Annotated in this window: 56 protein-coding genes (1 of these 56 running past the window's edge); 18 read left to right on the top strand and 38 right to left on the bottom strand. The window is 43.8% G+C overall.

The genetic code is table 11. The features are described 5' to 3' along the window. Positions 1-58: 58 nt before the first annotated feature. The 12 genes from Q1J64_RS10310 to Q1J64_RS10365 form a co-directional block, all read right to left on the bottom strand. On the bottom strand, positions 59-787 hold the full coding sequence (locus Q1J64_RS10310; RefSeq protein ID WP_301108977.1) for a flagellin N-terminal helical domain-containing protein: 729 nt from the start codon (positions 785-787) through the stop codon (positions 59-61). Between the two features lie 248 nt (positions 788-1,035). Further along, positions 1,036-1,263: a carbon storage regulator CsrA gene (csrA, locus tag Q1J64_RS10315; RefSeq protein WP_301108978.1), complete on the bottom strand. Its 228-nt coding sequence runs from the start codon at positions 1,261-1,263 to the stop codon at positions 1,036-1,038. 1 nt (position 1,264) lies between these two features. Beyond that, positions 1,265-1,696, bottom strand: a complete 432-nt coding sequence (gene fliW / locus Q1J64_RS10320) for a flagellar assembly protein FliW (protein ID WP_301108979.1) — start codon at positions 1,694-1,696, stop codon at positions 1,265-1,267. Between the two features lie 106 nt (positions 1,697-1,802). Continuing rightward, positions 1,803-2,354, bottom strand: coding sequence for a DUF6470 family protein (locus Q1J64_RS10325; RefSeq protein ID WP_301108980.1), 552 nt, complete (start codon positions 2,352-2,354; stop codon positions 1,803-1,805). Positions 2,355-2,445: 91 nt separating this feature from the next. Continuing rightward, positions 2,446-3,312: a flagellar hook-associated protein FlgL gene (gene flgL / locus Q1J64_RS10330; RefSeq protein ID WP_301108981.1), complete on the bottom strand. Its 867-nt coding sequence runs from the start codon at positions 3,310-3,312 to the stop codon at positions 2,446-2,448. Between the two features lie 18 nt (positions 3,313-3,330). Next, positions 3,331-4,854 carry a flagellar hook-associated protein FlgK gene (gene flgK, locus Q1J64_RS10335; protein WP_301108982.1) on the bottom strand — a complete coding sequence of 508 codons (1,524 nt, stop codon included), beginning with the start codon at positions 4,852-4,854 and terminating at the stop codon, positions 3,331-3,333. Positions 4,855-4,866: 12 nt separating this feature from the next. Beyond that, the gene (locus Q1J64_RS10340; RefSeq protein WP_301108983.1) at positions 4,867-5,370 is read right to left on the bottom strand and encodes a flagellar protein FlgN; all 504 of its coding nucleotides are present in this window, start codon (positions 5,368-5,370) and stop codon (positions 4,867-4,869) included. Between the two features lie 18 nt (positions 5,371-5,388). Continuing rightward, complete coding sequence (flgM, locus tag Q1J64_RS10345; protein WP_301108984.1) at positions 5,389-5,658, bottom strand: flagellar biosynthesis anti-sigma factor FlgM; 270 nt, start codon at positions 5,656-5,658, stop codon at positions 5,389-5,391. A gap of 121 nt (positions 5,659-5,779) precedes the next feature. Then, a complete protein-coding gene (locus Q1J64_RS10350; RefSeq protein WP_301108985.1) occupies positions 5,780-6,199 on the bottom strand; it encodes a TIGR03826 family flagellar region protein in 420 nt (139 codons plus the stop codon). Positions 6,200-6,205: 6 nt separating this feature from the next. Continuing rightward, positions 6,206-6,823: a ComF family protein gene (locus Q1J64_RS10355; RefSeq protein ID WP_301108986.1), complete on the bottom strand. Its 618-nt coding sequence runs from the start codon at positions 6,821-6,823 to the stop codon at positions 6,206-6,208. Further along, positions 6,820-8,190, bottom strand: coding sequence for an ATP-dependent helicase ComFA (locus tag Q1J64_RS10360; protein ID WP_301108987.1), 1,371 nt, complete (start codon positions 8,188-8,190; stop codon positions 6,820-6,822). Before Q1J64_RS10360 ends, Q1J64_RS10355 begins: the two co-directional genes overlap by 4 nt. A gap of 11 nt (positions 8,191-8,201) precedes the next feature. Beyond that, positions 8,202-9,050, bottom strand: coding sequence for a DegV family protein (locus Q1J64_RS10365; RefSeq protein WP_301109057.1), 849 nt, complete (start codon positions 9,048-9,050; stop codon positions 8,202-8,204). A gap of 129 nt (positions 9,051-9,179) precedes the next feature. Here Q1J64_RS10365 and Q1J64_RS10370 point away from each other — a divergent pair, with 129 nt between their 5' ends. After that, on the top strand, positions 9,180-9,956 hold the full coding sequence (locus tag Q1J64_RS10370) for an enoyl-CoA hydratase-related protein (RefSeq protein WP_301108988.1): 777 nt from the start codon (positions 9,180-9,182) through the stop codon (positions 9,954-9,956). A 214-nt stretch (positions 9,957-10,170) separates the two neighbouring features. Here Q1J64_RS10370 and Q1J64_RS10375 read toward each other — a convergent pair whose 3' ends face one another. Next, positions 10,171-10,566 (bottom strand): flagellar protein FliS, encoded by a 396-nt coding sequence (locus Q1J64_RS10375; RefSeq protein ID WP_301108989.1) that lies wholly within the window; start codon positions 10,564-10,566, stop codon positions 10,171-10,173. A gap of 114 nt (positions 10,567-10,680) precedes the next feature. On the opposite strand from Q1J64_RS10375, the gene Q1J64_RS10380 reads away from it, so the two are divergent. Continuing rightward, positions 10,681-11,490: a flagellin gene (locus Q1J64_RS10380; protein ID WP_301108990.1), complete on the top strand. Its 810-nt coding sequence runs from the start codon at positions 10,681-10,683 to the stop codon at positions 11,488-11,490. Between the two features lie 22 nt (positions 11,491-11,512). Here the strand turns inward: Q1J64_RS10380 and Q1J64_RS10385 are convergent, their stop codons facing one another. After that, on the bottom strand, positions 11,513-11,806 hold the full coding sequence (locus Q1J64_RS10385; protein ID WP_301108991.1) for a late competence development ComFB family protein: 294 nt from the start codon (positions 11,804-11,806) through the stop codon (positions 11,513-11,515). 51 nt (positions 11,807-11,857) lie between these two features. Between Q1J64_RS10385 and Q1J64_RS10390 the strand changes: the two genes are divergently transcribed. Next, on the top strand, positions 11,858-12,301 hold the full coding sequence (locus Q1J64_RS10390) for a hypothetical protein (protein WP_301108992.1): 444 nt from the start codon (positions 11,858-11,860) through the stop codon (positions 12,299-12,301). Positions 12,302-12,484: 183 nt separating this feature from the next. Here the strand turns inward: Q1J64_RS10390 and aspA are convergent, their stop codons facing one another. The 8 genes from aspA to lplA form a co-directional block, all read right to left on the bottom strand. Further along, positions 12,485-13,930 (bottom strand): aspartate ammonia-lyase, encoded by a 1,446-nt coding sequence (aspA, locus tag Q1J64_RS10395; RefSeq protein WP_301108993.1) that lies wholly within the window; start codon positions 13,928-13,930, stop codon positions 12,485-12,487. Between the two features lie 115 nt (positions 13,931-14,045). Continuing rightward, positions 14,046-16,013, bottom strand: a complete 1,968-nt coding sequence (locus tag Q1J64_RS10400) for a S9 family peptidase (protein WP_301108994.1) — start codon at positions 16,011-16,013, stop codon at positions 14,046-14,048. A gap of 189 nt (positions 16,014-16,202) precedes the next feature. Continuing rightward, the gene (locus Q1J64_RS10405; protein ID WP_301108995.1) at positions 16,203-17,756 is read right to left on the bottom strand and encodes a fatty acid--CoA ligase family protein; all 1,554 of its coding nucleotides are present in this window, start codon (positions 17,754-17,756) and stop codon (positions 16,203-16,205) included. A gap of 285 nt (positions 17,757-18,041) precedes the next feature. After that, on the bottom strand, positions 18,042-19,976 hold the full coding sequence (locus tag Q1J64_RS10410; protein ID WP_301108996.1) for an FtsX-like permease family protein: 1,935 nt from the start codon (positions 19,974-19,976) through the stop codon (positions 18,042-18,044). Continuing rightward, positions 19,948-20,751, bottom strand: a complete 804-nt coding sequence (locus Q1J64_RS10415; protein ID WP_301108997.1) for an ABC transporter ATP-binding protein — start codon at positions 20,749-20,751, stop codon at positions 19,948-19,950. Before Q1J64_RS10415 ends, Q1J64_RS10410 begins: the two co-directional genes overlap by 29 nt. Continuing rightward, positions 20,708-21,754 (bottom strand): sensor histidine kinase, encoded by a 1,047-nt coding sequence (locus Q1J64_RS10420; RefSeq protein WP_301108998.1) that lies wholly within the window; start codon positions 21,752-21,754, stop codon positions 20,708-20,710. The genes Q1J64_RS10415 and Q1J64_RS10420 overlap by 44 nt, the downstream gene beginning before the upstream one ends. Then, positions 21,754-22,452 carry a response regulator transcription factor gene (locus Q1J64_RS10425; protein ID WP_301108999.1) on the bottom strand — a complete coding sequence of 233 codons (699 nt, stop codon included), beginning with the start codon at positions 22,450-22,452 and terminating at the stop codon, positions 21,754-21,756. The genes Q1J64_RS10420 and Q1J64_RS10425 overlap by 1 nt, the downstream gene beginning before the upstream one ends. 113 nt (positions 22,453-22,565) lie before the next feature. Next, on the bottom strand, positions 22,566-23,558 hold the full coding sequence (gene lplA / locus Q1J64_RS10430) for a lipoate--protein ligase (RefSeq protein ID WP_301109000.1): 993 nt from the start codon (positions 23,556-23,558) through the stop codon (positions 22,566-22,568). 209 nt (positions 23,559-23,767) lie between these two features. Between lplA and yhfH the strand changes: the two genes are divergently transcribed. Then, positions 23,768-23,893 carry a protein YhfH gene (gene yhfH, locus Q1J64_RS10435; RefSeq protein WP_301109001.1) on the top strand — a complete coding sequence of 42 codons (126 nt, stop codon included), beginning with the start codon at positions 23,768-23,770 and terminating at the stop codon, positions 23,891-23,893. A gap of 241 nt (positions 23,894-24,134) precedes the next feature. Here the strand turns inward: yhfH and hemY are convergent, their stop codons facing one another. From hemY to hemE, 3 genes are read right to left on the bottom strand one after another with little or no spacing between them, the layout of a single operon-like run. Further along, positions 24,135-25,553 (bottom strand): protoporphyrinogen oxidase, encoded by a 1,419-nt coding sequence (hemY, locus tag Q1J64_RS10440; RefSeq protein WP_301109002.1) that lies wholly within the window; start codon positions 25,551-25,553, stop codon positions 24,135-24,137. A 28-nt stretch (positions 25,554-25,581) separates the two neighbouring features. Next, positions 25,582-26,517 (bottom strand): ferrochelatase, encoded by a 936-nt coding sequence (gene hemH / locus Q1J64_RS10445; RefSeq protein ID WP_301109003.1) that lies wholly within the window; start codon positions 26,515-26,517, stop codon positions 25,582-25,584. A 24-nt stretch (positions 26,518-26,541) separates the two neighbouring features. Next, complete coding sequence (gene hemE, locus Q1J64_RS10450; protein WP_301109004.1) at positions 26,542-27,585, bottom strand: uroporphyrinogen decarboxylase; 1,044 nt, start codon at positions 27,583-27,585, stop codon at positions 26,542-26,544. A gap of 295 nt (positions 27,586-27,880) precedes the next feature. Between hemE and Q1J64_RS10455 the strand changes: the two genes are divergently transcribed. From Q1J64_RS10455 to Q1J64_RS10465, 3 genes are all read left to right on the top strand, one after another. Next, on the top strand, positions 27,881-28,390 hold the full coding sequence (locus Q1J64_RS10455) for an antibiotic biosynthesis monooxygenase family protein (RefSeq protein WP_301109005.1): 510 nt from the start codon (positions 27,881-27,883) through the stop codon (positions 28,388-28,390). A gap of 152 nt (positions 28,391-28,542) precedes the next feature. Then, positions 28,543-29,706 (top strand): M20 family metallopeptidase, encoded by a 1,164-nt coding sequence (locus tag Q1J64_RS10460; protein ID WP_301109006.1) that lies wholly within the window; start codon positions 28,543-28,545, stop codon positions 29,704-29,706. Positions 29,707-29,860: 154 nt separating this feature from the next. Further along, positions 29,861-30,397 carry a competence protein ComK gene (locus Q1J64_RS10465; RefSeq protein ID WP_301109007.1) on the top strand — a complete coding sequence of 179 codons (537 nt, stop codon included), beginning with the start codon at positions 29,861-29,863 and terminating at the stop codon, positions 30,395-30,397. On the opposite strand, the gene Q1J64_RS10470 is transcribed toward Q1J64_RS10465, so the two are convergent. From Q1J64_RS10470 to Q1J64_RS10485, 4 genes are all read right to left on the bottom strand, one after another. After that, on the bottom strand, positions 30,360-30,737 hold the full coding sequence (locus tag Q1J64_RS10470; RefSeq protein ID WP_301109008.1) for a YhjD family protein: 378 nt from the start codon (positions 30,735-30,737) through the stop codon (positions 30,360-30,362). The two genes, Q1J64_RS10465 and Q1J64_RS10470, sit on opposite strands and share 38 nt — an antisense overlap. Before the next feature lie 160 nt (positions 30,738-30,897). Further along, positions 30,898-31,461, bottom strand: coding sequence for a nuclear transport factor 2 family protein (locus tag Q1J64_RS10475; RefSeq protein WP_301109009.1), 564 nt, complete (start codon positions 31,459-31,461; stop codon positions 30,898-30,900). Between the two features lie 623 nt (positions 31,462-32,084). Then, positions 32,085-32,759, bottom strand: coding sequence for a response regulator (locus tag Q1J64_RS10480; protein ID WP_301109058.1), 675 nt, complete (start codon positions 32,757-32,759; stop codon positions 32,085-32,087). Between the two features lie 37 nt (positions 32,760-32,796). Continuing rightward, positions 32,797-33,945: a sensor histidine kinase gene (locus Q1J64_RS10485; protein WP_483315972.1), complete on the bottom strand. Its 1,149-nt coding sequence runs from the start codon at positions 33,943-33,945 to the stop codon at positions 32,797-32,799. 147 nt (positions 33,946-34,092) lie between these two features. Between Q1J64_RS10485 and Q1J64_RS10490 the strand changes: the two genes are divergently transcribed. Continuing rightward, the gene (locus tag Q1J64_RS10490) at positions 34,093-34,725 is read left to right on the top strand and encodes a YigZ family protein (protein ID WP_301109011.1); all 633 of its coding nucleotides are present in this window, start codon (positions 34,093-34,095) and stop codon (positions 34,723-34,725) included. A gap of 116 nt (positions 34,726-34,841) precedes the next feature. Next, the gene (locus Q1J64_RS10495) at positions 34,842-35,882 is read left to right on the top strand and encodes an LCP family protein (RefSeq protein WP_301109012.1); all 1,041 of its coding nucleotides are present in this window, start codon (positions 34,842-34,844) and stop codon (positions 35,880-35,882) included. Between the two features lie 221 nt (positions 35,883-36,103). Here Q1J64_RS10495 and Q1J64_RS10500 read toward each other — a convergent pair whose 3' ends face one another. Next, positions 36,104-37,153, bottom strand: coding sequence for a glycosyltransferase family 4 protein (locus Q1J64_RS10500; RefSeq protein WP_301109013.1), 1,050 nt, complete (start codon positions 37,151-37,153; stop codon positions 36,104-36,106). A 338-nt stretch (positions 37,154-37,491) separates the two neighbouring features. Here Q1J64_RS10500 and secA2 point away from each other — a divergent pair, with 338 nt between their 5' ends. Both secA2 and Q1J64_RS10510 read left to right on the top strand, forming a co-directional pair. Continuing rightward, positions 37,492-39,858, top strand: coding sequence for an accessory Sec system translocase SecA2 (secA2, locus tag Q1J64_RS10505; RefSeq protein WP_301109014.1), 2,367 nt, complete (start codon positions 37,492-37,494; stop codon positions 39,856-39,858). Beyond that, the gene (locus Q1J64_RS10510) at positions 39,855-40,763 is read left to right on the top strand and encodes an accessory Sec system S-layer assembly protein (RefSeq protein WP_301109015.1); all 909 of its coding nucleotides are present in this window, start codon (positions 39,855-39,857) and stop codon (positions 40,761-40,763) included. Before secA2 ends, Q1J64_RS10510 begins: the two co-directional genes overlap by 4 nt. A gap of 26 nt (positions 40,764-40,789) precedes the next feature. Here Q1J64_RS10510 and Q1J64_RS10515 read toward each other — a convergent pair whose 3' ends face one another. From Q1J64_RS10515 to Q1J64_RS10525, 3 genes are all read right to left on the bottom strand, one after another. Further along, entirely contained in the window at positions 40,790-40,930 is a 141-nt protein-coding gene (locus tag Q1J64_RS10515) for a hypothetical protein (RefSeq protein ID WP_301109016.1), read from the bottom strand. Between the two features lie 40 nt (positions 40,931-40,970). Beyond that, on the bottom strand, positions 40,971-41,450 hold the full coding sequence (locus Q1J64_RS10520) for a C40 family peptidase (RefSeq protein WP_301109017.1): 480 nt from the start codon (positions 41,448-41,450) through the stop codon (positions 40,971-40,973). Positions 41,451-42,179: 729 nt separating this feature from the next. Then, positions 42,180-42,884: a glucosamine-6-phosphate deaminase gene (locus Q1J64_RS10525; protein WP_301109018.1), complete on the bottom strand. Its 705-nt coding sequence runs from the start codon at positions 42,882-42,884 to the stop codon at positions 42,180-42,182. Between the two features lie 352 nt (positions 42,885-43,236). Between Q1J64_RS10525 and Q1J64_RS10530 the strand changes: the two genes are divergently transcribed. The 3 genes from Q1J64_RS10530 to Q1J64_RS10540 are packed head-to-tail and all read left to right on the top strand — an operon-like array spanning position 43,237 to position 45,560. Further along, on the top strand, positions 43,237-43,377 hold the full coding sequence (locus Q1J64_RS10530; protein ID WP_301109019.1) for a cytochrome c oxidase subunit 2A: 141 nt from the start codon (positions 43,237-43,239) through the stop codon (positions 43,375-43,377). Between the two features lie 26 nt (positions 43,378-43,403). Then, the gene (locus Q1J64_RS10535) at positions 43,404-43,904 is read left to right on the top strand and encodes a cytochrome c oxidase subunit II (protein WP_301109020.1); all 501 of its coding nucleotides are present in this window, start codon (positions 43,404-43,406) and stop codon (positions 43,902-43,904) included. Positions 43,905-43,907: 3 nt separating this feature from the next. Continuing rightward, positions 43,908-45,560: a b(o/a)3-type cytochrome-c oxidase subunit 1 gene (locus Q1J64_RS10540; RefSeq protein WP_301109021.1), complete on the top strand. Its 1,653-nt coding sequence runs from the start codon at positions 43,908-43,910 to the stop codon at positions 45,558-45,560. Positions 45,561-45,609: 49 nt separating this feature from the next. Here Q1J64_RS10540 and Q1J64_RS10545 read toward each other — a convergent pair whose 3' ends face one another. Further along, a complete protein-coding gene (locus Q1J64_RS10545; protein WP_301109022.1) occupies positions 45,610-47,511 on the bottom strand; it encodes a sensor domain-containing phosphodiesterase in 1,902 nt (633 codons plus the stop codon). Positions 47,512-47,778: 267 nt separating this feature from the next. On the opposite strand from Q1J64_RS10545, the gene Q1J64_RS10550 reads away from it, so the two are divergent. Further along, positions 47,779-48,495: a C40 family peptidase gene (locus Q1J64_RS10550; protein WP_301109023.1), complete on the top strand. Its 717-nt coding sequence runs from the start codon at positions 47,779-47,781 to the stop codon at positions 48,493-48,495. A 56-nt stretch (positions 48,496-48,551) separates the two neighbouring features. Here Q1J64_RS10550 and Q1J64_RS10555 read toward each other — a convergent pair whose 3' ends face one another. Further along, entirely contained in the window at positions 48,552-49,289 is a 738-nt protein-coding gene (locus Q1J64_RS10555; RefSeq protein ID WP_301109024.1) for an SDR family NAD(P)-dependent oxidoreductase, read from the bottom strand. 204 nt (positions 49,290-49,493) lie between these two features. Here Q1J64_RS10555 and Q1J64_RS10560 point away from each other — a divergent pair, with 204 nt between their 5' ends. Further along, entirely contained in the window at positions 49,494-51,086 is a 1,593-nt protein-coding gene (locus Q1J64_RS10560) for a SulP family inorganic anion transporter (RefSeq protein ID WP_301109025.1), read from the top strand. 58 nt (positions 51,087-51,144) lie between these two features. Here the strand turns inward: Q1J64_RS10560 and Q1J64_RS10565 are convergent, their stop codons facing one another. Continuing rightward, positions 51,145-52,254 (bottom strand): glycosyltransferase, encoded by a 1,110-nt coding sequence (locus Q1J64_RS10565; RefSeq protein WP_301109026.1) that lies wholly within the window; start codon positions 52,252-52,254, stop codon positions 51,145-51,147. Positions 52,255-52,552: 298 nt separating this feature from the next. On the opposite strand from Q1J64_RS10565, the gene Q1J64_RS10570 reads away from it, so the two are divergent. Both Q1J64_RS10570 and Q1J64_RS10575 read left to right on the top strand, forming a co-directional pair. Then, complete coding sequence (locus tag Q1J64_RS10570; RefSeq protein ID WP_301109027.1) at positions 52,553-53,443, top strand: C40 family peptidase; 891 nt, start codon at positions 52,553-52,555, stop codon at positions 53,441-53,443. Between the two features lie 165 nt (positions 53,444-53,608). Beyond that, on the top strand, positions 53,609-55,273 hold the full coding sequence (locus Q1J64_RS10575; RefSeq protein WP_301109028.1) for an N-acetylmuramoyl-L-alanine amidase: 1,665 nt from the start codon (positions 53,609-53,611) through the stop codon (positions 55,271-55,273). 189 nt (positions 55,274-55,462) lie between these two features. On the opposite strand, the gene Q1J64_RS10580 is transcribed toward Q1J64_RS10575, so the two are convergent. Together Q1J64_RS10580 and aceA are read right to left on the bottom strand one after the other, a co-directional pair. After that, a complete protein-coding gene (locus tag Q1J64_RS10580) occupies positions 55,463-56,632 on the bottom strand; it encodes a pyridoxal-phosphate-dependent aminotransferase family protein (protein WP_301109059.1) in 1,170 nt (389 codons plus the stop codon). An 861-nt stretch (positions 56,633-57,493) separates the two neighbouring features. Further along, on the bottom strand, positions 57,494-57,671 hold the end of the coding sequence (aceA, locus tag Q1J64_RS10585; protein ID WP_301109029.1) for an isocitrate lyase. 1,103 nt of this gene lie beyond the right edge of the window; only the last 178 of its 1,281 coding nucleotides appear in the window; its start codon lies beyond the right edge, outside the window; it ends in the stop codon at positions 57,494-57,496.

The following is a 57,671-nucleotide window of genomic DNA, read 5'->3' on the forward strand; positions in this document are numbered from 1 at the left end:
CACCCGATCGTACTCTCTGACCGTTACCAGTCAGGACGACTGTGTTTGTCTCAGTTGCTTACGCAGCTGATAAAACATAATCTACGTCACGGATACGTGATTCCGCAGCTGTTAGGTTTTCGGAAGAAGTTCCGAGGTTGTTGATTGTGTGCTCTAGACGGTTTTGCTTAGCTCCCATTTGAGCTCTTTCAGATGAAACATTATCAATAGCACCTTGGATTTGATCGATAGCTGCTGTTGAAGTGGCAGCAGTTGAAATATCTACTGTAGCAACCCCTATTGCTGCAGCTTGCATATCAGCAAAAGTGACATCAAGAGTTTGGTCAGTGTTTGCACCAATTTGGAATGTAAATACTCCAGCAGTACCACCAGTAGTATCTAATAACTTTTGAGTGTTGAATTCAGTCTGAGTCGCAATACGGTCAATTTCTAAGATTAAATCATCCATCTCTAATTGCAACTGCCCACGGTCTTCAGCAGTATTTGTATCGTTACCTGCTTGTACTGCGAGTTCACGCATACGTTGAAGAATATCATGTGTTTCGTTCAAAGCGCCTTCAGCAGTCTGAATCATTGAAATAGCATCTTGCGAGTTTTTTGAAGCCATATCCAAACCACGAATCTGGCCACGCATTTTTTCAGAGATTGCAAGACCTGCTGCGTCATCTCCTGCACGGTTAATTTTAAGACCAGAAGATAATTTCTCCAAGTTTTTAGAAGCTGCTGTGTTGTTTGAACCTAATTGACGGTGCGTGTTAAGTGCTGCGATATTGTGATTGATAATCATTATAATTTCCTCCTTGAGTGTTTGTTGGGTTCACTTCCATGTGCCCCGATTTTTTGGGCGGTTGATGGATCCGGCCGGTCTCTATCTCCCGCTTACACTACTAATATCGGATGGGGGGATGGAGTGTTTAGTGTTTAATAGAATTTATTTTAAATTGTATTAAAATGTGTACGCAGTGTGGCGCTTGGCTGGTGGGTTGAAATACCGCGATGTCTGATCCCGCTAGGCACCCTGGCGATAGGAGGTGCTTAGGATTGGTCTTTTTTAAGGAGCTGAGTGAAGATGTTTGCGTCCAGGGTGATGGATTCGGTATTGGTATCTGTTATGGACTGAACAAGCTCGCCTCTTAAGATATCTACTGATTTTGGCGCTTCAATACCGATCCGCACGGTGTCGCCTTTAATTTCAAGTATGCGGATTTCGATGTTGTCTGCGATATGGATTGTGTCGTTTGATTTACGGGATAGGACAAGCATGTTAATTACCTCCTTTGCCAATCGGGTGTCTAACTTCGAAACGATTATCGTTGATGATCATTTGCTTTACTTTTTTATTGTGCAACTGAAAAATTAACGGCGCCTGCAAATTTATTGTTGACTGTTCGAATGGTTGTTTCATGGACAGGATGCCGAGTACCATGACGTCTTTGGGCTTGGTGATTTCAAGTAAGCCGATTGTTGATTCGTCTATTTCGAATGAATAGTTTTCGGTTAGTGTGTATGGATTCGCGACAATAAAGGCTGTGTTGGCTTGTTTTGTTGATTGGAGTACTTGAAATGCATTATTGCCTTCGATTGGCAGTAAGGCGAATTCGGTTTCTTCTTCGAATCCCGGGAGGCCTTTTGGGAAGGACCATGTTTCTGCTGGTTCAATTTCTATCGTTCCGTGGAATTTTGTTTCAATTTGCATGGTTGATCGCTCCTTTGATATAAAAATGCTATTCTACGTCTTACTAGTAGAATAGCATTGAATGAAGGTGGAAGTCTAAATTTGAGAAAGAGCAAGCAGGCTGGTTTTAGATTTTCCAATCTATATCGATTGAATTATACTGCTCCATGACACCCGTCACTTTTCCTTGTGTGTAATTGTGAATGGGTTTGTTGATTTGGACATCTATATTGGCTTTTTGCGGTGTTACGTTAATGTTAAGTGATCCCTCACTGAAACTCATTTGTAGTTTTGTACGATCGCCTACAAATCGAACATTCATATCAACTTGCGGCCGATCAGTGTTTTGTTTAACCACATCTGCAATACTGGCACCGTTTTCAATTTTCATGAGTTGCTGGCCTTCCGAGGCACGACGGCCAACACCTTCTTGGACTTTTTGCAGGCCGTATTGCGCATTTTCAGCTCCGCGTCTTAAAGGGCTTTTCAAATCGATATCGGCACGGTTTTCTGTTGTGTCAAGTGATAGTTGTGAACGTGTCGTTGACATTTCCAAGATGGCCGCCGGTTGCTCTATGTTCAGTGATGCTTTTGGTTGTTCGAGTTCTTGAATTGTTTTATCGATTTGCAGGCCTAATTTTGCTGGTGTTGTTTGTATTTGTAGTTGCGGTATATTCATTCTTCTCACCTTCTAAAACGGGTCCCAGGTACGTGCGCAATTCGTTTAATTTACGAATTGCATTTCATATCAGGCACCCTGAGTGTATTGTTTATCGTAAGAAGTCAACGAGTGACGGTTGGATAATACGTGCTCCGACTGAAAGAGCGGCACGGTGAATTGATTCGGATGTGATTAGTTCCGTAATGACAACTTCATAATCAATATCTTCATTTTCAGAGCGTTGCTTCTTTGCAGCCCCTTCCTGCATTTCTAGACGATTATGCATGAGTTCAGATCGATTTGAACGAGCACCAATGTCTGCACGATTTGTTAGGACAATATCCATATTCCGATCAATTATAGAAATTGCACCGCTAAAATCAAAACCTTCACCTTCTGTTTTGATTCTTTCAAACAAAACATCTATTTCTTCAAACATTTTTCTGGCATCTGTATTGACTCTTAAATTAACTCCGTCAAATACTTCTATCTCGACATTTTTTCCAAATGCAGCATCAGTTTCATAACTAGTGCCATTAAATAATGGTTTATCTGTCATCGTACCACTGAAAATGTATTTGTCTCCAACTTTCGTATTGGCCAAGTCTTGAAGCTGTTTTTGCATCTGCTCTAATTCAATTTTGATTTTATCTCGGTCTCCCGGCGTCATTGCACCACTGTTTGCAGCATTAGTCGCAAGCTCTTTCGCACGATGTAGCACTTGTCCGACGCCATCTAACGCATCATCAGAACTATCCAACCAGTTATTGACCTCTCCTAAGTTCTTTTGATATTGCCCTACCTTGTCAACTGTCATACCGTAGCCAAGGCTTTTCATGACCACAACTGGGTCATCAGAGGGACGGTTGACTTTTTTCCCTGTGTTCAACTGTTCTTGCAGTACACCCATTTTGTTATAACTGCTCGATAAATTCCGTAGCATATTATTAGATAACATTGATTGTGTTACACGCATATTAGTGAGTCCTCCTTATTATCTGCCGACGATGCCCATGCCGTTGATGATTTTATCGAGTGTTTCGTCCATAACCGTTACCATTCGTGCTGATGCGTTGTATGCCTGCTGGAAACGAATCATATCTGTCATTTCTTCATCCAGTGAAACTGAACTGATGGAGTCACGTCGGTTGGACACAGCACCGAGTAGCGTCAAAGAATTTTTAGTCATTTTTACTGCTTGCTGTCCTTCTACACCAAGCTCTCCAATTACGCCCGAATAATATGATTGGATAGTTGTATCATCTATATCACCAATTTTGATCTTATTAAATTGAAACTTCGAAAGTTCTAATGCAATTATTCCGTTCCCTGCTTCTCCAGCTGCATCAGATGCATTAAATTTATTTGGATCTTTTTGAATCTCACCTGCCACCTCGATAGTTGAGGCACTGTTACCTTGGAAAAAATCATTAACTTTGGTACCAGAAAGTGGTTCGCCTTTTGCATGAATTTTGTTGAACTCCGTTACAAACGCCTTGGCCATATCATCCAGTTTCTTCAACATATCAGGATAGAGCCCCTTCACGCCACCATTGCCGTCTGGATAACCAAATGATTCTACGAGGGATCTTAATTTCCCGGATTCTTGCATATTTTCAACCTTCAAAGGTCCGCCAGCAGCGTTTCCATTTCCTGCAAAAGTAAAGGATTCCATTTTATCAGGACTTGCGGGTTTTCCTTCACCATCTCCACCTACTACCGACATTTTGGCATAATCCTTACCTTCAATGACAGTGATTTCACCATTCTTTGTTTTAATCTTCACTGTTAGGGTACCTTCTGCTATAGCAAGTGCTTTACCACCAGTGGGAACATGCTTAACTTCAATTGGCAGGTAAGTTGACAATTCATCTACTAACGCGTCTCTGGCATCGTATAGATCGTTCGGCAAATAGCCATTGGGTTCAACTTCGGCAATTTGTTTATTCAGCCCTGCAATCTGGTCCATTATGGAGTTGATGTCTTTTACAGAGACACCGATTTCCTGCCCAATATTATCTTGAATTTCTTTTAATGACTTATCGATATACTTGAATGAGTCGGCAACCGCCACTCCGCGCTCTACAACCACTGCACGTGCACCGCCGTTATCCGGGTTTCCCGCAAGTACCTGCAATGCCTGCCAAAATTCACTAAGAGAACCCTGCAGTCCATACTTAGAAGGCTCCGCCAGCACATCTTCCATCTGTGAAATATTTTTCGTCCGGTTTTCCCAATAACCAAGCTGATTGGATTCGTTGCGATACTGCTTATCCACAAACCCATCCCGTATCCGCTGAATAGACCCAGCCTCCACACCAGTCCCTAAAAACCCCGGCATCGTCCCAGCATTAATCCCTACCCCTGGAAACCCAGAAGTAGCCTGCATATTAACCCGCTGCCTAGAATACCCCAGCGTATTGGCATTACTAATATTATGTCCTGTCGTATAAAGAGCGGATTGTTGTGTGTACAATCCGCGTTTGCTTGTTTCTAGTCCCATAAATGTTGAGCGCATGTTGTGTCCTCCTTAAGCTTGGGAGTCGAATGAGGAAAGCTTTTGTTTGGCTTCCTGTGACTGCCCTTGTACTTCGTTTTTCGAATAGTTGACGGATTCCGGACGCGGACGGATCATGTCCAGCGATAGATTCACGAATTGAAGCGATTGGTAGGTCATTTGTTGGTTGAGTTCGTTCTGTTGTTTCAACGCATGAATCGCATGCAGGAGACGGTCCTTCGCCTCTGCCAACGGTTGTTTGTCCGGTTCGTCCGCTAGTTCGATCAGTTGCGTCATCGTCGGTTCAGCAGGGACTGGACTTCCTTGTTCAGTCAGGTACTGCTTGACGGCGTTTACGCGGTTCTGGTCCATTTGCACAATGGCAGCAAGATGCGCCTGCTCATCTTTCAACAGCTGATCAATTCCGTCGATGTCCCCGCTTTTCAGCAGCGCGGTCTTGTCGTTGGACAGACGAAGCAGGCTTATATGCAGTTGTTCGAGATTATTGAGCATTGTCAAGATTGGTTCAATGGACATGTTTATTCCTACTTTCTGTTACAACTTATTGAAATAAGACAGCATGCTGGAAGCGAGTTTATTCGCATCGACTTGGTAGTCGCCTGACTGTACTTGTGATTTCAGTTCCTGAACACGCTGCTGGCGTGCTGTTTCAATCGGTGAAGCAGCGGACAGTTTTTTCGCTTCAGATGAAATCTCCAGCTTATCCGTTTTTATTTCGTTCGTTTGTTTCGCTTGATTGACTTTCATTTGCTGATTGCGGTATGGATTAACCGACTGTGTGTTTTGAATCCCATCTAGTTTCATAGGTCTCGCTCCTTTCGTTTTGATACTCTTTTTAGGTACTATACTTTATTTCGGCAGATTTCCGATTATATTTAGAGGCTTTTGGACGAAAAAACGAGCAGTACGAACTGCTCGCCTATTTTTATTGTTTTCGATCTCTTTGTGCGTGGTAAGTTCTTTGGTCTTGTTCATTCATCGCATCGCGTAATTCCTGCGCTGCTTCAATCGTGTTCAAATCCTTTTTAATTTCATCCGTACATTTCACACAAAGCTTGCCGCTGGCTGTCAGCGCACCACATTTATCACATGGATAACCGAGATTTGGGAATAAAGCCGGCTGCAGTCTGCCTTTTCGTACCCAGCGGTGTAGCAAGTCTTCCGTTACACCCGTAGCTTCCACAATACGTTCTATGTTCGCTGCACGGTTTTCCCGTTTACGCAGAAAACGATAAACCTCTTCATACATCTTCTCTTCATTCATCGAACATTTTCCGCACACTTCTCTAATCCCTGTATAATTAAAAAACTCTCCGCAAGTCGGACAATGTCTTAGTTCCGCCATTTCTGATCACTTCTTTCCTGTAGGTCTGAATAACGTCACAGCTTCCACATGTTTCGCTCCTGCGAGTTTCAGAGTTCTTGCCGCGTGCTGTAACGTCGTGCCGGTCGTGAAGATATCATCGACGAGCACATAAATTGCTTCATTACTAGGTATATCGGCTGTCACTGTGAATAATTCAGTCATTGCCAGACGTTCTGCACGGGATTTTTCACCCATGACCGATTCGGTTGTTTTCTGCAGCAGATTTTCATATGTAATACCTGCTGCATCCAATAATGCATCCACTTGCGCGAAGGTACGCTTTCGTTTGTTTGACGCATGCATTGGAATTGGCACGATCCTCTTTTTCGAATCATTCAGTACCTTGCGCAAGTCATCCGTAAACACTTCAGCAAGCGCCACATCCTGTAGAAATTTAAACTTGTGCAGATACTCTCTCGCCTGTTCATTATATGCATACAGCGAATAAACAGAATCCAGCCATTGCGTTTCTATTTTGTTGTCGATTCTTTCAAATTTATTAAAACAGGGTAAGCAGACCACCGTAGTTTTGGCAATACCGAGCAACTGTTGCCAGGTTGGCTGATCTTCGAGCGGTTTGTCGCACAGCAGACAGCTGTTCATAACGGCACCTTCGTATGATTTAGCTTGCGTATTTCACGCTTCGCTTCGTCCATTGCCGACGTAATCCCTTGATGGAACAAAACAAAATCACCTGACGTATGCGGTACAGATCGCCCGACTCTGCCGCCTATCTGAATGAGCGCACCTTTATTGTAGATTGTCTGCTCAGCTCCTACAACCGCTACCTGTACATTCGGAATCGTAATCCCGCGCTCCAAGATAGTTGTTGTCAACAGCCCAGGAATTTCTTTCTTCCTTAATAACTGCACCCGCTCTTTACGGTCATCATGCTCAGCATGAACCGCGCAAATCCGCTCGTCCAACTGTTGAAACAGCGGCTCCGCCAATTCCATCAATTCAATCTGATGAAAGAAGATGAGAAACGGCTGCTGTTTATCCAGACAGGCTTTCGTCCAGTCCAACAGTTTCTTTGGAATACGCTTCTTTTTCAGCTGTTTCTCGTAATTCCATAACGCTTCATTTCTCGGTTCAGGCAGAGGCTGTCCATGATAGCGCCTGGCTAGAAGTGAGATATTGCCTAGCTTTTTATTCGCCGCCAGCAGTTGTGCAGACGGGGTTGCCGTAACAAAATGAATTGGCGCTCCTGGCTTCACTGCTTTCTTCACTGCCTGCTGCAATGTCGCTTCTGCTGTAAAAGGAAATGCATCTGCTTCATCGACGAATACCGCATCAAACGCTTCGTGAAATCGGTACAGCTGATGAGTCGTTGCGAGAATGAGCTGTGCATCAAAACGCTCGACTTCTGCCCCGCCATATAATGCTTCCGTAACCGTATCTGGAAAAGCAACCTGTAGCCGCGGTAACAGTTCCAAAATCACATCGACTCTAGGCGCAGCTAAACAAACACGCTTGCCTTCCTTCAATAAATAATGAATCGGCTGAAAGAGCATTTCTGTTTTTCCTGAACCGCACACTGCATACAATAAATGCGAAACACCCTGCTTTGTACTTTCCAACAATTCATCGGTCGCTTTCTGCTGAGCAGGCGTCAGATTCCCTTGCCAGTTCATTCGATGCTCCCTTGGAAACACTTGCTCTTCGCCAGTCCAGATCACTAATTCCGAGCAGCAAGAGACCCGTCCCATATTTAAACAATGTCGGCAGTACGCGCACGCCGCTCCACATTGCGCACATTGAAACACTGTGAATTTCGCTTGATTTTCATTATGACAACGATTGCATGTATAGTGTTTGCCGTGCCAAGTCGTTTTCGTTGTAACACCTGTAATTAGCTGTATTGAACCTTGCTCTATCGCTTCATCAATTGCCTCTTGCGGAAACGGCAATAGTTGGTGCAGCCATATACGGCCCGCTAGAAATTGCCGGATTTCCTCATTGTCGGCCATGCGGTTCCTCCTTAGGTTCCGCGCCGTTTCACCCAGCCGAGTCCCATCGCGCCTTCACCGAGATGTGTGCCGATGACCGGACCAAAGTGGCTGACCGTGAAATCGACGTTCGGATGTTTTTTCTCTAACAGTTCTTTCCATTCGACTGCTTCTTCATAACGATTTGCGTGGATGACTGCCGCGTCTAACAGCTGATCTTTCGCGTCTTCCGCGAGCAAATCTGCAATACGTTTCATTGCTTTCTTGGTCGTGCGGATTTTTTCAAACGGCACGATGACTTTGTCTTCAAAATGCAGAATCGGTTTTACTTGTAATAGTCCGCCCACAATCGCCTGTACTCCGGAAAGCCTTCCGCCACGCTGCAGATGAGACAGGTCGTCCACCATGAAGTAAGCTCTGAGCGTCTTTTTCATTTCATGAAGCTCTTCGATAATCGCATGAGGATCTGCGCCTTCATTCGCCAGTTGTGCTGCACGAACCGCGTAGAAACCTTGCGGGTATGCGGAAACTTCTGAATCAAACGGTAATACTTCTATATTATTTATCATCTCACCGGCCTGTAACGCACCCATATAAGTTCCACTGATGCCGCTTGATAGATGAATTGAGATAACCGCATCATAGTCTTTTGAAAGCTTCTCATATAACGCTTCAAAATCGCCGATTGCCGGCTGCGAAGTCTTCGGCAGCGGACCTTTCCCGCGAACCATTTCATAGAATGCATCGGTCGTTAAATCGATGTCTTCTTTAAACTCTTTTCCTTCAATTGTCACCAATAAGGGGATGGTGTGAATATTCAATTCTGCCTTTATATCATCCGGCACATAGGCCGTGCTGTCTGTCACAATCGCTGTTTTCAACATGATCAACTCCTGTCACCTATTCTACCTGAATTCGGCACTTTTGGCATCTGTGAATAATAATTATACAACCCCTCCCTCTCATGCTATCTTGTAAATAGACGAATTATTTTGAAAGGAGTTTTAATTATGCAGGAGATTCAGTACAAGCAAAGAAATTCAGTCGCTTATGTAACGCTTAACCGGCCGGAAGCAATGAACGCATTTAACTATAATTTGCTGATGGAACTCGGGCTAGTGGTGGAAGGAATCCGCATCGATCCCGAAATTCGCGCGGTAGTTTTTACAGGAAGCGGCAACCGGGCATTCAGCGTGGGAGCTGATTTGAAAGAACGCAAGCTATTGACGGAAGCGCAAGTACGCCGGAATCTGAATAAAATTGGCGATGTCTTTACGATGATCGATCAGCTACCTCAGCCAACGATTGCGGTCATTAACGGATTTGCGTTTGGTGGAGGCATGGAACTGGCATTGGCGTGTGATTTTAGAATTGCTGCCAATGAAGCCGTGATGGGCCTTACAGAGACGGGGCTTGCGATTATACCGGGAGCCGGCGGGACGCAGCGGCTGCCTCGGTTGATTGGCGAAGCAAAAGCGTTGGAGTTAATTCTGACTGCAAGACGATTAACTGCAGAAGAAGCATTGGATTATGGATTGCTGACACAGCGTGCGCCTGCTGATTTATTGGATGAAGTAGCAGATGCTTTTGTCGATTCATTGCTTGTCAACGGTCCCATCGCGCTGCAGCAGGCGAAATTCGCGATTAAACAGGGAATGAACGCTGACTTGCAGACAGGGCTGGCGATTGAGCGGAAGGCGTATGAAATGACGTTGCCTACTGAGGATCGGATTGAAGCGCTGAATGCGTTTGCGGAGAAGCGCAAGCCGAAGTTTAAGGGGCGGTAGGAGGTTGCAGATTTGCTGTATGAGCGCGGGCAGCGTCGGTATGATCGAGTTCGGAAGCGTTATGAGCGCGTGCGAAGATGGTATGAGCGGTGGGGATGATCGTATGATCACGCGGCCAGAGTCTATGAGCGCGAATCGGCATTCTATGATCATTCAGCATGAAATTCAACGCAAAAAAGCCGCCCGGCACTACTGCCGGACGGCTTCTCCTTCATCAAAACGAATCCGAATATCGACGATTCCGCTGGTTATGCCTGGCTTCGCTCCAGGCATTCGCGAGCTGATCCACCTGCCTACGAATTTCCGGCAGCAGTTCGTATTGTTTATGTAATTGCACGGTTACTAGACTTTGATTGATGACTACATAATTAAGCAGCAATCGTTTCCCCTCTTCACTCCGATGATCAACGACACCCATCAGTTCGAACAGCACATACTGCAGCTTTTTCAACGGCTCCGACACAGCGGGATTCGCCACACGCTCGGTTTCTGCCTGCGTATCTGCAAGCAAATTGCCCATTTCATTCAGCAGCTGGACGATGGCGTCGATGGTTGGCATCGTGGTGCTTGCGGTATTCTGATACACTTCTATCGCACGTTTTACGTACATGCGGCTCACTCCAAATGTTTTTCTTTTATTATCGGACGTTTCAGTTGATTTTGAAGAAATCAGACCGATATAAAGCGTGATGTAATAATAGAAAAAGCTAAAGTGGGTGAAGGGATGCGAATACACAGCTCAGAAAATATCGCGTTTTCAACGAATCGTGCGCAAAGGAATGCGACGGACATTGAAAAGACATTGTTGAAGCTCGGCAGTGGTTCGAAAGTGGCGAAAGGAAGTCAAAATGCTTCCGGTCTCGCGATTTCCGAAACGATGCGCGCGCAAATCCGGGGACTTTCTCAGGCTCAGCGCAATATGCAGGACGGACTTTCCGTACTTGAGTCTTCCAATGAAGGATTGAATAACGTCAATCATTTATTGCAGCGCGCGCGTGAAATGGCAGTTGCTGCGGCGAACGGCACATTGACTGATGATGACCGGAAAGCCAGCAGTCTGGAACTTGAGCAGATCAAGGAAGCCATTAACGACACAGCGGGCAAACTCGAGTTTAATACGAAGAAAATCCTCGGCGAAGACAAGGCCTTAATTTTACAGGTTGGTGCGAATCCAGGACAGCAGATGACAATCGGCAATATCAACGTCAGCACAACAAAGCTCGGTCTTGACGGCGCTTCAATTGCGACACAACAGGATGCAGAAAATCTGATTTCGACAATCGACAAAGCGATCGGCACGATTACCGGTCATTTGACGAAAGTCGGTTCGGAGATGGAAGGTATTGAACATCATCTGACGAATGCGTTAGTGTTTGAAGGTAACTTGACGAAGTCTCTTTCATTGCTCGCAGATACTGATATGGCGGAGGAAATGATGAATTTCGTCCAGCAAGATATCCGACAAAAAGGTGATCAGCTGTTGATTAAGACAGTGAACAGTAACTTGCAGGAAGTTATCTCTTTATTAAAGTAAGCATGAAAAAACCTTCAGAAGATTAGTCTTCTGAAGGTTTTTTCATGTTATCGCAACGCGGGTTCGCTCCCACGATCCCGGCAGCCCAGGCGACTTTTGTCATAATAGCCGTAGCGCCTTGCCGGTCGGCTTGGTGCACGGCTCGTATGTAGGCGCTGTTTGCTTCGTCGACGATGTATTGGGCAGGCAATTTGTTGAGTGTCATCGCCAGCACGTCGCTCATACAGTGATCGCATGTGCACGGCATATTGAGATGCTCTTTGTACTCTTTCAGCACTTCCTGAACCACAATCTCCATCACGTTTTGAACTTTCATGTTCTCAAACCCCTTAGCAGACTTCCCCCGTCACCTGCTAGGGAAGTTAATGTGACGCTGGAATTTCACTTATGCGGACATAGAATTTTAGACAAGGTATTGCAAGCTATGCCGTTGATTTCCGTTCCAGGCGGACGCTTTCCGCGGGCATGGCTTGAGCCTCCTCGTCCGCTTCGCTACCTGCGGGGTCTCAAGGCTCATGCTCATAACGCTTCGCTTTTACTCGCAAAAGTAATTGCTTTTCCCGCAGGAAGAGCCGTAACAAAGAACGGCTTTTGCGAGCATAAGCGCAGCGTTGGGAGCACTTATTTACTTTCCGCCGCCTTGCACTACAATCAACTAGTATGGTTTTTAAAACTAGTAAAGGTTAAGAGAATCCAATTACATAGTAATAAACCATCTCAAATCCTCAAAGCTAAAAACTTTCCTGAACACAACTTTAAAAGTTGGCAGTGCAAAAAAAGCACTGTCAATATGTACTGCAGTTCTAATTAAAGTGTAAAAATTAAAACAAAGTACACGCGCTGAATTTAACTAAGAATGAATGATAACTTCAGCTTACTTGTAGGGATTGGAGCGTCGGGGGTCGACTCCTGCGGGATTAGCTCGACAGGTGAGACCCCGCAGGAGCGCAAATCCCCAAACTGCATACTCTCTAACTTATCTTTGCCCTACTAATTATTTCGACAAAATAATCTTTTTCTTAAGTAAATCTTTCCCTGAAATTCCAGGCTTGGTCATTTCGAACGGGTGCAGGATCAGATCCAGCTCCTCTTCCGTCAGCACCTTCTTCTCAATGCACAGCTCGCGGATCGACTTGTTCGACAGCAATGCTTCTTTCGCAATCTGTGACGCAACCTCATAGCCAACGTGTGGATTGATCGCTGTAATAACGCCGATACTCTTCTCCACATACTCTTCCAAGTGCTCCACATTTGCCGTAATTCCATCTAAGCAATAGTCGCGGAACACTCCAAATACGTTCGTCATAATCTTCAATGACTGAAGCAAGTTGAACACTAACACCGGCTCCATAACGTTTAATTCGAATTGGCCTGCTTCAGACGCAAGTGCGATCGTTGTATCGTTTCCTACCACTTGGAACGCGACTTGGTTCATGACTTCTGCCATAACCGGATTGACTTTACCCGGCATAATGGATGATCCAGGCTGTCTTGCCGGCAATGAAATCTCTGATAAACCGGTGCGTGGGCCTGATGCCATTAAGCGCAGGTCATTACAAATTTTCGACTGATTCAGCATCGTACCGCGCAGTGCAGCTGATACTTGTACATAGGAATCGGTATTTTGTGTCGCATCAACTAAATGAGTGGAGGATTTTAATTGGAATCCGCTGTTTTCGGATAAATATTTCGCCACTTTTTCGATATATAATGGATCCGCGTTCAAGCCTGTACCGACTGCTGTTGCACCCATATTGATTTCATATAAGTACACGCGTGATACCCGGATACGTTCGATATCGCGGCGCAACACCATCGCATACGCTTCGAATTCCTGACCTAGACGAATCGGAACCGCGTCCTGCAAGTGTGTACGGCCCATTTTCAATACGGATTGGAATTCGATTGATTTTTTCAAGAATGTCTTATGCAATGATTCCATGACTTCAAGCAGTTTATCCACTTTGACGAGTGTCGCGATGTGAATAGCTGTCGGGAACGCATCGTTTGTTGACTGCGCCATATTGACGTGCGAGTTTGGACTGATGATATCATAAGAACCTTTTTCGTGACCGAGGATTTCAAGCGCCCGGTTCGCGATGACTTCATTTGCATTCATATTGACGGATGTACCTGCACCGCCTTGAATCGGATCGACTAAGAATTGATCACGCAACGCACCGTTCATCACTTCTTCGGATGCCTGGATAATCGCTTCAGCAAGATTTTCATCCAACTGACCAATATCACGGTTTGCTTGTGCAGCTGATTTTTTTACGATAGAAATCGCGCGAATTAAATCGCTGTTGATTCGGTAGCCGGTAATCGGAAAGTTTTCTGCGGCACGCAATGTCTGAATTCCGTAATAAGCGTTTTGCGGCACTTTCTTTTCTCCAATAAAATCCTTTTCAACACGGTACAACAATTCCTCTTCCATCATGCAGAACCTCTTCTCAAATATTTTTTCCTGTAATTACACAATTATCCCAATTATACACATGGTAACTTCGCAATACATATTGAATTGCGACAGGGTTTTACTCTTTTATATTACATCAAAGATATCGTTCGAACCAGCCAATAATTTCTTCCAGACGTGCAATGCGTAAATTCGGTTTTCCTGTTCTTGATAAATTGTGATCAGAATCAGGAAAACGGACGAATTCTGTCTCTTTCCCTAACGATTTCAGCGTAATATACAGCTGCTCCGCCTGTTCGATTGGACAGCGAAAATCCTTTTCCGAATGAAGAATCAATAAAGGCGTCTCGACATTTTCAGCATATTTCAACGGTGAATGTTTCCATAACTTATCAGGATCCTTCATATCTGCATCTAACTGCCAGTCTGTGAAAAAATAGCCGATATCTGATACGCCGAAAAAACTTACCCAGTTGCTGATAGAACGTTGCGTAACCGCTGCTTTGAAGCGATTCGTATGACCGACAATCCAGTTCGTCATGAAGCCACCGTAACTGCCTCCGGTAACACCTAGCCTATTTTTGTCAATCCACTCTTCATTCGCAAGCACTTCGTCGACGCTAGCCATTATATCTTCATAATCACCACCGCCATAGTCACCGCGCACGCCGTCGACAAACGCCTGACTGTAGCCGTGACTGCCGCGGGGATTCATATACAGCACGCCGTAATCGTTGCCAGCCAGCATCTGCAGTTCATGGTAATACGTATTGCCGAACATTACATGCGGTCCGCCATGAATTTGGACGAGTAGCGGATACTGCTTGCCTTCTTCATAGTGTGCCGGTTTAAGCAGCCATCCATGCACATCTTCGCCGTTATTTGTAAAAATAGCTTGCGGCTCGACTGGCAGTACTTTTTTCAGCCAGTTTTCATTGAATGATGTAAGTACTTCCCTCTCGCCTGTTGCGATTGTATGCTTGTAAAGTTCACCTGGATTCGTCGGTGTGCTCACTGTCAGCAATGCGAATTCCCCATTCGCCGCGACGTCATAGCCATACACATGCTCCTCTTCACCAGTTGCGGGATATATAGCACCGTCAAGTGTAGCCGCGTATAATCGCACGTCCCCCATGACCGATAACTGGAAATAGATCTGTTCATCCTCAGTCCAGACAACACCCGGCGCAGATGCTTGCTGCAGGTGGTCGGATATACTGTGATCCCCGATTGGCGCATCGATTCCCGCCGTCAAGTTCATCGTCAGACCGTTTGATTGGTCATAAATAAAAACGTCCGGCTGGGTAAAGTTTTTAAACGTCAGATCGCTGCCGACGTATGCGATATAGCGGTCATCTTTAGAAAAATGAACGTCTGCGAAAAATCCTTGCTCATCGATCAGCAACGTTTCATCTTTACTTTCTATATCCACAATCCACAGCGGCAAGCTGAAATCATAATCAGCATCTTCATTCCTATTAACACCTATGATCAGCTGCCCACCGTCATGTGATACCGCCTCTAATGAATGGTCAAACGGTTCCACAGTAAAATTCGACACACTGCAAGTTGCAATATCGATGTAGCCGATTTGTGTAAACTCATCTTGCGGCAATAGCCCCGTGCCATCCGTTTTATAGTTCATTTTCGTTACACGGACAGGCTGCGGCAGTTCTTCATTTGCTTCCTCCGTTGATGCAAATGTCCCGCCCTTCTTCAAACGGCCGCTGAACCAGATTTTCCGCCCGCACGGCGACCATTCAAATGAATCAATTCCATTTGTGCAGTGAGTCAGCTGTCTCGCTTCACCGCCAGCCGTCTGCATAATATACAGCTGATTTTTCTCCGTTCGATTGGATAGAAACGCAAGCATCTTACCGTCCGCTGACCACTTCGGTGCACTCACCTTCTGCTTGCCAAATGTCCATTGCGTCACATTATTCGTCTGCAAATCGACATGATGTAACGCGGAACGATAGTCATTATCCTCTTTCTTCACTTCCGTCACGATGAACACAGCTTCTTTATTATTTGGTGCGAGAACAGGATTCGTCACCGGTTTCGTTTCGAATAAATCTTCTATTTTTACGGACCGTTTTTCCATCCAATCACTCCTAATTTACATGTCTTTTATATACACAATCCTTTAACTAAACCATAACAAGAATACGCGGAGTTTGGCAATACATCACACGTGTTGCGCTTACTTTTAATTCGACGTTGAAGGCAACAAAAAGAGTGAGTGCCCGCTCATCCATAAACGGGTACTCACTCTTTTTAAACTAGGTAATCCTTAACTTTTCACTTGGTCTTTCAACGAACGGCGAAGGATTTTGCCTGTCGTATTCTTCGGCAGTTCGTCAAGAAATTCGATCGTTTTCGGAACCTTGTATTTCACAAGGCGCTTTGCACAGAATGCTTGAAGCGATTCTTCCGTCACTTCAGAACCTTCCTTCAGCACCACAAAAGCCTGCACTTCTTCTCCGAAATTGATATCCGGCACGCCGATCACTGCTGCTTCAATCACATCACGGTGGCTAAACAATACTTCTTCCACTTCACGTGGATAGACATTGAAGCCCCCTACGATGACCATATCTTTCTTGCGATCCACGATGTAGAAGTAACCGTTTTCATCACGTCGTGCAAGGTCCCCTGTATACAACCAGCCATCACGGATTGCCACTGCAGTTTCTTCCGGCAGCTTATAATAGCCCTTCATGACATTCGGTCCGCGGACAATCAATTCGCCCACTTCATTATCAGCAACTTGTTCTCCGTTTTCATCCACCACTCTGTTTTCCACATTCATAATATCCGTTCCGATTGACCCCGGCACGCGTTCGCGATCTAGCGGGTTGAAGCAGGTAACCGGAGACGCTTCCGATAAACCGTACCCTTCGGAAACGCGGACTTGGAATTTCTCTTCAAAATCATGAAGCAATGAAACAGGCAGTGAAGATCCGCCGGAAATTGACAAACGAATCGTTTCAAAGTCTTCTGTCTTGCCTTCTGGGAACTGGTACAAGAAATTGTACATGGTCGGCACACCGGCAAATACGGTCGCTTTCTGCTCACGGATTAATTGGAAGATTTCTCCCGGACTGAAACGCGGCTCGAGTAATATCGTCGCACCTTTTAATAACGGTGCATTCGCTACGACTGTCAATGCGAATACGTGGAATAACGGAAGCGTTGCAACAATTTTGTCGCTTTCGTCGAATCCAAGATAATCCCCGACGTCACGCGCGTTCGAATAAATATTCTTGTGTGTCAGCATTGCGCCTTTTGGATGTCCCGTCGTTCCAGAAGTATAAAGAATGATAGCGGTTTCATCCTCATGAGCTTCAAACAGTTCCGTCATAGGAGTTGCGTTTTTCATCAATAATGTAAACGGTTTCACTTTAGCTTTAGCAGAATCCGGCAGTGCTTGAATCTTTTCACCTGCATCCGGACTCATTTCACAAACTACATAGTTTTCAATTGTCGGGAACGCCTGGCTCGCCACTTCTACCAACGGCAAGAGCTGATCGATCGCAATGACTGCTTTTGCATCACTGTTTTCCAGAATGAAGGAGATTTCATCCGGTGTATACAGCGGATTAATCGGCACAGCAGTCGCCCCGATACGCATCGTTGCGTAAAGCGAGATCAGGTAGTGAGGCGTGTTTCCTAATAAAAAGGCGACTTTGTCTCCTTGGTTGACTCCTAGGTTTTTCAGTGCGGAGGCAAACATCGAAACTTGCATGTCAAATTCTGCATAGGTCGTGTCTTTTCCCATGAAGTGATAGGCAACTTTGGCGGGTTTTGTCTGAGCTGTTTGGTGTACGCTAGTAACTAAATTCATCGTTTCATCTCCTATTTTAATGAATGAGTAACCATTCAGTATTCCACTCATTATACTGATAAAGTTTTAATTCTGCAACCGAATACTGAAGGTTTAGTAGTTTCTGTGTCAGATTTTACGGAATACGGTGAATTAAGTACGCAGTCAATAGATTGCTTTGTCGAAGGATACCGTTTCCCTTCGCTGCAGGCGGACGCTTTCCGCGGGCATGGCTTGAGCCTCCTCGTCGCTAGCGCTCTTGCGGGGTCTCAAGGCTCATGCTATTCCCGCAGAAAAAGCACCCACTTAAGAAGTAGGTGCCTTGATATGTGAAATATAGCGCCAGCGGATGAGGTAGAAGTAGAGCATCTGCATCAGCGCAAAGCCGGCAAGTACCAGCGTTAATTCTTTAACGATCGAAATCTCCGCCAGCGCATCCCAGATCACCTGCAGTGACAGGAACGCGAAAACGCTGTGGATAAATGACACACCCCATGGAAAGAAAAACTGCGGAATCAACTGGCGATTGACGATCTTCTTAAACTCGCGGTCCGTCATCCCAATTCGCTGCAGCACCGCATACTGCCTGCGGTCGTAGCTGAGTGACGTGTACAGCCGGAAATAAATAAAGCTGCCGGAAGCCAGGAAGAATACACCCGCCAGCAACAACCCAATAAACAGCAACAGCGAAAACGTCATCCGAATATGTGAATAATTTAATCCCGGGTTCTCAAACTCAAACCGCACCGGATCTCTGTTATCAAGCATCAGTCCCGACAGCAACTGTGCATTAACCGACAGCCCGATATCTCTCGTCTCCTGCCACTCATTTACATTGAACGCATAATACGTAAACGCCAAAGCGGAGCCCGCTGTCTGCTCTTCCACCCGATCAAAATCCAGATGATTGAGCACAATTGTGTTGAGTCCCATCGCATTAGGCGGGAACAATTTATACGGATAAACCCCTTCAACTTCCAGCAACAAATCACTTTCTGCAAGCTCTGTACTTACTTTCGTGCCCGCCAGCTGTTCTGCAGCAGAAGCACTCGCAGGCAAAAACATCGCATGTCCTTGCTCAAGCTGAAGTGGTTTCTTGCCGAATGAAGCAGCAAGTTCATTGAGATCCGCCAGTCTGACAATATTGACGCGGTTTTGCGTATAGGAAGACTGTTGCTCAAGCACACGCAGCCTAACCGCAAAGTAATCCAGATCTTCCTGCTCCAGTTCACTCGTCAGCTGCGCGATATGACGATATTCAAATTCGTTATGCGGCAGACTTTTGTAAACGAGTCCGAGTGGGTTCACTTCTCGATATTGAGACGCGAATGAAGTGAGAGACGCAAGAATTCCAACCGACATAAAAGCAATCGTAGAGACAATCGTTACGATAAAAAACATCCGAGCATTTTCTTTCAGGCGTACGATGCTTTCCGAAATTGAAATCATCCAGAAATCACGCCAGAAAATATTCTTTTGGCTGCGCAGCCCATGTAAAATGAGCGGCAGTGTATCCGTAAAGAAGAAATACGTACCGAACGTAATAAGCGGCGGCAACAGGAAAAACAGGCTCAGTATGCTCGAACGCGATACCAAAGCCGCCATTGCATAAGCCAGCACAAGTAAAATCACCCCGAAAAAGCCGCGGCTTTTTGAATACGTATAAACCGACTGAACCGCCGTATCGCCGTGCAGCAGATCGGAAATCTTCCCTTGCTGAATAAATACTGGTGCGATATAAGAAATGATGGCGAACAAACTAAGGAATGCGCCCATCGTCAGCCCGAACGGTTTCCACGATAAATACAGCGGCAGCACGGGAATCTGCACAATTGCCTTCACTATCATGAAAAAGAATTTCGAGAACATGAAGCCAATGAAAATCCCCGTTAAAATCGAAGCAAAACCAAGCAACATCGTCTCAATGAAAATCAGTCGGTGCAGCTGCCGTTTCGCCATGCCTAGCAATAACAGCACACCGAATTCCTTCGAACGTGCCTGTAAAAATGCCCGCATCGAATAGAAAAGGAAAAACAGTGTGAAGATAAATAAAATTAATTCCGCAATTCCCATGCCGAGCGAAGAAATCTCTTTCAAAAATGTATTCTCAATCGACGGATGAAACAACAGCATCGAGTACAGGAAAAACACCATGACCGAAAATACACTGGCCATAAAAAATGCTGCATAGACGCGCCGATTCCGAACGACATTACGGTAAGCGAACTGACGAAAAGTCATGCACATTGCCTCCAAGTAATGACAGCACATTCAAAATGCGCTGGAAAAAAGTATGACGGCGCTCATCTTTATAGATTTCATTGAAAAACTCGCCGTCTTTGATGAACAGCACACGGTCACAATAACTCGCAGCGATCGGATCGTGCGTTACCATAATGATTGTTGTTTTCTCATGCTGATTAATATGTTCGAGCAGCTCCAGTACGTCTTTCGCTGATTTAGAATCCAAATTCCCTGTCGGCTCGTCCGCCAGAACAATGCTTGGCTGGTGAATCAGCGCGCGTCCTATCGCGGTACGCTGTGCCTGGCCGCCCGATAATTCATCCGGACGCCGCTCTAATATCTCTTCAAGACGCAATTTATGCGCCATATCCTGCACTTTTGTTTTCATTTCATTGACTGGCAGACCATCGAGCGTCAGTGGCAATATTAAGTTTTCTTCCACTGTCAGCATTTGCAGCAGGTTAATTTCCTGAAAGACGAAGCCGATCTGACGTCTTCTGAACAGTGCGATTTCATTTTGACTGAGCATTTCGGGTTCCACACCGCCGATGCGAATTCTGCCATAAGTTGGAGTGTCGGTTGCCATCAATAAATTCAAGAGTGTCGTCTTGCCGCTACCTGAAGGCCCCATGATTGCGACAAACTCGCCTTCCTCCACTTCAAAATCCAATTGATTGAGCGCTCGGTGCATCACTTTCCCTTCGTAGATTTTCGTAACTTCCTCCATCTTAACGACCGGTTTCCTCGTTTGGTTGTTCATTTGGCTGTTCATTCGCCTGTTCACCCGCCTCTCCGTCTGTAAATAGTATGGCCACGGTTGTGCCTTCTCCCTGTTTCGATGAAATCGTCAGTTCATGTCCTAAACGCTGACAGACTTCTGACGCGATATAGAGCCCCATCCCGGTCGACTCACCGGACAGCCGCCCGTTCTCTCCCGTGAAGAACGCCTTTGTCACCCGGTGCAAATCGGACGCCGGGATCCCAATGCCCTCATCCATAATTTCAAGCAGCAGTCCATCTGTTTGCTGACTGGCCGTTACATAAATTTTCTTACCTTTTTCAAAGGTATATTTCACTGCATTCGTAATGAATTGATTCAGCATGAATTTGATCCACTTATGATCGGTCGCAACCGTCAAATGATCGTCGACGTTCAATACAGGAAACAAGCCGTTCGTGATGAACAGCCGCTTATTTTCATTCAGTACTTCCTGCAATAACGATTGCAACGGCAGGCGCTCAATTTGCATATCGTCTTCAAACGTTTCAAGCCGTGCATTCACAAGGACGATTTCCAGACCCGATCGGATCCTTTCGACTTCTTGCCCGACACTTTTCTTGTCCACTTCTTCTTCCTGCAGCAGCAAATTAATGACCGAAATTGGTGTTTTCATTTGATGCACCCACTGATTCATGAAATGCAGGTGGCGGTGTTGGACGTTATATAGGTTCTGAACTTCGTGCTGGTACAGACGATACAGTTCCCTCGTAAATTCCGTCGTCTTGCGGTTTTCCGGCGTCAAAACATGCCGGATGAGCGCATCTTCCATCTTCTCCGGCTTGTCTACAATCGCCGCGTAGAACGACCGCCGCCTAATGAATTTTCCCGTCAAATAAAAAACAGTCAGCAGGATACTCATCGCCACCGAATAAATCGCTGTGTTCGGATTTCTGAAACCATCCAGCCAATACAACAGCAAAATGAACAGCACTAGTCCTAACTGAAACAGTACGAACGAGACGTGTTCTTTAATGAACAGCATAACTGCTTTCATTATGTTTCAGACTCCGGTACAAATCGGTAGCCTGCGCCACGCACGGTTTCAATCCAGGAGTTTACATCGTAATCGGTCAGTTTTTTACGTACCCGCGCCATATTGACATTGAGTGTGTTTTCATCAACGAATGACTGATCATCCCACAATTCCTCAAGCAAGCGTTCCCGCGAAACCACTTTCGGCGACTCGCCCATCAGCAGTTCCAAGATGACACATTCCTTTTTCTGCAGCGGAATCTCCTCATCGCCTTTTTGCAGCGCCATCCGTTCTATGTACAATGTCAAATCGCCAGACACGATAATTCGTTCTGATTGATTCGGCGAATATTCTCCCACTGAACGGCGCAGATGACTTTTAATTTTCGCCAGCACAATCTCATAATGAAACGGCTTCGTAATGAAATCATCGCCGCCGTTTTCAAGCGCAAATACCTGATCCATATCACCTGAACGTGCGGAAATGAAAATAATAGGACACATCGTATGCTGGCGCAGTTGGCGGCACCAATAATAGCCGTCGTAAATCGGCAAGTTAATATCGAGCAACACTAAATGCGGGTTGTACGCCGCAACTTCTTCCACCACTCTGTCGAAATCCTCTATAATAGCCACTTCATACTGATACTTCTCGAGCGTACCCGCCAGCAGCTGTGCAATTTTCTGATCATCTTCCACAATGAAAATTCGGTGTTTCACTGCAAACCCCCACCTTCCTGTTGTTATTAGTATAACGCATTTAGTTAGCTGAATAAATTCAGACCCTCATTGAAAAAAGCGTATGCCTCGAAAGACACACGCTTCTGTATTCCTTAATAAAGCAATCCAACAAACTCATCCAGTTGAATGCCGCCTAAAATCCTCTCGACATTCATGGATTCAAGAGCTTCTGTGATGGCTTGCCGCTCGTACTTCACGCCAATCAGCCGTTCTTCGATTTCTTTTACCTCCCCTACACCAAAGAAGTCGCCGTAAATATGAATGTTTTCAATTATGCCTTTTTCCACATGCAAGCGCACATCGATGCCACCGACAGGGAAACGCTTGGACTGCTGGACGTTAAATTTCGGAGAACGTCCGTAATTCCAGTCCCAGTTACCGTAGCGCTCAGCAGATAGCTCATTAATTTTATTCCAGTCTTCATCCGTCAGTTCACGATATTCAATATTTTCTTCACCGTCGAAAATTGAATTCAAGATTTCCTTTCTGAACTGCTCAATGGAAATCGGCTCCTCCAAGAACTCTGAAATATTGGCTACACGACTGCGGATCGACTTGATGCCCTTCGATTCAATTTTATCTTTCTTCACTTTCAGCGAGTTGACGACACCTTCCATATCTGTATCAAACAGCAAGGTCCCATGACTGAACATCCGGCCGCCTGTTGCAAACTGTGCATTGCCGGAGATTTTCCGTCCGTCAATTAAAATATCATTGCGCCCCTGCAGTTCGGCTTTAATTCCCATCTTCGCTAACGCATCGGTTACAGGCTCTGTAAATTTCTTGAAGTTGCGGAATGACTCTCCGTCGTCTTTCGTAATGAAACTGAAATTTAGATTGCCGTGGTCATGATACACCGCTCCGCCGCCGGACAGTCTGCGCACAACATGAATGCCTTCGCTGTCTACAAACTCGGTATTAATCTCTTCAATCGTGTTCTGATTCTTGCCGATAATGATGGAAGGTTCATTGATATAGAACAGCAAGTACGAATCTTTGTCTACATCCATCGTTTGCAGCACATATTCCTCAATTGCCAAGTTAATTTGCGGATCTGTGATGCCTTTATTATCGATAAACTTCATATTTCTTCTCTCCTCACAATTTTGTCACATTTATTTTTAGTGTATTCTTGCAATTCTGAACCCGTAAAACCTTTGTGAAACGCGCCACGAAAGGCCTGAATCCATTTTAACAGAACTTTATAGGGATTGTTGACTTTTGCCAACTGTTATAATACACTATGAATATAGCAAGGAGTTATACAACAACAAACAAAGGGGATGTATATATTATGGTAGAAAGCATTGTAGAGTTTTTCAGAAACTTGCCGGCGAAGGTTTGTGTAACATGTGGAAACGACATCGAAGAGCAGCATGAGTGCTACTCTAATCAATGTGATCACTGCAACATAAAATAAATATAACTTTCATTCGGCGGATATCTCGATATTCGCTTTTTTTACGCCTAAAAACAGGCGTAACCGCACCCATACTGCCACAGAGCGAGCCAATCTGCGTGTTCAACGCACATTGAAAACTGCCGTATTAGCGCCGAGCAGCATGCTATGATCATTCTTCCCCTCTGAAAAATTTCTCAACAAAAAAGTTGCCCCCGCAAGCCATTTTTTTCAATGACTTACAGAGGCAACCACTATATCCCTACTGATTAAAAAGCTGCGACAGTACATTTCCCATCGCTTCTACTCCCTGATCAATACAATCAGGAAGGCCAACGCCGTCATATGACGCACCCGCTAGCTGTACCATCGGGAATTGCGTTTGAAGTTCTTCACGCGCACGAATAATTTTCTCTTTATGTCCAACCCGATACTGCGGCCGGTCATCTTTCCAGCGTGTGATCATACAGAACTCAGGCTGTCCTTCTAATTCAAGTATCTCGCGCAAATCCTGCAAGACAATTTTCTCGATCTCACTGTCCGGCAAATCAACGATCGCCTCTTCACCGAGACGTCCGACAAACGCGCGGATCAATACTTTATCGTCCGGTGTCGTAGTCGGCCATTTCCGGTCAACGAGCGTGCACGCGGTAATCGAATAATTACTGCTGCGCGGCACGAGGAATCCGGTTCCGTCAATTTCACGTTTCATTGCCTGTTTCGGAAAACCGAGTGCAACTGTCGCGACAGAAGTCGTCGGAATCGTTCCGAGTTCCTTCAATAATCCGTACGGTTCAAATAGCTGGCTTGCCACTGAATGACTGGATGCCAGAATGACTGCGTCCGTTTCTATTTGTTGCTGATCGCTCAGCGTCAAAATTGCACGGCCGTCACGCTTGTCTATCTTTGTCACACGTGTATTTTTCAAAACTTCCACATTACCAAGCTGATCTTCAAGTGCCTCAACAACCGATTCCAGACCGTTTCGGAATGTGTGGAATGCACCCATCTTCTTAGAACTGTGACTGTTTTTTTGTGGTAGCTGTTTAGGCGTTGTTTTTTTCATGCCCAAAATCAGACTGCGATGCTGTTTCTCCACTTCATAGAACTGCGGAAATGTAGATTCAAGGCTCATTTGGTCAATGTCCCCCGCATAAACGCCTGATAACAGCGGCTCAATAAGGTTTTCTACTACTTCCGTTCCAAAACGCCGACGGAAGAAGTGTCCCAGCGACTGATCGCCCGTCACTTCAGAACGCGGCAGCACGAAGTCTCCTGCTGCACGTAATTTGCCGGTTAGACTGAACAACCCCGACGTAATAAACGGTTTGATTTCTGTCGGAATCCCCATCACTGCACCTGCAGGAATCGGATGCATTTCATCTTGCAGTAAAATATAAGCTTGCCCTGTCGCATTTCGTACGAGCTGATCTGCAATACCAAGATCGGCCGCCAGCTGATCAACACTTTTCTTACGGATCAAAAAGGAGTCAGGACCGCGCTCGATTACATAGCCGTCTCGACGGACTGTCTGAATTTTACCGCCCAGTTCAGTTGACGCTTCAATCAACGTAATATCAAGAGGGTGCCCCTGTTCTCTCGCCGCTTTCTGCATATAAAAAGCCGCTGAGAGACCTGTGATGCCACCGCCGATAATGACTGCTTTTTTTCGTTCGCTCATGTCCCTCATCACTCCGATCATGTTGCAATTAATTCGATTCGTTCAATTTATCCAGTACCGCATCCGCCATCGCGTCTACGAATAACGCATCCGTATTCGGCATCGCCGGTCTGTGATACGCTGCACCGATTTCGTCACATACTACTTTACATTCATAATCATTGTCATACAGCACCTCAAGGTGATCTGATACGAAACCAACCGGTGTGTAGACGAATGATTTATAGCCTTTGGTTTCAAACAATTCACGCGTCAGATCCTGCACATCAGGCCCGAGCCAAGGTTCGCCCGTCTGTCCTTCACTTTGCCAACCGAGCGCATACGTCTTCACGCCTGCTGCTTCTGTGATCAATTCTGCTGTTTCCTTCAGCTGATCGGCATATGGATCGCCGTTCGCCAAAATCTTTTCTGGCAAAGAGTGTGCGGATACAATCAGGCATGTAGTTTCACGCTCCGCTTCATCCATCGCACCGTATGTCTGGCGCAATTGATTCGCCCAGTACTCGATGAATTTCGGCTGCTTGTACCAGCTTTCCACTGATGTCAGACGAATATCATGCTTATCCGCTTCTTCTTTCGCGCGGCCATTGTAAGATTTCACAGAGAACGTCGAGAAATGAGGTGCCAGAACGATGGACACAGCTTCTTCAATTCCGTCATTATGCATTTTCTGAACTGCATCTTCAATAAACGGTGCAATATGCTTTAAGCCGATATAGACATGGAATTCGATATCGCTCTGCACTTCATTCAAATGGTTGCCAAGCGCATTAGCCTGATCCTCCGTAATTTTTGCCAGTGGAGAAATCCCGCCGATTGCTTCATAGCGATTGCGAAGATCTTCCAATTGTTCAGGTGCTGGCGGACGGCCTCTGCGGATGTGCGTGTAGTAAGATTCTATGTCGTCATACGAATTCGGTGTGCCGTAAGCCATTACAAGTAAGCCCATTTTCTTCTTTGTCATCTGTATCACCTCAAAAGTTTGATTTTATTTTGAACGCAATTGTGCACTATATTCATGTACGAAAGCCGTCAATCGCTTCAGTGTTGCCGGATTCACTTCAGGGAATACCCCGTGTCCTAAGTTAAAGATGTGACTCCCGTGTTCAACGCCTTGTTCCACGATGATTTTCGCACGTTCTTCAATTACTGACCAGTCTGCAAGCAGCATAGACGGATCCAAGTTTCCTTGAAGTGGCTTCGTCAGCCCACGCTCGCCAGCCTCTTTAACAGATAAACGCCAGTCCAGCCCTACCACATCAACTGGCAGATCATGCCATTCATTTGCCAGGTGACTTGCCCCTACACCAAATGTAATCAACGGAACATTTAATTTGCGAAGCTCAGAGAAAATCCGTGTCATTGTCGGCTTAATAAAAATCCGGTAATCAGAGACGTTGAGCGCTCCCACCCACGAATCAAAGATCTGTACTGCTTTTGCTCCTGCTGCTACTTGTGCCTGAATATACGTAATCGTCATATCCGCAAGCTTATCCATCAATGCGAACCAAGCTTGTGGTTCAGATACCATAAACGATTTCGTCAGGTTATAGCCCTTCGAAGGCCCGCCTTCAATCATATAGCTCGCAAGCGTAAACGGAGCGCCTGCAAAACCGATCAACGGCACGTTCAATTGCTCCTGTGTAAGAAGTTTGATCGTGTCCAACACATACGGTACTTGCTCTTCGGCAGAAAACTCTCCAAGATTTTCGATATCCTGAGCAGAGCGGATCGGGTTCGAGATGACAGGTCCCACACCTGATTTAATCTTCACATCCACACCGATTCCTACTAACGGTGTAACAATATCTTTATATAGAATGGCTGCATCGACATCATATTGATCAACCGGCAACTTCGTTACGTACGCACATAATTCAGGCTGATGTGTGATTTCCTCCAGGGAGTATTTCTCTTTAATTTTACGATATTCCGGCTGCGAACGGCCCGCCTGACGCATGAACCATACAGGAGTGTGCTCAATCTTTTCTCCTCTGGCAGCACGAAGCAATGTATCATTAAACGCTGTCATATTCACCGAACCCTCTTTCTGTTATTTTTCATTTTTCAATTAGTAAATTATTATCCGTTTATCATCATAAACTCTTGACAAGTCAATGTATAGCGAATTGCCCCTTTGTCATAATTTTGTGCTTACCGTGAGCGGTACTTCGCCATTTTTTCGACAATCATTCTTTAGTAACTAACTCACTTTATGTTTGATTTGATGTATTTAGGGGAATTAATTACTATTAGAATACATAACAGGATAGATCATCGTACGCGCGTTTCACACCACTGTTACTAGTCAAAGGAGGAAATTAGTTATGAATATTTATATGACAACGGGAACGATGGATTTTATGGAAAAAATAAGAGATAAGTACGTAGATGAATCAATCATTCTAATGAACGGAGGCGGCCACACGCTTCTATTGCATGAAACAAATGGCAAGTCTGTTTTCCAGACGCCAAGAAAATATGAAGTCGTCGGAACTGCAGGAGATCTTACACACGACGGCTACTTTGCGATGGACAATGTGGCAGTCACAGATGAAGGAAAACCAATTTTTGAGCATCAGTACAAAATGACCGGTGATAAGTTAGTAAACATGCCGGGCTTCCTGGCTTTCCGTCTTTTACGCCCGATCGGTTCTGATACTTATATTGTTCTAACGGAGTGGTCAGACAGACGCCATTACGAATTGTGGCATAACTCACCGGGCTATCAGCTTTCCAATCCGGGTGAATTCAAAGATCAAGGCGGCGCCACACTGCACATCTTCACAAGTGCTCCCTATACCGCCACTTATACTACGCCGACCGAAGAAATTTAATTGATTATAGCGAAGAGATCTGATGCGTAGACGTCAGATCTCTTTTTGCACTATCTGAATCTTTGGATTCCTTAGTTTGCTTGCCTTCTGCCCCATTGCTATAATGAAAACTATACTGAGTGGACATACCGGCAAGAGAAAGGGGAATGGTCATGAAAGAGATGCTATTCAAGAAACTAGAACAGTCCTACGATGACATGGTGGAAATTCGCCGCTATCTGCATATGAATCCAGAGGTTTCATTCGAAGAAGAAAAGACCGCTGCGTATATAGCGGATTTTTATAATAAACTGGGCGTTGAAGTGCGTACAGATGTGGGCGGCAATGGACTTGTCGCGAGAGTGAAAGGTGGCAAGCCCGGGAAGACTGTCGCGCTTCGTGCAGATTTTGACGCACTGCCAATCCAGGATCAAAAAGAGACACCATACGCTTCTCAAGTCCCTGGTGTGATGCACGCCTGCGGACATGACGGACACACTGCGACACTTTTGCAACTGGCGAAGGCTATGCATGAAATGCGCGAAGATCTTTCAGGCGAATATGTATATATTCACCAGCATGCAGAGGAACTCGCTCCGGGCGGTGCCATCGCCATGATAGAAGACGGCTGTCTTGACGGTGTCGATGTGATTTTTGGTACACATTTATGGTCGTTACTTGATTCAGGCATCATTTATTATGCTCCAGGTCCGATTATGGCTGCCCCTGACCGATTCCAAATTACGATTCAGGGAGCCGGCGGTCACGGCGCGGCCCCACATCAAACAAAAGACGCCATCGTCATCGGTGCGCAATTGGTCATGAACCTGCAGCAGATTGTTTCAAGACGTGTAGATCCAATTGAATCCGCCGTGCTGTCTGTCGGTTCCTTCGTTTCGGATAATGCCTATAACGTCATAGCGGACCAAGCGGTAATTATTGGGACTGTCCGAACATTCACACCGGAACTTCGGAATCTGATGGAAGAGGAAATTCGTCGGGTTGTACAAGGCACTGCCGTCATGAATGACTGCGAAATTACAGTGGATTATTCCCGCGGCTACCCAGCAGTCGTCAATCACGAAAAAGAGACAAAGTTCCTCAAATCAGTGGCGGACACAATTCCCGGCTTGCGCGGCGTGGAAGAAGTGCAACCACAGATGGGCGGAGAAGACTTTTCGTACTATCTAGAGAAAGTTCCCGGAACCTTCTTCTTTACTGGAGCTAAACCTGAAGATGCTTACCCTCACCACCACCCACGTTTTGATTTTGATGAATCAGCGATGATCGCTGCCGCAAAAACACTTGGTGCGGCGGCAATTGACTACCAGAAGTAAATGAATGCTGTCAGCCTTTTCAAAAGGTCGGCAGCTTTTTTAGCGAAATATAGAGAATATTTCCCTTTTAGATAATTATCTTGTTGATTTTTGATTTTTCTGTCTTATAATGAGATCATACGTATATCGGCCTATAAAAATTGGAGGGAATGCTATGGCTCATGAACAAATTTTATCTTCTTACGTCGTGACGTTTCATACTTTCGCATTACTGAACGGGAAACACCCTAATCCCTTTTTCACGCAAGTCATTGAGAGTAATCGAACATTCTTCGTCGAAAAAACTCCGCTGGAAATCATGCGTGACTCCTGCGCTCATTACCGCACCAACCTCGAAGCAATTATTGAAAGCTCCAAAAAAGATTTGAAGAAACGACATAAACCACCCATCATGTTAACTCACTCGCATAATAAACCGTTACTGTTTTTCCCATTATTATCACCATCACTGCACCAGAATACATGGGTTGCCTTTCACGCGGTCAAAGATGCTCATCCGCATAAAGACGGAGTGTCCCTCGTGCTGAAGAATAATGCAAACTTGCCATTGAAAACGTCAATGAATACAGTGTATCGCCAAGTCACATTGTCTCACGTTCTGTCTCAGCGGTTTGATAACGCACAAGAAGAATTGCGCAGTTCCTATTCGATGGTTATGGAGCCGAAACATTCCGACTCCCCAATTTCCTAAGATACTGATTCAGCAGCTCTTCGGTACGGTTTCGAAGGCGGACATTCAAGTAGCGGCGGGAATCTTCATAGCCGTCATGCAGAAATAGATATTCCGTAAATAATTCATCTGTTGATTTACGAATAACTTTCATTTTGTGCTGACGCAAGTAAATCGCGGTTTTCTGGAGTTCTGCCGTCACTGCATTCATCGTGTCGTCCACTAAGTTGAGGTATGGGCTTTTTAATTTGAAAGGCATTTGCTCTACAAGCTGCCGGTCCCTTTCAAGAATCGTCAACAGCATAGGCAGGTAAATATAGTTTTCTAAATAGGGCAGTGCTTCTGAAGGGATCAAAGGCATGCGCTTCGCCTCCTATTAGAACTAGTGTTCGTATTATGATTATAATCTTTACTTACTTGAAAAGCAAGCAAGTTACATGTGGGAATTTCTATTGGAATTACCAAAAAAAGAGGCTGTTGCGGATAGTCATCTACATGACTATCCGCAACAGCCTTCTTCTTTACTTCGCCGGTTCGTCTCCAATGAAGTGGATTGAAAATACTTTCCATTTGCCGTCTTCTTTATGGAAGACGGTTACTTGACGTCCGTCTGCAATGTTCTGCACGCCGCTGGATGTTTCAGTAAGCGTGGTTTTCAAAGTAGAAAACAATTGCGCTTCTTCTTTTGAATACTTAACAATGGTTTCATTGTCAGCTTCGCGCTGAATTTCAGTTGTTGCTAGCATCTCTTCCATTGCTTTCCGCTCTTCTTTTGCGTCATAGCCTTTTGTGGAAAGTGTAGCGAGATAGCCGTCTATGTCTTTGTTATTCAGTGTTTCGATATATTGATTGAATGCTGCAAGGATGTTGTCTCTTTCTTCATCTGGCACACCTGCGGCTTCTTCGACTTGGTCGCCTGACATGCTGAAGCCGACCTTTTTATCGTCGATACCGTGGTCAATTGCCCCGCTGCCCGGAGCTGCCTCTCCGTTTTCTACATCATTCGGATTCGTTTCTTCTGCTTTATTACACGCACCCAATACTAGCGCAAGTGCGACAGATGCCGCTGCTAATTGTTTTTTCATTGTTACCTCCTGAACGGAGAATAAGGCCTTTTTTTCGCAAAAGACCTTTCAGTTTGTGGACAAGAATTAGTGAGAAAGCAAGTAGTTAGGAGACCGTTGACCTGCGTTCCAGGCGGACGCTTTCCCGAGGGCGTGACTTGAGCCTCCTCGTCCGCTGCGCTACCTGCGGGGTCTCAAGGCGCACGCTGATCCTCCGGGAGTCGCCGCCCTGCACTTCGGTCAACTGGCATTACTTTTATACTTTGTATGAAAAGTCCTTTTCCATAGCGCATTGCGGATTCTGCAAGCAAAGAATTTTGTATAGAGTACTCACAAAATTATTATGGTCAACAATAAGTTCACGCAATAAATTCAATGAGCAGACCAAGTAACAATACTTACTATATAAGTATTGGAGCGTAAGCCGGTCGACTCCGGGAGGATCAGCCCGACAGGTGAGACGACTTTGGGGAGCTTGCGACCAAGTCAGCTCACCGCGGGCCCTCCGGAAAGCGTACCGGCTGAAGCGCAATCCCAGACTGCCATCCTATAACCACAGAACTCTCGCAAAGCCATAACCACTAAACCTGTTTATCTACAAACTGAAAGGCCTTTTTCACAAAAGACCTTTCTCGTTTTTTTATTTATTTAACTTCTACCCAGCCGTTTTTGATAGCTGTGACTACTGCTTGTGTACGGTCGTTTACGCTCATCTTCTGCAGGATGCTGGAGACGTGGTTTTTGACTGTTTTCTCTGAAATGAAGAGTGTCTCACCAATTGTCCTGTTGCTTTGTCCGTCTGTCAGCAATTGCAATACTTCACATTCACGCTTTGTCAGCAAATGAAGCGGACGGCGGATATCGTTTTGCTGGAAAGAACCTTTGTGTTCTCTCTCGCTCAAACGGCGGAACTCAGATACTAAATTATGTGTTACTTTCGGATGTAGATAAGATCCGCCGGCAGCGACCACTTTAATCGCCTGCACAATTGCGTCTGCATCCATTTCTTTCAACATATAGCCAAGTGCGCCTGTTTTCAGCGCGTGTGTCACGTACGACTCATCGTCGTGGATTGACAGCATAATAACCTTCGCATCAGGATATTCTTTCACCAAAAGCTCTGTTGCATCCACACCGTTCATGCGCGGCATATTAATATCCATCAATACAACATCCGGCTGATTCTGCTCGTACAGTCCAAGCACTTCATTTCCGTCGTCACCTTCCGCTATTACGTCGAACGACTCTTCAAAGTCTAAGATCCGTTTCACACCTTCGCGGAATAATTGGTGATCATCTACAATTAAAATTTTTGTTATTTCCATTTCCAGTTCCTCCAAGTCTATACCTTACTTATCATTTCTCATCTAATGGGATTCGGAAAAGAATTGATGTGCCTTCTCCAATACTCGAATTCACTGTCATTTCTCCCTTTAGCAAATCCACACGTTCTTGCATTCCAATCAAACCAAATGATTTTTCTTTTACTTCATTCGTATCAAAGCCGCAGCCCTTATCTTTCACGAGTATATTTACGGTTTCATGCATCCATTCGATTTTCACCCAGATTTCATCTGTTTTCGCATGCTTAATGCAGTTATTCACAGATTCTTGAATCATCCGGAAAATTCCTATTTCAAAATTGGAATCAAATCTTCTTTCAGAACCATTGCTCTGAAAATGAATGATGAGCGGATCCTCATATTCACTAATTGTGGATAGATACTTTTTCAATGTTGGGACAAGTCCTAAGTCATCCAACGCCATGGGACGCAGATCATAAATGATGCGTCGTACTTCAGATAAAGCCCCTCTGACTGATTCTTTTAATTGGGATAGTTCCTGCAGTGCATTGTCCGGACCTTGTTGAACGAATGTTTTCTCGATCAATCCTGAACGCATCAGAACATTCGCAAGCATCTGTGCCGGGCCGTCATGAATGTCACGTGAAAGCCGTTTACGTTCTTCTTCCTGTGCTTGAATAATCTGGATGGCAAAGTCCTGTTTATGACGGGCAGTTTCAAGTGCCGCACTTACATTTTTTAAATCGGATGTTAAGTAAGTAATCACAGTGGTTACTTGATTAACAAGTTGATCAGCCCTTTCAATTGTAGAGAGCAGCAGTGCAAGTCGGCGTTCAAGTTCATCACGCCGTTCGCGCATTTGCTTTTCCTCCATTTTATTGATGGAGACGCGTACAAGCAAATCATTTGCTACACTATAGGCCTGTTTCACTTCGTCTTCGCTGTAATTGATAAAGTTCTTCGACACGTTCGCTAAGCGTTTTCTAGAGTGGCGTGACATATCTTCCAAATAATCGCCTTCTGTGATGACATGTGAAATGCTGTCTTTCACTTCCGTTAATTCCTTTTGCATTTCTTCAAAACTTTTTCGGCTTTGTTCGCTGATTAGAAATATGTCATTTTTTGATTGATCCATTACATCTACCATATTTCCAAAGATCTTCTCCATCTGTTGGATGTCAATCGCCTTCTCGTTCAAAATTACTCCCTCCCGCACCTGTCTATGTAAAAATAAGCAAAGTGAGCAGCATTGCAGTTTAGCCTAAATACTTATACACTCATATACAGTATAGCACCTAGATGATGTAAAAGTATTATAAGTATATTACAAATGCAGGGGGTACGACAAATGCGAGCAAATTATAAAACCGTCAATCATTTTGGAGAAAGTGAATTCGTGATTCAAAAATCGCGTTTCCTTTCATTTGTCAAACGGGCAGAGACAGAAGAAGAAGCTTTGGAATTTATTCAGGAAATCAAGAAACAGCATCATTCCGCCACGCATAATTGCTCAGCATATATAATAGGTGAACATGACCAAATTCAAAAAGCGAATGATGACGGGGAACCTTCCGGGACCGCCGGCGTTCCAATCTTGGAGGTTCTAAAAAAGCAGCATCTTAAAGATACCGTCATCGTCGTAACACGCTATTTCGGAGGCATCAAGCTCGGCGGAGGAGGTTTAATCCGCGCTTACGGCAAGGCTGCATCCGAAGGTATTGCCGCAACAGGCGCTGTCGAAAGAAAATTGCATGTACTCATTAAAACTTCCATAGACTATACATGGCTCGGCAAAGTCGAGAATGAAGTCCGGCAGTCAGACTATCCTTTAGAAGAGATCGTCTATGAAGAGGACGTCGGTTTGTTTTTATATGTTCCTGTCGAAGAAGAAAAGCTTTTCCGGGACTGGATGATGGAGATGACAAACGGCCAGGCGGAAATGACTGTGATTCGTCACAAGTTTTTGGAATTCACTGTTTGAATACTATACGTATGTTGAAAAAACAGGTATAATAGCGGAAGGTGTTTCTTTTCGGCTGTTTTTTTGCTTAATTTGCCATTGACGGCTTTTTACGCCGTACATTTTGGAGGTATATAATGAAAAGAAAAGATTATAAAAAAAAGAAGAAGTCCTCATCAAAAACCAGACTCTTCTTAAAAATATTCCTATCGCTATTTCTTGCTGTAGTGGGAGTGGGTGCCGTGTACGCTGCGAAACTGCATAACCAAACAGTAGATGTCCTGGACCGTTCCTATGAACCACTCGCAAAAAAAAATTCACAACAAGAAATGCGAGTAGAACCTGCGAAGGATAAAGTATCTATTCTTCTTGTAGGAGTTGATGAAAGTGAAGCCCGCAAGGAAAATGAAGAAAACGGACGTTCCGACGCTCTGATTTTGGCGACACTTAATCCTAAACATAAGAGTGTAAAACTCGTGAGCATTCCCCGTGACTCGTATGTATATATTCCAAAAGTCGATCACAAAGACAAAATTACACACGCGCACGCTTACGGAGGCACCGCTGCTTCCATCGATGCAGTGGAAGAGCTTTTCGATATTCCCATTAACTATTACGTCAAGATGAACTTTAATGCGTTTATCGATGTAGTGGATGCACTGGGTGGAGTAGAAGTTGAAGTACCGTATGAACGAATCGAAAAAGATGAAAATGATAAAAACGCGATCCACTTAATGCCGGGTATGCAGCGGTTAGACGGACGCCATGCACTCGCTTTAGCACGGACACGCAAACTGGACAGCGATATCGAACGAGGCAAACGTCAGCAGATGATCCTTCAAGCGATGATCAAGGAAGCAACTTCGGTCAAATCAATCACCAAATACGGTGATGTCATCAGCGCGCTTGGCGATAATATGAAAACAGACATGACGTCGAAGCAAATGCTATCTTTCATTGAATATGTGAAAAGCGGAATGCCAGAAGTCGATACACTCAGTCTGAATGGTTATGATGACTGGTCTACGGGTGTTTATTATTACAAGCTGGATGAACAGGATTTAGAAGATACGAAACAAATCTTAAAATCTCACCTTGGCCTCATTCCAGACTCCTCTTCCCTGACGGAGCTGGATACAAACCAAGCATCCCCGCCTTCTGAGGTCGCCCATCAATAAGTTATAGTAATAGAAACGAGTGACGAACCAATTGGTTCTCGTTACTCGTTTTTTATATTATTTGACGCCTTATTCGCCGTATGAGCGCAGGCGCCGAGCCTATCCCACACTTGCAAAACTAGTATGAGCAGTTGTTGAAGTTTTATGAGCAAGCCATTTTTAAAATACACACAAAAAACTCCCAGCCGCCACATGTGCGGATGAGAGCCTTGTTGTTATTTTTATTTACCAATCATACGGACTAGATTTAACAGCGGGCGGTAGTTCGCGCCTGCCAGTCCAATTAATTCAACGAATAATTCAATGACAATCAGCATGACGAACAGGAGTAATAATGCACCCCATACGGTTGCCTGCGAGAACAATACAGCTGCTGATCCAAACAATATGGCAATCCCGTAAATCGTCAGTACAGCTTGTCTATGTGAAAAACCTGCTCGCAACAGACAGTGATGCAAATGCGATTTATCTGCAGCTGTAATCGACTGTTTCATTCGAACACGTCTGACGATTGCAAAAAACGTATCAGAAATCGGAACACCTAGCATGATGATAGGGAATACTAAAGATACTACCGTTACATTCTTAAATCCGAGAAGCGCCAGTACTGATATCATGAAGCCAAGGAATAATGACCCCGTATCACCCATAAATATTTTCGCCGGATGAAAGTTGTAAATCAAGAATCCAAGCGAACTGGCTGCTAATATAGACGCTGTGGCTGCAACGAAGAAGTTCCCCATCATCGCTGCCATCACCGTAATGGCAATAAGTGCGATGGTTGAAACACCTGCTGCTAAACCGTCAAGACCATCAATCAGGTTAATGGCATTTGTGATACCAATAATCCAAATGACTGTAATTGGAATACTCATGTAGCCGAAGTCTAGCTGTCCTAGTAATGGTAGGTTAATGAATTCGATTTGCAAGCCGCCCCAAAGGACGACAACTAACGCAGCTACCAGCTGACCTGAAGCTTTTGCTCTCGCTGTAATTTCCAGCATATCATCTAAAAAGCCAATCAGGACGATCAATAATGCACCGACTAAAAAACCGATTTCATTCACATGTTCGTCTTGCGGCAATAAAATTGCATATCCAATAATAAACGCACCGAAAATAGCCAATCCACCAATTCGAGGCATAATTCTCGCATGGACTTTTCTGTAATTGGGACGGTCAACCGCACCTATACGAAAAGCGAGTTTGATGACAAGTGGTGTAAGTATGACGGCAGCGATGAAAGCTGCAGCCATTGCGATGAATATCATGTCTTTCCTCCCCGATTAGCAATAAAGTTCATATTGCATTTCATTATAGCACGGTTGCTGCTAGATTTCACTACTAAGTGCACGTACCCTTCTCTTTCCCATGGACGCTCGCTTGTAAACTATAAATACGGCTAGGTAAGCGACGGACACATGTCCTTTTTTTGTATGTCTAATCTAGACGCTTATTAGATGAAAGAAGTTCCGTGTCGTTAAAATTCACCAGCCATCACCGCATTTGCTGAAGGTTTTTATCAAAGATAGTCTTTTGCATGGCTTTTTGATAAAATAGAAAGGAATCTCTCATTTAGAAAGAGGTTTATTAAAGGAGCGTCTAAATTATGTTGAGTATCTTTAAGCGAAAAACTGGGACGAGTGAGCGACAGCTGCGCAGGTACCGTAAAATCGTGGAGCAGATCAATTCACTTGAGCCTAAATACATTGCTATGTCGGACGATGATTTATCAGGTATGACGGATCAATTTAAAGAGCAGCTGGAAGGCGGAGCAACGATCAAAACGATCTTGCCTGATGCATTCGCCGTTGTACGCGAAGCTTCCAAGCGCGTTCTCGGTATGCGTCATTTCGATGTCCAATTAATTGGCGGAGCTGTTTTGACAGAAGGTAATATTTCTGAGATGCCGACGGGTGAAGGTAAAACACTCGTTGCTTCCCTCCCCTCTTACGTAAGAGCGTTAGAAGGAAAAGGTGTCCACGTCATCACGGTCAACGATTATTTGGCGAAACGTGACTACGAGCAGATTGGGCAGATCCATCGTTTCCTTGGACTGACTGTCGGATTGAATGTGCCGATGATGCAGGGTCCTGAAAAACAAGCGGCCTATCAATCTGATATCACATACGGTGTGGGAACAGAATTCGGTTTCGACTATCTGCGTGACAATATGGTGCAGCATCCTTCGCAGAAAGTACAGCGACCGTATCATTTTGCCATTATCGATGAAGTCGACAGTGTACTGATCGATGAAGCGAAAACACCGCTGATTGTCGCAGGTAAAATGCAGGCGGACACAGATCTGCACCTTATTGCTGCACGCTTGGCGAAACGCTTCAAAAAGGATGAAGATTTCGAGTTTGATGATGCAACAAAAGCTACTTCATTGACGGAACAAGGAATCGAAAAAGTCGAGAAAGCATTCGGCATCGATAACTTATACGATTTGGATCACCAGACGCTTTACCATTATGTCATTCAGGCCGTTCGCGCATACGTCATCTTCAAGCGCGATGTGGATTACATTGTACGTGACGGAAAAATCGAACTGGTCGATATGTTCACCGGACGTATCATGGAAGGCCGTACGCTTTCTGACGGACTGCACCAAGCGATCGAAGCAAAAGAAGGCGTCGAAATTACAGATGAAAATAAAGCGCAGGCGCAGATTACCATTCAAAACTACTTCCGTATGTATCCAAGACTGTGCGGTATGACGGGTACAGCAAAAACGCAGGATAAAGAATTCCGCGAAGTATATAATATGGAAGTTATTCAGATTCCAACTAACCGTCCGCGTGCGCGAATTGATTCTCCTGATTTCGTATATAGGACGATTGAAGAAAAATATAAAGCTGTGGCAAAAGAGGTCGCAGCACGCCACGCAACAGGCCAGCCGATTCTCGTTGGTACCACTTCGATTTTGCAGTCAGAAGCGGTTGCCAAGCATTTAAGAGAAAAAGGTTTGTCATTCCACCTGTTGAATGCGAAAAGCGTCGAGCAAGAAGTGGAGTTAATTTCACAGGCCGGACAGCACGGACATATTACGGTAGCTACGAATATGGCAGGGCGCGGTACTGATATCGTGCTTGGTGAAGGTGTTGAAGAGAACGGCGGATTGTTTGTACTTGGTACAGAAAAGCATGAAAGCCGTCGTGTAGACAACCAGTTACGCGGGCGTTCTGGACGTCAGGGCGACCACGGCGAAAGCCAATTCTATCTTTCATTGGAGGATGAAATGTACATCCGATTCTCTCCAGAAGAGCTAGAAAAGTTCCTGACGAAAGTACGCACTGATGAAACTGGAAAAGTACAGAATCCTGAAGTGCATGAATTGACGGAACGTACACAGCGAATCGTCGAAGGCGCTCACTTCTCCATGCGTGAGTACAATTTGAAGCTGGATGATGTCATCAACGACCAGCGTGAAGTTATCTATTCATTGCGTAACCGTGTGCTAGAAGGAAATGATATCTTCGAAATGCTGAAGACGATGCTTTCAGAAACGGTAGAATTCGTTGTACTCGATAGCTGCCCTGACAATGAAATTGCTGATCACTGGGATTTCGACCGCATACAACGTACGATGAACTCACTGTTGCTGACCCCTGTCGAATTGCCAGATTCATTGGATAAAACAGCTGATATTCTCAAGCAATACGATGAAAGAATGGAAGAGTTGTTTGCATTTATCGACACATTCACTGATAATGAACAGGTAAGCCAGCTACTTCCGCAAGTTATGCTGAGTTATCTGGATACCATGTGGGTCAAGCATTTGGAAGTCATGACTCGCCTCAAAGAAGGAATCGGTTTGCGTTCTTACGGACAAGAAGATCCAATGCGTATTTACCAGCGTGAAGGCCTGCAATTATTTGGCAAGCACTATCAGCGTCTGCGCCGTGACATTGCGTCCGAAATCATCGCATTCATGAAGCAATTACACACACAAGAACAGGAGGTTTCCCAATGAAACTCTTCAACCTATTTAAAAAGACAGATAAAACTGGGTTAGACAGTACAGTGGAATCCAATGAAATTCTAGAAAACGGTGGCAACACCTCTGGCAATAAAGATATTGAAACAGCTCTTTCTCTTCATCCAGAATGGACTCTGACACAGGAGCAAGAGTATGTGTTCCGTTTCCTTGCCAATGAACTGGAACCATTAAAACCAAATCAAATTTCATTGTCAGGGATCGATATAGACTATGAACCTGCCAATGACAGCTGGCTCGTCAAATCGTTCTTCCGTTCTTCACTAGATCAGGCAATTACGGTAGGATCTATTGAATTACTATTGATTGACGAAGATGGCAACACAGCAGCTTCAGCGGAGTTTGATTTAAACGAACTGGGCGAAATTCCTGCCCGCAGTGCTCGCCCATGGGTATTCGTATTTGAACCGAAAGATCAGCTTGCAGAGGAAGTTCCTGCTACAAACTGGAAGCTCGCGTTCAACGTACACTCCATGATGCCGCACCAATTGGAACTGGCTCCTTCATGGGAAGAACAGCTTCCGGCCGAACAAAAAGAAGCACTTGCTGAAGTAGTGGCAGGTCTTCCTAAATTGAAGCCGCGCGAAGTAAATATCGCAGGTTTCCAAATACAGAAGCAGGAAGATGCTAATATTGCAGCTTCTGTATTTGTCCGTAACGGTCACTCGAAGCAGATCAATATCGAAAAGCTTCCACTTGAGCTGATTGATGCAACCGGCGATCTGGTTGCAAGAGGAACATTTGAATTGAATCCTCCTCTTTCAGTAAAAGCGAACAGCACTACCCCGTGGACATTCATTTATCCAACAGAACTGATTAAAAAGGACGAGCCAGATTTCTCACGCTGGACGATCCGAGTACCGCAAGATTCTACAAACTAATAAAACGTTAGAAGCTGCCCGAACAGTCATTTAATATGACTACCGGACAGCTTCTTTTTTGTATAGCTATATTGAATGGCCGGCTGCAGAGTGGTTTGGTTCGTCGGAAGCAAGTTTTGGTTCGTTCCCGCTTTAGTTTGGCTCGTTTCTCCTTTTTTACAAAACAAAAAATCGATCCCCCTATTGGAAGACCGATTGAAGTTTGTCTTATTTAGCTGCTACCGGATTAACACCTGCAATACGCTTTGCACCTACATAGCGCTTGCCCCAGTAATATGGATCGTTTAATTTATCAACACGTACACCTTTAGATGTTGAAGCATGTGCGAATTTTCCGTCCCCTACATAAATACCTACGTGAGATACACCGCGGCCGCTAGTATTAAAGAATACTAGATCGCCTGATGTGAGGTTGGATTTTTTCACTGCTTGTCCAGACGCGTACATACCGCCTGATGTGCGTGCTACTTTAAGTCCGTTTTGTGCAAATACATAACCGACATAGCCTGAGCAGTCAAAGCCTGCTTTTGTTGTACCGCCGTAACGGTATTTAATACCTGTAAGGCTTGTTGCTGTTTTTGTGATGTTAGTAGCATGTGTTGATGCATCTGCTTGTCCAGCGAAAGGAGCGACGAGTAATAAAATAGACATTGCCAAGACTAAAAACGTTTTCTTCAATAAGTTCATGTGTTCCTCCGATATAATTATATGTATTTTTGGTAACTTGCTAACCTTTTATGTTGAATTAACTTTATCATTTATCAAACGCTGGTTATATTACAGTTATGTAACAGAATTATGTCGAATCCGTAATATCTGTTACTTTTGAAACACTTTGCAATATTACATTCATTTTTTCATGTTTTATTATGTGAGGGGAGACTGTTTGAAAAGGATAAAATATCGAGTTATAGTATATAGAAAGTAAGCGGAACGGAGATCGTTCCCCTACGTTCCGGGCGGACGCTTTCCCGAGGGCGTGGCTTGAGCCACTCGTTCGCTTCGCTTCCTGCGGGGTCTCAAGACTCACGCTAATCCTCCGGGAGTCGCCGCCCTGCACTTCGGTCCACTAGTTATGTTTGCAATACATTTTATGTATATTGAGCTTTGAAAAGGTATTCTGTATTCAAGTCGAGGATACTGTTATTGTTTTGCTAACCTCACTCTTTATGTAGTAAAAACTTAATAAGTGCAGTGGCGTATTTCAAGCCCAATAGTATGTTGGATACTGCCAACTTACTTAGCGATGGTAATACATATATTCTTAAAAACAGCAAGCCACTGTATTGCCTTTCCGAAAGCATCCGCCTGAAACGCAGGGCAACGGCATACTTACCAATTACAAAATCTCCTCTACAGAAACAAAAACTGCTTCTCTCACAAAACAAAATGTGAAGAAGCAGTTTTTTATTGTGATCAGTCGATTTGCAGATCTGTTATGACTACCACGTCTTCGTGGATTAATAATTTAGTAATTGGCCAGTCGGTTGTAACCTCGCCTGATTTTAGTTTTTCCATCGCCGCGCGCTTTTTCTCGCCGAACGCGATCATGATGAGTTTTTTCGACTTCATGATAGAAGAGATTCCCATCGTCAATGCAATGTTCGGGATTTTATCGTCGTTTTCGAAGTACTGGCTGTTGACGCCTAGAGTAGAATCCGTAAGTGTCGCGACATGCGTCACGGATTCTGGCGATGTGCCGGGTTCATTGAAGGCAATGTGGCCGTTCTCCCCTACGCCGAGTAACTGAATATCAAGAGGATGTGCGTTCAGCTCGTCTTCATAGTGCTGGCACTCTTTATCAAGATCGGTCGCCATCCCGTTTGGTATATATGTTTCTTTGAATGACTTCTTATTGAAAAGATGCTCTTTCATAAAATAGGCGTAGCTGTTGGGATTGTCTGCATCTATACCCACGTATTCGTCCAGGTTAAATGCTGTTACTTGGGAAAAGTCCAGGTTTGAATTGGTCCATTCCTCATAGACCGGGATCATGGTGCTGCCTGTTGCAAGTCCAAGGACGTGCAATCTGTTATTGCGAAGCTCTTCTTCTATTATATTGTAAACTTCTTTCACTCCTTCTTTAGGGCTGTTTACTGTGATCCATTTTAAGTTTTCCATTTTACATGCACCGGCTTTCCTAAGTTGTACTTATTTATTTTAGTTTTAAATAGATATCTGGTCAAGATTTACATCACACAATACTCGTCTACGTTATCATTCCCCTGCTTCTCTTTTTAAAAACCTCTCCTTAAAAAATAGATACTGATGTAATTATGTCATGCATCGATTCATCTATTTCTTCCAAAGCATAAAAGCAGGTCTTTGTGTATGTCAAATAGATGTTAAGTGGTTGAACATATTGTGAACTTTTGATGAGGTTTGGAAATCATAGGGTTTTCCCTAATTCTTTATTCTCCGATTGAGATTAAGATAAACGTAAGATTAATTCTTCAGCAAGGAGGTGGCTGCATTGAGCAAAAAAGATTTATCTTCAAACAAACAAACGAAAGAAGATGTGAATTTAAAAGGCACGCTGATCATGGTAATGATTGTCGGCGTCGCTATTCTGGTCATGTGGTTCGCAAGTTACGGTCTATTCTTATCTAGATAATCAAAAGCATTTGAGGAGGAAATAATATGCATCTGCATAAATACGAAAAAGTATGGCTCGCATTTGGTTTAGGGTCATTGGTCTTATTCTTAATTATCATCGGCTTTGCAGCGTTCTGGAAAGGAACTCACCCACAAAGTCACATTGAAACAATTGATCCGCAAAACGTGGAAGCGAATGAAGCATTCCAGCCCGATAATCTCGGTCTAACGGAAGTAGCCGATGGTAAATATGTTGTTAATATGGTCGCTTCCGCTTTCAATTATGACTTCGGTAAAGAAGAGGACGGCAGCCCTACTAAGACGATTCGAGTACCAAAAGGTTCCACTGTTCTTTTCCAGATTACAAGTAAGGATGTAGTTCACGGCTTCCAAGTTGCCGGAACGAACGTCAACATGATGGTAGAGCCCGGGCATATCAGCCGGCTTGAAACGGTTATGAAAAACAATGGTGAATTTACGGTTGTCTGTAATGAATATTGCGGCATCGGTCACCACTTAATGTTCGGCACAGTGGAGGTGTACTAACCAATGGAACTATTTAAATTCTCAAAAAAAGAATCAAGACTGTATATGTCCTTCATGTATGTCACATTCGTTTCGCTTTTAGTGGGCGGCTTAATGGGACTCTTGCAGACACTCGTTCGTTCAGGTAAGTTTAAATTACCGTTTAACATTGATTACTATACGATTTTAACAACGCACGGTGTAGTACTTGGACTTGTACTGACTACCTTCTTTATTATCGGATTCCAGTTCTCTCTAATGGGGAAAACCGTAGGAATTTCTGATAAGCAAATGATGTGGGGATGGATTTCATTCTGGGTCATGCTGGTAGGTACAGTTTTGGCTGCCTGGATGATCTTAACAGGAGAAGCTTCTGTATTATATACATTCTATACGCCTCTTCGTGCTCATCCAATTTTCTATATCGGTTTAGCACTTGTTATTATAGGTAGCTGGATCGCTGCTTTCGTAAACTTCCGCCAATTATATGTATGGAAGAAAGCACATAAAGGTGAAAAGTCTCCGCTCCTTGCGTTCATGGTTGTCATCAACATGATCATGTGGGTTGTAGCTTCACTGGGTGTAGCTTACTCTGTAGTGGTTTTAATCTTACCTTGGTCACTCGGATACGTTGCAACAGTTAACGTATTGTTGACTCGTACACTATTCTGGTATTTCGGTCACCCGCTTGTTTATTTCTGGTTGCTTCCGGCTTATATGGCTTGGTATGCAGTTCTCCCGAAGATTATCGGTGGGAAATTATTCAGTGATTCATTGGCAAGACTGGCTTTCATTTTGCTGTTACTGTTCTCGATTCCTGTAGGTTTCCACCACCAATTAACAGAGCCAGGGATTGATCCTACTTGGAAGTTCATTCAAGTTGTCTTAACTTTCATGGTAGTCATTCCTTCATTAATGACTGCATTCTCTTTATTTGCAACATTTGAAACTACCGGAAGAAATAAAGGCTACACTTCTTTATTCGGATGGTTCAAGAAACTTCCTTGGGGCGATGTTCGTTTCTTCGCACCGTTTGTCGGTATGGTGGCGTTCATTCCAGGTGGAGCCGGCGGTATTATTAACGCTTCTCACCAAATGAACTCTCTTGTGCACAACACAATCTGGATTACAGGGCACTTCCATTTAACCATTGCAACGACTGTTATCTTAACGTATTTCGGTATTGCATACTGGCTGGTTCCACATTTAACTGGCCGTCGCCTGACTCCTAAATTGAATAAATTAGGGATCATTCAAACAATCATCTGGACAGTCGGTATGATGATCATGTCCACTTCTATGCACATTCAAGGTTTACTCGGCGGTCCACGTCGTTCGAACTTCTCTGAATATGCAGGCGGAGATCAGGTTGCTACATGGATCAGCTATCAAGTTTCACAAGCTGTCGGCGGAACTATTCTATTCATTGGTATTGTACTAATGGTTTATATCTTTATACAGTTGGCCTTCTTTGCCCCTCGCGGTTATGAAGAATATCCGATTGCTGAAGAAGATATGGATGCTGAAAAAACACCAAAAATCTTGGAGAACTGGTATCTGTGGATTGGTATTACAATCGCGTTGATTCTATTCGCTTATACAATTCCAATGATTGATATCATTAAGCACTCGCCTCCTGGATCGATTCCATTTGATTGGCCAATAGGACGTTCTTAAACAATAAAAAAGCCTTAAAAATCCGATAGTGGATTTTTAAGGTTTTTTTTCAAACTTGGACTACAGGCAAGCTCAGCTGATTCTCAGCTTTCATACGAGTCAGAAGCGACTGCATATCTTCTTCATTCAGCGGTTTCGCGAAGTAGAACCCTTGCAGTTCATCACAGTTTTTCCCTTTCAGGATGTCCCATTGTTCCTGTGTTTCGACACCTTCAGCAACTGTACGGATCTCCAATGTCTTACCGAGCTGGATAATCGCGTTGACAATCGCACGGCTTTTGTCATTATGCACGATATTCATAATAAATGAACGGTCAATTTTCAGTTGTTTAATTGGGAACGACTGCAGATAAATAAAAGCAGAGTACCCTGTACCAAAATCGTCTATTGCAATGGAGAAGCCTTTTTCAGCAAGTTGATGAATTCGCTGTTGCACAATTTCATGCCGTTCCATCGCTACACTTTCCGTAATTTCCAGCAGCAAATTTCGCGGATCGATTTGCGTCTCTTGAATGCATTTATCCAAATAGACAGGCAGATTATGCTGCAGGAAGTGCCTTGGCGATAAATTAACTGAAACAGTTAGGTCATGCAGCCCTAATTGTTTAAATTGCTTCAGCTGCTCGAGCGCTTGACGGATGACCCATTCACCAATGGATATAATGAAGCCGGTTGATTCTGCCAGTTCGATAAAGTCAGCTGGATAGATCAATCCCAGTTCAGGATGCTGCCAGCGGATCAATGCTTCAAACCCTATAATTTCACCTGTATCACATAATACTTGCGGCTGATAGAAGAGTCTAAATTCATTCATATCCAGACCTTTGCGCAAGTTCATCTCGGACATCATTGTCCGCTTCATATGCTGGTGCGTGTCTGCATTATAGACACCCACACTTTTTCTCGAAGTTTGGCGCTTGCTCGTTTCGAGTGCAAAACGGGCAGCCTGAACCCCCTCAATCGGCGTCAGCACGTCTTTAGGGTAATAAGCCATGCCGTAACTGAAGGTTAGATACACTTCCTGGCTGGCGACGAGAATCGGCTCACGCAGTTTGTCGATCAGATTTTCCATCTTCCTCTTAAATTTAGTACCACCTTTGTCATATGGTGCAAATATAACAAAGTGATCGAATGCAATTCTCGCGACATGATAGGGCTTTTCAAAATGCAGCAAAAAACGTTCAGCTACTACACGAATAATGTCATCAGCCAGCTCCGGACCGAGCACGCTGTGTATTTCGATAAATTGATCTATGTTCATATAGACAAAAATACCTTCTTGGTTCTGGTCCACTTCTGAGATACGAGCGTCTGCTTGAGCCAGAAACGCATTATAGTTCCCCATCTCTGTCAAAGGATCAACGAAGGCCAGACGATGCAAATTCTTCTCAAAATCAATTCGGCTTAAACGATCGAATAGAAAGGACAGCATATCCGCAATACTCGACACTACCATGCGGTCAAATGAGTTCCATTCACGACGTTCCCTTGATTCACAGCAGAGTAATCCGCCGATCCCTGAACTAAGGATTATGCAGGCATCCAATAAAGAAGCAAACTGATTGGGTGTAGCAAAATATTTCTCTGCTATTTCTCTAGTCGCAGGACAGCCGTCAATATCATCGGCAGCCAGCGTTCGCTGACTTTGAATCTCTTCAAAGTAGAAAGGAAAGTCTTCTATGCAAAAATCACTTTCGATGGTATGCTCTTTTGTTTCTTCATTATAAGCGTTTTGTGAATGGAGACGCGTGCGATCTTCATTGAAGAGCCAAATACTGACTCGCTGGCATTTCATGATCTGCGAAACTTCAAAGCAAATTTGTTCCAATAACGTATTAATCGTTTCTTCACTTACCGCATAGTATTTAGCCATCTTAAATACTTGTTCCTGCTGTTGACGAATTGCATTAATCTTTTGCAGAGTTTGGGCCATTTCATCATGTTTTTGCAAAAAAGCACCACCCTTCTTCTCAAAATTCATTTTATATCGACAATATTATTGAACAGTATAATTATAGTAATCTTACCACAATTTCTATAAAGAATAATAAATTTCTTTCTTTATAGAAATTGTACCTATAAATATTTGTTATATATCAGTCTTTAGTTATGTATATTTTCGAATTTTTCTTCGGTATACTAGGTTTATTGATTGAATTTAATAGTTTGCTAACTCAATAGAAATAGCTAAATATATTTTTCAAAGGAGATAATCAGAATGAAAAAAACAGTTCTAGCAACTATTGCCTCTATCGCGCTTGCAGCAAGTATCTCAGCAGGCAGTGCAGACGCTTCGACAAAGACGTATACAGTTCAGACTGGAGACACTCTTTGGAAAGTTGCAACTCAGCATAAGCTGACAGTAAACGAGTTAAAAAGTTTGAATGCACTTGCTTCAGATTCCATTAAAGTAAACCAGAAACTGATCATCGAAAATAAAGCAACAAATGTGAAGACTGTTTCATCTATTAATTCGTTTAATGACGTAAAAGCTCCTACAGTGGACAAGCCCATTTCATCCACGAAGCCATCTGCAAGCACAAACACTACGGCGCCCTCTACCTCATTGATGAATAAAGTTGTAGATGTTGCGATGCCGCTTCAAGGCATTCCGTATGTTTGGGCGGGTGTAACGCCCTCTGGATTTGACTGCAGTGGATTCATCTACTATGTCTACAATCAAGCAGGCGTCAAAGTTCCGAGACTAGATACAATCGGGATGCATGATCGTTCTGTATTTATTAAAGATCCTGTCGTAGGCGATCTGTTATTTTTTGAAAATACATACCGACCGGGAATCTCACATATTGGAATTAATTTAGGTAACGGTAAGTTTATCCACGCCGGAAACAGTGGAATTGAAATTTCATCTGTTGAATCTCCTTATTGGAACCAGCGCTTCCTAGGCTATAAACGTTTTAAAGATATCAAATAATAAAAAAGCGGACATCCTGAGTTCTACAGGGATGTCCGCTTTTTATCTAAAATTTATTATCTTGCAGAGTAGCCGCCGTCAATAACAAGTTCAGCACCTGTAATGTACGCAGCTTCGTCTGATGCTAAAAATAATACTGCATTACTTACGTCTTCCGGTTGTCCCAAACGCTCAAGTGGAGTCATCTTGATTATCATACCCAGTATGTCTTTGGATTCTTCCAGAGCTTGTGTCATAGGTGTTTCGATGACACCCGGGAAAATCGCATTGACGCGAATGCCATTTTTACCGTATTCAGCTGCAGCAGCTTTCGAAATCGCACGTACCGAACCTTTTGAAGCTGTATATGGATTCAAGCCCATTCCAATTAAAGCTGTGTAAGATGAGATATTCACGATTGATCCTGATTTCGCCTCAGCCATATAACCTGCCGCGTGCTTCATACCAAGGAATGCGCCGAAGCCGTTGATATCAGAAAGTTTGCGCCAGTCTTCAATTGTAATTTGTTCTATTGTTTTTTCAGTAGAGATTCCTGCATTGTTAATAAGGATGTCCAATTTACCGAAATGATCCACTGCTTTTTTCATTGCTTCTTTCCACTGGTCATCTTCCGTAACGTTCAGCTTGATTGTGAAGATGTTGTCTTGCCCGCCCCATTTTTCTTCTAGAGCCGCTTCGTTAATGTCCGCTGCGATAACTTTTGCACCTTGAGCTACGAATTGTTTTACCATCTTTTCGCCCATACCGGACGCACCGCCTGTAATGAATGCTACTTTATCTTGTAATCGTTTCATCAGTCATCTCTCCTTTTGTGTTGTACGCATATATTTTAACACTAAAATAGTTTTTAATCAATTTTAGTATATCGCATGAAACGACATAGCATTTCTTCGATACTATAGCTTCCTTTATGATTATACACGCCTTGTATAATCATAGGGTGTGCGATATAATTAGGCTTGTAAGATATACACTACAAGTGGAAGAAGTGAACAAATATGTTCAAAGACCAGCGCTATCTCCAATATAATGCAGCAGGGTTCCGGCAGGATTTGATTGCAGGGATTACTGTTGGAATTGTAGCCATTCCACTCGGGATGGCTTTTGCAATTGCCTCAGGCGTAAAACCGGAATATGGACTGTATACAACTATCATTGCCGGTCTCCTCGTCGCTTTGTTTGGAGGCTCGCGTTTTCAGATTGCGGGACCTACGGGGGCATTCATTCCAATTTTATTGGCAATCGTGTTGCAGTACGGTTATGAGGATTTATTGATTGCAGGATTTTTAGCCGGGATCTTCCTTGTCATTATGGGCTTCCTCGGTGTAAGTAACTTAATTCATTTCGTACCCCGATCAGTAACAATTGGTTTTACCACGGGAATTGCAGTTATTATCTTTACTGGCCAGTTCCAGAACTTTTTCGGTCTGACAGGTGTAGAAAAGAAAGAGTTTTTCCATGAAAGCATGATTGAAATCGCGCGAAATTTTCATACTGTTAATACATTTAGTATCTTGACTGCAGTGATCGGTTTGCTGGTCATTTTTATATTACCCAAGATTGCTCCAAAAATTCCGTTATTGTTAGTGGCTTTATTAATCCCAACAATTTGTTCTATTCTTTTCTTTCCCGGAAAAGTCGAAACCATCGGAACTTCATTCGGCGGAATCCCGCAACATCTGCCTACTTTCCATTTCCCTGAAATCACTTTATCTAAACTCGTGACATTGTGGCAGCCTGCTCTCATTATCGCTGCGCTTGGTGCTATTGAGTCGTTGCTATCGGCAGTCGTAGCAGATGGAATCAAAAGCGATGTGCCGAAACATGATTCGAAAAGAGAGCTGTTCGGTCAGGGAATCGCAAATATTGTAACACCACTGTTTGGTGGGATACCCGCTACTGGTGCAATCGCCCGTACCGCCACAAATATTGGTTCAGGCGCCGTCAGCCCCATGTCCGGTGTCATCCAAAGTTTATTCGTCCTGGCGTTCTTACTCGTATTCGCACCTTACGCATCCTATATTCCGTTAGCCGCCATGGCGCCAATCTTAATGTATGTCGCCTGGAATATGAGTGCGCGAAAAGCATTCGTACAAATCGTATCGCTACGTTCAGGAGATTCGCTCGTTTTACTGACAACATTTTTCCTGACAATCTTCCTGAACTTAACCATTGCGGTCGAAGTTGGTATTCTGCTCGCCGCGCTATCATTCCTGCGTAAAATGAGCGGTGCGCTGGTTATTAAAGAAAGCAAGCTGACAGATGTAGAGATATTCAAACTAGGTGCTGATTCCGGCAGTGAGCTGATTAAGTATAAAATTTCGGGTCCATTATTTTTTGGAACCGCAAAAAAGTTCGAAGATCGCTATCCAAAGCTGTTAGAAATCGAACAATCCATCATTATTCTCGACATGAAAAACCTGACTGCCTTAGACGCAACAGGCGAAGCGGCCCTTTCAGCTTTGCTAGATGAAGCAAAGCGGTTAAATAAACGACTCATCTTCAAAAAAGTACCTCCGAATAAAATAAACCTATTCAAACGCAGCGGGCTGTTCGAGAAAATTGGCGAAGAGAATTTCTTTATGCTATAAAAAAGAGCGTCCTCTCATTATTGAGAAGACGCTCTTCACCTCTTTTTGATTCACAAACTTATAGATTACGCGTTATTCCCTTACCATTCTTCGCATAGATCTCGTATAATCTTTCAATAATTACTTCAAAAGAGTTCTGTTGTACTTTCTGTTGTATGATAGCCTGCTGCTCGCGAGACAATTCATTGGAAAGCGCTTGATCAAGACCCTCTGCCAGTGATTCTCCACTGTGTGATTCAACTAGAATGCCAGCGCCCTCTTGCAGCAGGTAAGGAAGTCCACCTACATTGGTCGCCACTACTCTAGCGCCTGAGGCCATTGCTTCAAGAACGACTAATCCGAATCCTTCATGATAAGAAGGCAAAGTAAGTACATCGGCTGCAGACATCCATTTCGCAAGTTCAGTCTGGCTGACAGGTTCTTTGAATTCGACGCCTGTCATGCCAGACTCTTGAATTTTCTGCATGACTGATTCAGTAAAGCGCTGGTCTTTTTGAGATCCTATTAAATAAAGAAGAAGATCAGGATGGGATGCTTTTACCATGGCGTAGGCATCCAGCAGTTCCATGACTCCTTTTGCTTCAATTAAGTTTCCCACAAAAATCAACACATGTTCATTTAAAGGTACGTTCAGAAGCAAACGGGCTTCCTCCCTGCCCATCGGCTTAAATATACTTGTATCCACACCCATGCTCATGACCTCTACATTTGACGAGGCAATGCCGTAATCCTCAACAACATCCTGCCGCAGTTTTTCACCTACTGTGATCACTCGGGACGCATCTTCTAAGATCTTTTGTGTAAAACCTGCAATCCGGCTACTTTTTTTCGCCATTTTGTCCAAGTCTCCGCCATGAACAGTCACTATATACGGAATGCCAAACAGTTTTTTACCCAAATAGGAAAGGACTCCCGTCGGAAAAGCATAATGGGCATGTGTAATACCTATGGATTTTTTATTAACTAGTAAGTAAAAAAAAGATTGTAAAGTCCAGGACATATATTTTGTTATTTTTTCAAACGGACTTTTGCCTGGTCCATGTATGGCAATGACTTTGACATCAACACCGTTATTTTTTAATAGTTCAACTTGATTTTTCACGAAGATCCCATATGTAGGATGTTCTGCTGAAGGGTACATATTGCTAAAAATTACTGCTTTCGTCAATGGATACTCATCCTTTATCTTTTTCCGTATTATCGGATTCTGGTTTATTTATAACATTGAATGATTATAACATAAGTAAAGCAGTAAGAAAGCCACTAATATAATCGAAATTTCCCTATTTCATTCAGGGTTATCTAAAAAGTAAAAAATTCAAATACCTCTTCATATTTCAATCAATATATCACGTGTAATCCTGTTGTAATGTAATTGTAACAAAAAGCAAGTTTATTCGTGCTAATATATTCGTAGATTACAAAGCACAACAGTTGATTGTGCGAAAGGGGAATACGAAAACAGCATGAAACGTCTATTATCACTGGTTTTTGCGAGTCTATTATTCTTTTTACTCGCACCAGAATTTGCTTCCGCAAACTCATCAACGTCATTAATCAACTCTTTGCGCACACATATGGGAACTCCTTATGTATATGGAGGAACGACACCATCGGGTTTTGACTGTTCAGGATACATACAATATGTATATAAAAAAGAAGGGCATTCTGTGCCGCGTACAACGGGACAACAATTCTCGACAGGTACTTCAGTTTCAAAAAATAATTTGCAGGTTGGGGATTTAGTTTTCTTCAACACATCAGGTCGAGGAGTATCACACGTTGGTGTGTATACAGGTTCAAACAATTTTATTCACGCATCTGTAAGTAAAGGTGTCATGGTTTCTTCACTTAGCGACCCGTACTACTGGGGCAGCCGTTATATAGGGGCTCGTCGTGTAGCCAGTTTTGAAGAAAAGAAAGTTGCTGCAGCACCAGTTAAAAAAGTAATCTATGCAAGCCGCGGTGAGGTAGCAAAAGAAATTGCTGGCACACTTAAGCTCGATACCAGTGCAGCTACTGCAACATTTAAAGATGTAGATAAATCTGATCCTAACTTTGCTGCAATTGCAGCTGTCGCTAAAGCTAATATCTTCTCAGGCGACAATGGTAATTTCAAACCCGACAGCGAAATCACTCGTGAACAAATGGCAAAGGTATTAGTACAAGCATTTGATCTTGATGGGACTGTACAAGCAAACTTTAAAGATGTCCCTGCTGACCATTGGGCAACTGAATATATTGACACACTTTATTACCACAACATCACTACAGGTTATGGTGATGGGACGTACGGTCTGGGTGATAAAGTAACCGCACCTCAATTGCAAAAATTTATTACTCGTATCGATAACTGATTAACTTGCCGAATGTTCTTAATAAGAACATTCGGTTTTCTCTAATAAGGATAGATCTTTTGGTATAAAGCTACTATTTAGCGAACAATGTCAAAAATATGTAGTAATCAAATTTCAACGCTGTTACACTGAGTCTAACAAGCTAGTACATTAAAGGAGGATTTCATGAATCAGTTCAAATGGGCGGCAGCCAGTCTGCTGCTACTCACCATCTTAGTTCTCTCACCTCTTCAGTCAATGGCAAACTTTCAATTTTCCGACGTGCCCACTACCAGTGATTATCATAAAGAGCTTCACTATATAGCCAATAAGGGAATCATAAATAAGGCTGATAAGTTCAACCCTGGTGATAATTTAAAGCGTGCACATGTTGCCAAAATGATCGTGATCGCAAAAGGCGAGCAAAATACTCCCGAAAAGAATATGACTATTTCTGATATGAAATCGGGAACTGAGCGTTACAAGTTTGCAAATATCGCTATCCAAAAAGGTTATTTCCAACTTTCTAGCGGTAATCGTTTTAATGATAATGAAGATATTACTCGTGAAGACATGGCTTACGCTTTATCTGAGGCATTTAATATGTCTGAAAAAATCACAAATCAAAAACCTCTTGTTCTGACAGATGTGGCAAACCATAAGTATGCAGAGCGCATCAACGGATTATATTATGGAGGAATCACGCAGGGAGATAATAAGAAGTTTCTACCTTACAACAAATTAACTAGAGCTCAATTTGCGAGATTTGTTGCGCGTGCTATTGATGACCAATTTAAACTGGAAGTCAAGCCACCTGATCAGCAATCAAGTGTCAGTTATGTAAAAGTAGCGACTGGCAATGACAAAGATCCTTTAAATGTTCGTTCATCACCATCCAACAGTGCTGCTATCATCACTTCCCTGCCTAATGGAACAGTTGTTGAAGTTACCGGCAATACAGGTGTCTGGCTTAAAATTAATGTATCAGGCAAAACAGGATATATTCATGAAGCATTCACTACCAGTAACCTGGATGACCCAAAGCCAAGTGTACCGGCACCACCTGTGGCCAAGCCAGACCCTGCCCCTTCAGCGAAATTGATGGGTAAAGTTACTGTTAATAATTTAAACGTGCGTTCAACTGGAAGTTCAAGCGCAGCTGTAATTGATAAGTTGAATGCAGGCAAGAAAGTGGAAGTAGTTTCAGTGTCAGGCTACTGGGCTAAAATCAGTTACAGCGGTAAAACAGGTTATGTACACAAATCTTATTTAAAACTGCTGAACCAAACAGGCAATCCATTACGTGACCGCGTAATTGTTGTTGATGCAGGACATGGCGGACATGATCCAGGTACAGGCAACAGCGGAAAGACAGAGAAAGCCATTACTTTAAACGTGGCAAAGAAACTTGAAGCAAAGCTGAAAAACGCTGGCGCTAAAGTATTAATGGCACGTACTTCAGATAAGTATCATTCGTTGGAAGAGCGAACTGAGTTTGCGAAGAAAAATTATGCAGAAACATTTATTTCTATTCACGTAAACTCTGCTGGCTCATCTGCAAAAGGTACAGAAACATATTATGATTCTTCTTCTAATCCAAATGGTACTGAAAGCCGCGACTTAGCAACTTTCATTCAGCGCAATATTGTGCAGAAAGCCAATATGGTCGATCGCGGAGTGAAGAATAACCGTTTTTACGTAATACGTAATAATAACGTGGCTGCAGTGCTTGTAGAACTTGGTTTCCTGACAAATTCATCTGATTATGCTAAATTAACAAGCGAAAAGTATGCGAATATTTATGCTGATGCAATTTATCAGGGTGTTTATCAGTATTACAGCAAACAATAATTCACCTCTCCTCCCAGACAGCCGTCTTGGGAGGTTTTTTATACGTTGAACGTCGAATGTCTATCCTGTTTGTCTATCTACTCTATACCCCCTATTCATCTAAACTACCTCCTATTTTTCCTTACCATATGCAAAACGATGATCTAATAAAATCCGGCAAAGAGAAATTTTCTCCTTGCCGGATTTTTATTATACCGTTACTTGATTGATTTCATTCGTGAACACTTGTTGCGCTTTTGAGATATCCACTTTGTGTCCCATCTCATTCAGTGTTTCACCTATCTGCATGACCGCTTTTTCTAGCATATCCGCAGTGGTGTTGCCCATATGTCCAATACGGAACGCTTTGCCTGCCAGATGTGCTAATGAACCTGAAAGAATCGTACCTTTATCCGCCATTGACGCACGGAACTTCGCATCATCTATTCCTTCAGGATACTGAATGCAGCTCAGTGTCGGTGCCGCCACTTCTTCAGAAGCTAAAGCTTTCATGCCGTACACAGCCAAGCTTTGACGAACCGCACGGCCAAACGCTTTATGACGCTTGATTCGCTCGTCTATCCCTTCATCTAATACGATGCGCAGCCCTTCTTCGAGTCCGTAAACCAAGTTCACTGCAGGTGTTGCGAAGTATTTAGATGGGTCATGCATGACTGGAATCCAGTTATAGATATCACAGTAATACGCCTGGACTCTTTCCATTGCCGCACGAGCGTCCAAAGCAGACTGGTTAAAAGCAACGAGCGCCAGACCCGGAGGCACTCCAATTGCTTTTTGTGAACCGGTTAAGACGATATCGAGCGTATTACCGGCTCCCCCATATTCCTTGCTCATATCTTCATCCATCGCTGTTGTCGCGCATACACCATCAACGATTACCAATGCGCCGTGCTTCTTAATGACCGGCACAATGGCTTCCAAGTCAGCTGCAACACCAGTAGATGTATCTGCATGCGTGACCGTAACTGCCTTGTAGTTTCCTTCTGCTAGTTTACGGTCGATATCCTCAGAAGAAACTTGCTGTCCCCATTCCGACTGCAGTACCTCGACTTCAATACCGAAAGCCTGTCCTAATTTAATAAAACGGTCGCCAAAGTAGCCCTGGCTTACTACAAGTAGTTTTTCTCCTGCTGCGATCGTATTGACGATAGCCATTTCCATAGCAACCGTACCTGAGCCCGCCACAACAAATACTTCCCCGTTTGTATTGAATATTTCTCGCGTCTGATCAATTGTATGTTTATAGATTTGGACGAAGCGCGGGTCCGTATGCGATCGTGTTTCACTTGCCATTGCATCGTATATAGAATCTACTACAGGCGTAGGTCCTGGGATTAACAACATTTCTTCATTTCTCATCATCTAGTTCCTCCTCATAGTTACGTACATATTTTCAATAATAGCTAAACTGACAGAATTTTTCAAATGAATTTAAATATGACTTAGAATGGTAAGTGGTACGATACCGTTTCCCTGCGTTCCAGGCGGACAGCGAAGGGTTCGCTTTGCCTTAATTTCTGTGCACTTTACAGAAATTAAGGCAATACAGCGTTCTTTCTACAAACTATGGTCGCTTCGCTCCCTTTAGTTGTCTCATCCTATCGGGCTGATCCTCCCCGAGTGTTTCAATCCGCGGCTCACACGAAGTGAGTCATGCAACCGTTGCCGCAGGACGCGGCGCTCTTAGGTTGCCTTACACTCCGGTACACTGACTGGTTTTTTAATATTTTTTTATGCGAGTGCAGTATTCAGAAACAGTCTCCTACATATATTAAATATTCTGCTTAGAGACAGAGATACTGCCAACTTATTGTCTTTAATGGTTACACAAGTTATTTCACAATAAAAATAGGGATTGAAGCTTAAAACGGTCACTCCGGAAGGATCAGGCCCACAGGAGATGACAACTTAGGGGAGCAGAGGGAGAGAAGGTGGCAGAAGAACCCTGTATTGTCGCGTGCCTTCCCGAACACGTCCCCGTCTTAAGCGAAAATCCCAGACTGCAACCTTCCACCACTTACAATGTCTGACTTAATACATCACCTGCAAATTTATGAGAAACCAAATGAAAAGAAGGGAATTGGACTTACATCCAATTCCCTCCCCTCTTCACGTCATCTATCGGAAGATGAAGTGACCCCGTTATCATATTAATACCCCTAATGTGTAAACGAACGAGACTTTTCCCCAAAAGTCACATTCAGCTGTTCATTCAGTCAATTAGAACTGCGCTGTTTCAGTTGAACCTGTCATTGCAGTTGTTGAAGATTGACCTTCAGAGATTACTTGTGCAACTTCGTCAAAGTAACCTGTACCAACTTCACGCTGGTGACGAGTCGCTGTATAGCCTTTAACTTCGTTATCGAACTCAGCTTGCTGAAGCTCTGAGTAAGCGCCC

The sequence above is a fragment of the Sporosarcina sp. genome, assembly GCF_029257255.1.
GTDB lineage: Bacteria > Bacillota > Bacilli > Bacillales_A > Planococcaceae > Sporosarcina.

Excerpts from the sequence above, each read along its gene's own strand:
- Q1J64_RS10310 (WP_301108977.1), bottom strand. The coding sequence starts at position 787 with ATGATTATCAATCACAATATCGCAGCACTTAACACGCACCGTCAATTA.
- csrA (WP_301108978.1), bottom strand. The coding sequence starts at position 1,263 with ATGCTTGTCCTATCCCGTAAATCAAACGACACAATCCATATCGCAGAC.
- fliW (WP_301108979.1), bottom strand. The coding sequence starts at position 1,696 with ATGCAAATTGAAACAAAATTCCACGGAACGATAGAAATTGAACCAGCA.
- Q1J64_RS10325 (WP_301108980.1), bottom strand. The coding sequence starts at position 2,354 with ATGAATATACCGCAACTACAAATACAAACAACACCAGCAAAATTAGGC.
- flgL (WP_301108981.1), bottom strand. The coding sequence starts at position 3,312 with ATGCGTGTAACACAATCAATGTTATCTAATAATATGCTACGGAATTTA.
- flgK (WP_301108982.1), bottom strand. The coding sequence starts at position 4,854 with ATGCGCTCAACATTTATGGGACTAGAAACAAGCAAACGCGGATTGTAC.
- Q1J64_RS10340 (WP_301108983.1), bottom strand. The coding sequence starts at position 5,370 with ATGTCCATTGAACCAATCTTGACAATGCTCAATAATCTCGAACAACTG.
- flgM (WP_301108984.1), bottom strand. The coding sequence starts at position 5,658 with ATGAAACTAGATGGGATTCAAAACACACAGTCGGTTAATCCATACCGC.
- Q1J64_RS10350 (WP_301108985.1), bottom strand. The coding sequence starts at position 6,199 with ATGGCGGAACTAAGACATTGTCCGACTTGCGGAGAGTTTTTTAATTAT.
- Q1J64_RS10355 (WP_301108986.1), bottom strand. The coding sequence starts at position 6,823 with ATGAACAGCTGTCTGCTGTGCGACAAACCGCTCGAAGATCAGCCAACC.
- Q1J64_RS10360 (WP_301108987.1), bottom strand. The coding sequence starts at position 8,190 with ATGGCCGACAATGAGGAAATCCGGCAATTTCTAGCGGGCCGTATATGG.
- Q1J64_RS10370 (WP_301108988.1), top strand. The coding sequence starts at position 9,180 with ATGCAGGAGATTCAGTACAAGCAAAGAAATTCAGTCGCTTATGTAACG.
- Q1J64_RS10375 (WP_301108989.1), bottom strand. The coding sequence starts at position 10,566 with ATGTACGTAAAACGTGCGATAGAAGTGTATCAGAATACCGCAAGCACC.
- Q1J64_RS10380 (WP_301108990.1), top strand. The coding sequence starts at position 10,681 with ATGCGAATACACAGCTCAGAAAATATCGCGTTTTCAACGAATCGTGCG.
- Q1J64_RS10385 (WP_301108991.1), bottom strand. The coding sequence starts at position 11,806 with ATGAAAGTTCAAAACGTGATGGAGATTGTGGTTCAGGAAGTGCTGAAA.
- aspA (WP_301108993.1), bottom strand. The coding sequence starts at position 13,930 with ATGATGGAAGAGGAATTGTTGTACCGTGTTGAAAAGGATTTTATTGGA.
- Q1J64_RS10400 (WP_301108994.1), bottom strand. The coding sequence starts at position 16,013 with ATGGAAAAACGGTCCGTAAAAATAGAAGATTTATTCGAAACGAAACCG.
- Q1J64_RS10405 (WP_301108995.1), bottom strand. The coding sequence starts at position 17,756 with ATGAATTTAGTTACTAGCGTACACCAAACAGCTCAGACAAAACCCGCC.
- Q1J64_RS10410 (WP_301108996.1), bottom strand. The coding sequence starts at position 19,976 with ATGACTTTTCGTCAGTTCGCTTACCGTAATGTCGTTCGGAATCGGCGC.
- Q1J64_RS10415 (WP_301108997.1), bottom strand. The coding sequence starts at position 20,751 with ATGAACAGCCAAATGAACAACCAAACGAGGAAACCGGTCGTTAAGATG.
- Q1J64_RS10420 (WP_301108998.1), bottom strand. The coding sequence starts at position 21,754 with ATGAAAGCAGTTATGCTGTTCATTAAAGAACACGTCTCGTTCGTACTG.
- lplA (WP_301109000.1), bottom strand. The coding sequence starts at position 23,558 with ATGAAGTTTATCGATAATAAAGGCATCACAGATCCGCAAATTAACTTG.
- yhfH (WP_301109001.1), top strand. The coding sequence starts at position 23,768 with ATGGTAGAAAGCATTGTAGAGTTTTTCAGAAACTTGCCGGCGAAGGTT.
- hemY (WP_301109002.1), bottom strand. The coding sequence starts at position 25,553 with ATGAGCGAACGAAAAAAAGCAGTCATTATCGGCGGTGGCATCACAGGT.
- hemH (WP_301109003.1), bottom strand. The coding sequence starts at position 26,517 with ATGACAAAGAAGAAAATGGGCTTACTTGTAATGGCTTACGGCACACCG.
- hemE (WP_301109004.1), bottom strand. The coding sequence starts at position 27,585 with ATGACAGCGTTTAATGATACATTGCTTCGTGCTGCCAGAGGAGAAAAG.
- Q1J64_RS10455 (WP_301109005.1), top strand. The coding sequence starts at position 27,881 with ATGAATATTTATATGACAACGGGAACGATGGATTTTATGGAAAAAATA.
- Q1J64_RS10460 (WP_301109006.1), top strand. The coding sequence starts at position 28,543 with ATGAAAGAGATGCTATTCAAGAAACTAGAACAGTCCTACGATGACATG.
- Q1J64_RS10465 (WP_301109007.1), top strand. The coding sequence starts at position 29,861 with ATGGCTCATGAACAAATTTTATCTTCTTACGTCGTGACGTTTCATACT.
- Q1J64_RS10470 (WP_301109008.1), bottom strand. The coding sequence starts at position 30,737 with ATGCCTTTGATCCCTTCAGAAGCACTGCCCTATTTAGAAAACTATATT.
- Q1J64_RS10475 (WP_301109009.1), bottom strand. The coding sequence starts at position 31,461 with ATGAAAAAACAATTAGCAGCGGCATCTGTCGCACTTGCGCTAGTATTG.
- Q1J64_RS10490 (WP_301109011.1), top strand. The coding sequence starts at position 34,093 with ATGCGAGCAAATTATAAAACCGTCAATCATTTTGGAGAAAGTGAATTC.
- Q1J64_RS10495 (WP_301109012.1), top strand. The coding sequence starts at position 34,842 with ATGAAAAGAAAAGATTATAAAAAAAAGAAGAAGTCCTCATCAAAAACC.
- Q1J64_RS10500 (WP_301109013.1), bottom strand. The coding sequence starts at position 37,153 with ATGATATTCATCGCAATGGCTGCAGCTTTCATCGCTGCCGTCATACTT.
- secA2 (WP_301109014.1), top strand. The coding sequence starts at position 37,492 with ATGTTGAGTATCTTTAAGCGAAAAACTGGGACGAGTGAGCGACAGCTG.
- Q1J64_RS10510 (WP_301109015.1), top strand. The coding sequence starts at position 39,855 with ATGAAACTCTTCAACCTATTTAAAAAGACAGATAAAACTGGGTTAGAC.
- Q1J64_RS10520 (WP_301109017.1), bottom strand. The coding sequence starts at position 41,450 with ATGAACTTATTGAAGAAAACGTTTTTAGTCTTGGCAATGTCTATTTTA.
- Q1J64_RS10525 (WP_301109018.1), bottom strand. The coding sequence starts at position 42,884 with ATGGAAAACTTAAAATGGATCACAGTAAACAGCCCTAAAGAAGGAGTG.
- Q1J64_RS10535 (WP_301109020.1), top strand. The coding sequence starts at position 43,404 with ATGCATCTGCATAAATACGAAAAAGTATGGCTCGCATTTGGTTTAGGG.
- Q1J64_RS10540 (WP_301109021.1), top strand. The coding sequence starts at position 43,908 with ATGGAACTATTTAAATTCTCAAAAAAAGAATCAAGACTGTATATGTCC.
- Q1J64_RS10550 (WP_301109023.1), top strand. The coding sequence starts at position 47,779 with ATGAAAAAAACAGTTCTAGCAACTATTGCCTCTATCGCGCTTGCAGCA.
- Q1J64_RS10555 (WP_301109024.1), bottom strand. The coding sequence starts at position 49,289 with ATGAAACGATTACAAGATAAAGTAGCATTCATTACAGGCGGTGCGTCC.
- Q1J64_RS10560 (WP_301109025.1), top strand. The coding sequence starts at position 49,494 with ATGTTCAAAGACCAGCGCTATCTCCAATATAATGCAGCAGGGTTCCGG.
- Q1J64_RS10570 (WP_301109027.1), top strand. The coding sequence starts at position 52,553 with ATGAAACGTCTATTATCACTGGTTTTTGCGAGTCTATTATTCTTTTTA.
- Q1J64_RS10575 (WP_301109028.1), top strand. The coding sequence starts at position 53,609 with ATGAATCAGTTCAAATGGGCGGCAGCCAGTCTGCTGCTACTCACCATC.
- Q1J64_RS10580 (WP_301109059.1), bottom strand. The coding sequence starts at position 56,632 with ATGAGAAATGAAGAAATGTTGTTAATCCCAGGACCTACGCCTGTAGTA.